61 protein-coding genes (2 of these 61 running past the window's edge) are annotated in these 57671 nt (G+C 38.1%); 20 read left to right on the top strand and 41 right to left on the bottom strand.

The window, feature by feature from the left end:
• On the top strand, positions 1–2120 hold the final stretch of the coding sequence (locus ESZ48_RS12930; protein WP_129017910.1) for a discoidin domain-containing protein. Its footprint begins 2494 nt before the window's first position; 2120 of the gene's 4614 nt are visible here — the last part of the coding sequence; its start codon lies off the left edge, out of view; the stop codon is at positions 2118–2120.
• A gap of 76 nt (positions 2121–2196) precedes the next feature.
• Here ESZ48_RS12930 and ESZ48_RS12925 read toward each other — a convergent pair whose 3' ends face one another.
• The 7 genes from ESZ48_RS12925 to ESZ48_RS12895 all read right to left on the bottom strand — a co-directional run bounded on the left by ESZ48_RS12925 (position 2197) and on the right by ESZ48_RS12895 (position 6473).
• Positions 2197–2424 (bottom strand): (4Fe-4S)-binding protein, encoded by a 228-nt coding sequence (locus ESZ48_RS12925; protein WP_129017909.1) that lies wholly within the window; start codon positions 2422–2424, stop codon positions 2197–2199.
• Positions 2425–2609: 185 nt separating this feature from the next.
• The gene (locus tag ESZ48_RS12920; RefSeq protein ID WP_129017908.1) at positions 2610–3008 is read right to left on the bottom strand and encodes a VOC family protein; all 399 of its coding nucleotides are present in this window, start codon (positions 3006–3008) and stop codon (positions 2610–2612) included.
• Positions 3009–3176: 168 nt separating this feature from the next.
• Positions 3177–4040, bottom strand: coding sequence for a TPM domain-containing protein (locus ESZ48_RS12915; protein ID WP_129017907.1), 864 nt, complete (start codon positions 4038–4040; stop codon positions 3177–3179).
• Positions 4041–4050: 10 nt separating this feature from the next.
• Complete coding sequence (locus tag ESZ48_RS12910) at positions 4051–4488, bottom strand: TPM domain-containing protein (RefSeq protein WP_129017906.1); 438 nt, start codon at positions 4486–4488, stop codon at positions 4051–4053.
• A gap of 70 nt (positions 4489–4558) precedes the next feature.
• On the bottom strand, positions 4559–5158 hold the full coding sequence (locus ESZ48_RS12905) for a LemA family protein (RefSeq protein WP_129017905.1): 600 nt from the start codon (positions 5156–5158) through the stop codon (positions 4559–4561).
• 12 nt (positions 5159–5170) lie between these two features.
• Entirely contained in the window at positions 5171–5500 is a 330-nt protein-coding gene (locus ESZ48_RS12900; protein WP_129017904.1) for a MerR family transcriptional regulator, read from the bottom strand.
• A gap of 1 nt (position 5501) precedes the next feature.
• Positions 5502–6473 (bottom strand): M23 family metallopeptidase, encoded by a 972-nt coding sequence (locus tag ESZ48_RS12895; RefSeq protein ID WP_129017903.1) that lies wholly within the window; start codon positions 6471–6473, stop codon positions 5502–5504.
• Positions 6474–6693: 220 nt separating this feature from the next.
• Between ESZ48_RS12895 and alaS the strand changes: the two genes are divergently transcribed.
• Positions 6694–9306 carry an alanine--tRNA ligase gene (gene alaS, locus ESZ48_RS12890; RefSeq protein ID WP_129017902.1) on the top strand — a complete coding sequence of 871 codons (2613 nt, stop codon included), beginning with the start codon at positions 6694–6696 and terminating at the stop codon, positions 9304–9306.
• 358 nt (positions 9307–9664) lie between these two features.
• Here alaS and coaD read toward each other — a convergent pair whose 3' ends face one another.
• Both coaD and ESZ48_RS12880 read right to left on the bottom strand, forming a co-directional pair.
• Complete coding sequence (gene coaD, locus ESZ48_RS12885; protein WP_129017901.1) at positions 9665–10120, bottom strand: pantetheine-phosphate adenylyltransferase; 456 nt, start codon at positions 10118–10120, stop codon at positions 9665–9667.
• A 109-nt stretch (positions 10121–10229) separates the two neighbouring features.
• Positions 10230–11207 carry a D-alanine--D-alanine ligase gene (locus tag ESZ48_RS12880; RefSeq protein ID WP_129017900.1) on the bottom strand — a complete coding sequence of 326 codons (978 nt, stop codon included), beginning with the start codon at positions 11205–11207 and terminating at the stop codon, positions 10230–10232.
• Between the two features lie 381 nt (positions 11208–11588).
• Here ESZ48_RS12880 and ESZ48_RS12875 point away from each other — a divergent pair, with 381 nt between their 5' ends.
• The 4 genes from ESZ48_RS12875 (at position 11589) to yaaA (ending at position 14982) form a co-directional block, all read left to right on the top strand.
• Positions 11589–12155, top strand: coding sequence for a PASTA domain-containing protein (locus ESZ48_RS12875; protein ID WP_129017899.1), 567 nt, complete (start codon positions 11589–11591; stop codon positions 12153–12155).
• Entirely contained in the window at positions 12152–13204 is a 1053-nt protein-coding gene (locus ESZ48_RS12870; RefSeq protein WP_129017898.1) for an RluA family pseudouridine synthase, read from the top strand. The genes ESZ48_RS12875 and ESZ48_RS12870 overlap by 4 nt, the downstream gene beginning before the upstream one ends.
• Positions 13205–13540: 336 nt before the next feature.
• Positions 13541–14071 carry a hypothetical protein gene (locus ESZ48_RS12865; protein ID WP_129017897.1) on the top strand — a complete coding sequence of 177 codons (531 nt, stop codon included), beginning with the start codon at positions 13541–13543 and terminating at the stop codon, positions 14069–14071.
• A 152-nt stretch (positions 14072–14223) separates the two neighbouring features.
• On the top strand, positions 14224–14982 hold the full coding sequence (yaaA, locus tag ESZ48_RS12860; RefSeq protein ID WP_129017896.1) for a peroxide stress protein YaaA: 759 nt from the start codon (positions 14224–14226) through the stop codon (positions 14980–14982).
• Positions 14983–15016: 34 nt separating this feature from the next.
• On the opposite strand, the gene ESZ48_RS12855 is transcribed toward yaaA, so the two are convergent.
• Entirely contained in the window at positions 15017–15148 is a 132-nt protein-coding gene (locus tag ESZ48_RS12855; RefSeq protein WP_129017895.1) for a 30S ribosomal protein THX, read from the bottom strand.
• Positions 15149–15250: 102 nt separating this feature from the next.
• Here ESZ48_RS12855 and ESZ48_RS12850 point away from each other — a divergent pair, with 102 nt between their 5' ends.
• The 3 genes from ESZ48_RS12850 (at position 15251) to ESZ48_RS12840 (ending at position 17617) form a co-directional block, all read left to right on the top strand.
• Positions 15251–15973, top strand: coding sequence for a PLDc N-terminal domain-containing protein (locus ESZ48_RS12850; RefSeq protein ID WP_129017894.1), 723 nt, complete (start codon positions 15251–15253; stop codon positions 15971–15973).
• Positions 15974–16708, top strand: a complete 735-nt coding sequence (locus ESZ48_RS12845; RefSeq protein ID WP_129017893.1) for a uracil-DNA glycosylase family protein — start codon at positions 15974–15976, stop codon at positions 16706–16708. It begins immediately after the preceding gene.
• Between the two features lie 111 nt (positions 16709–16819).
• Positions 16820–17617: a tryptophan-rich sensory protein gene (locus ESZ48_RS12840; RefSeq protein WP_129017892.1), complete on the top strand. Its 798-nt coding sequence runs from the start codon at positions 16820–16822 to the stop codon at positions 17615–17617.
• Positions 17618–17727: 110 nt separating this feature from the next.
• On the opposite strand, the gene ESZ48_RS12835 is transcribed toward ESZ48_RS12840, so the two are convergent.
• From ESZ48_RS12835 to ESZ48_RS12770, 14 genes are all read right to left on the bottom strand, one after another.
• A complete protein-coding gene (locus ESZ48_RS12835; protein ID WP_129017891.1) occupies positions 17728–18009 on the bottom strand; it encodes a hypothetical protein in 282 nt (93 codons plus the stop codon).
• 18 nt (positions 18010–18027) lie between these two features.
• Entirely contained in the window at positions 18028–19827 is a 1800-nt protein-coding gene (locus tag ESZ48_RS12830) for a serine hydrolase (RefSeq protein WP_129017890.1), read from the bottom strand.
• A 343-nt stretch (positions 19828–20170) separates the two neighbouring features.
• The gene (locus tag ESZ48_RS12825) at positions 20171–21184 is read right to left on the bottom strand and encodes a TQO small subunit DoxD (protein WP_129017889.1); all 1014 of its coding nucleotides are present in this window, start codon (positions 21182–21184) and stop codon (positions 20171–20173) included.
• A gap of 75 nt (positions 21185–21259) precedes the next feature.
• Positions 21260–21616, bottom strand: a complete 357-nt coding sequence (locus ESZ48_RS12820; RefSeq protein WP_129017888.1) for a hypothetical protein — start codon at positions 21614–21616, stop codon at positions 21260–21262.
• A 178-nt stretch (positions 21617–21794) separates the two neighbouring features.
• Positions 21795–22442, bottom strand: coding sequence for an alpha/beta hydrolase (locus tag ESZ48_RS12815; protein ID WP_129017887.1), 648 nt, complete (start codon positions 22440–22442; stop codon positions 21795–21797).
• Between the two features lie 40 nt (positions 22443–22482).
• Entirely contained in the window at positions 22483–23010 is a 528-nt protein-coding gene (locus ESZ48_RS12810; RefSeq protein WP_129017886.1) for a DUF6933 domain-containing protein, read from the bottom strand.
• Between the two features lie 123 nt (positions 23011–23133).
• Positions 23134–24831 carry a gamma-glutamyltransferase gene (ggt, locus tag ESZ48_RS12805; RefSeq protein WP_129017885.1) on the bottom strand — a complete coding sequence of 566 codons (1698 nt, stop codon included), beginning with the start codon at positions 24829–24831 and terminating at the stop codon, positions 23134–23136.
• Between the two features lie 202 nt (positions 24832–25033).
• On the bottom strand, positions 25034–25447 hold the full coding sequence (locus tag ESZ48_RS12800) for a lipocalin-like domain-containing protein (RefSeq protein WP_129017884.1): 414 nt from the start codon (positions 25445–25447) through the stop codon (positions 25034–25036).
• A gap of 235 nt (positions 25448–25682) precedes the next feature.
• Positions 25683–26726 carry an endonuclease/exonuclease/phosphatase family protein gene (locus tag ESZ48_RS12795; RefSeq protein ID WP_129017883.1) on the bottom strand — a complete coding sequence of 348 codons (1044 nt, stop codon included), beginning with the start codon at positions 26724–26726 and terminating at the stop codon, positions 25683–25685.
• 135 nt (positions 26727–26861) lie between these two features.
• Positions 26862–27536, bottom strand: coding sequence for an RluA family pseudouridine synthase (locus tag ESZ48_RS12790; RefSeq protein ID WP_129017882.1), 675 nt, complete (start codon positions 27534–27536; stop codon positions 26862–26864).
• A 272-nt stretch (positions 27537–27808) separates the two neighbouring features.
• Positions 27809–28573 (bottom strand): hypothetical protein, encoded by a 765-nt coding sequence (locus ESZ48_RS12785; RefSeq protein ID WP_129017881.1) that lies wholly within the window; start codon positions 28571–28573, stop codon positions 27809–27811.
• A gap of 245 nt (positions 28574–28818) precedes the next feature.
• Positions 28819–29424: a class I SAM-dependent methyltransferase gene (locus tag ESZ48_RS12780; RefSeq protein WP_129017880.1), complete on the bottom strand. Its 606-nt coding sequence runs from the start codon at positions 29422–29424 to the stop codon at positions 28819–28821.
• Positions 29425–29460: 36 nt separating this feature from the next.
• Positions 29461–30423: an alpha/beta hydrolase gene (locus ESZ48_RS12775; protein ID WP_129017879.1), complete on the bottom strand. Its 963-nt coding sequence runs from the start codon at positions 30421–30423 to the stop codon at positions 29461–29463.
• Positions 30424–30471: 48 nt separating this feature from the next.
• Positions 30472–31089: a class I SAM-dependent methyltransferase gene (locus tag ESZ48_RS12770; RefSeq protein WP_129017878.1), complete on the bottom strand. Its 618-nt coding sequence runs from the start codon at positions 31087–31089 to the stop codon at positions 30472–30474.
• Positions 31090–31592: 503 nt separating this feature from the next.
• Here ESZ48_RS12770 and ESZ48_RS12765 point away from each other — a divergent pair.
• From ESZ48_RS12765 to ESZ48_RS12755, 3 genes are all read left to right on the top strand, one after another.
• Positions 31593–32873, top strand: a complete 1281-nt coding sequence (locus tag ESZ48_RS12765) for a DEAD/DEAH box helicase (RefSeq protein WP_129017877.1) — start codon at positions 31593–31595, stop codon at positions 32871–32873.
• 88 nt (positions 32874–32961) lie between these two features.
• Positions 32962–33177, top strand: coding sequence for a DUF6500 family protein (locus tag ESZ48_RS12760; RefSeq protein WP_129017876.1), 216 nt, complete (start codon positions 32962–32964; stop codon positions 33175–33177).
• 209 nt (positions 33178–33386) lie between these two features.
• Entirely contained in the window at positions 33387–33605 is a 219-nt protein-coding gene (locus ESZ48_RS12755; RefSeq protein ID WP_129017875.1) for a VF530 family protein, read from the top strand.
• Here the strand turns inward: ESZ48_RS12755 and ESZ48_RS12750 are convergent.
• From ESZ48_RS12750 to ESZ48_RS12675, 17 genes are all read right to left on the bottom strand, one after another.
• Positions 33602–34012 (bottom strand): DUF805 domain-containing protein, encoded by a 411-nt coding sequence (locus tag ESZ48_RS12750; RefSeq protein ID WP_129017874.1) that lies wholly within the window; start codon positions 34010–34012, stop codon positions 33602–33604. The two genes, ESZ48_RS12755 and ESZ48_RS12750, sit on opposite strands and share 4 nt — an antisense overlap.
• 85 nt (positions 34013–34097) lie before the next feature.
• The gene (locus tag ESZ48_RS12745; RefSeq protein ID WP_129017873.1) at positions 34098–34937 is read right to left on the bottom strand and encodes an alpha/beta hydrolase; all 840 of its coding nucleotides are present in this window, start codon (positions 34935–34937) and stop codon (positions 34098–34100) included.
• A 717-nt stretch (positions 34938–35654) separates the two neighbouring features.
• Positions 35655–36314 (bottom strand): hypothetical protein, encoded by a 660-nt coding sequence (locus ESZ48_RS12740; protein WP_129017872.1) that lies wholly within the window; start codon positions 36312–36314, stop codon positions 35655–35657.
• Positions 36315–36316: 2 nt separating this feature from the next.
• The gene (locus ESZ48_RS12735; protein ID WP_129017871.1) at positions 36317–37837 is read right to left on the bottom strand and encodes a carbon-nitrogen hydrolase family protein; all 1521 of its coding nucleotides are present in this window, start codon (positions 37835–37837) and stop codon (positions 36317–36319) included.
• A 61-nt stretch (positions 37838–37898) separates the two neighbouring features.
• Positions 37899–38351 (bottom strand): tRNA (cytidine(34)-2'-O)-methyltransferase, encoded by a 453-nt coding sequence (locus ESZ48_RS12730; RefSeq protein ID WP_129017870.1) that lies wholly within the window; start codon positions 38349–38351, stop codon positions 37899–37901.
• A gap of 1 nt (position 38352) precedes the next feature.
• Entirely contained in the window at positions 38353–38829 is a 477-nt protein-coding gene (locus ESZ48_RS12725; protein WP_129017869.1) for a hypothetical protein, read from the bottom strand.
• A 92-nt stretch (positions 38830–38921) separates the two neighbouring features.
• On the bottom strand, positions 38922–39065 hold the full coding sequence (locus ESZ48_RS19325; protein WP_190246259.1) for a hypothetical protein: 144 nt from the start codon (positions 39063–39065) through the stop codon (positions 38922–38924).
• 90 nt (positions 39066–39155) lie between these two features.
• A complete protein-coding gene (gene trpA / locus ESZ48_RS12720; RefSeq protein ID WP_129017868.1) occupies positions 39156–39929 on the bottom strand; it encodes a tryptophan synthase subunit alpha in 774 nt (257 codons plus the stop codon).
• A 371-nt stretch (positions 39930–40300) separates the two neighbouring features.
• Positions 40301–41482, bottom strand: a complete 1182-nt coding sequence (gene trpB, locus ESZ48_RS12715) for a tryptophan synthase subunit beta (protein ID WP_129017867.1) — start codon at positions 41480–41482, stop codon at positions 40301–40303.
• 669 nt (positions 41483–42151) lie between these two features.
• On the bottom strand, positions 42152–42868 hold the full coding sequence (locus ESZ48_RS12710; protein ID WP_129017933.1) for a phosphoribosylanthranilate isomerase: 717 nt from the start codon (positions 42866–42868) through the stop codon (positions 42152–42154).
• Positions 42869–42940: 72 nt separating this feature from the next.
• A complete protein-coding gene (gene trpC / locus ESZ48_RS12705; protein WP_129017866.1) occupies positions 42941–43723 on the bottom strand; it encodes an indole-3-glycerol phosphate synthase TrpC in 783 nt (260 codons plus the stop codon).
• An 80-nt stretch (positions 43724–43803) separates the two neighbouring features.
• Complete coding sequence (gene trpD, locus ESZ48_RS12700; RefSeq protein WP_129017865.1) at positions 43804–44799, bottom strand: anthranilate phosphoribosyltransferase; 996 nt, start codon at positions 44797–44799, stop codon at positions 43804–43806.
• Positions 44800–44973: 174 nt separating this feature from the next.
• On the bottom strand, positions 44974–45579 hold the full coding sequence (locus ESZ48_RS12695) for an anthranilate synthase component II (protein WP_129017864.1): 606 nt from the start codon (positions 45577–45579) through the stop codon (positions 44974–44976).
• 194 nt (positions 45580–45773) lie between these two features.
• Positions 45774–47177, bottom strand: a complete 1404-nt coding sequence (locus ESZ48_RS12690; protein ID WP_129017863.1) for an anthranilate synthase component I family protein — start codon at positions 47175–47177, stop codon at positions 45774–45776.
• A 70-nt stretch (positions 47178–47247) separates the two neighbouring features.
• Positions 47248–47547, bottom strand: coding sequence for a GIY-YIG nuclease family protein (locus tag ESZ48_RS12685; RefSeq protein WP_129017862.1), 300 nt, complete (start codon positions 47545–47547; stop codon positions 47248–47250).
• A 322-nt stretch (positions 47548–47869) separates the two neighbouring features.
• Positions 47870–48427, bottom strand: coding sequence for a YceI family protein (locus ESZ48_RS12680; protein ID WP_129017861.1), 558 nt, complete (start codon positions 48425–48427; stop codon positions 47870–47872).
• Positions 48428–48461: 34 nt separating this feature from the next.
• A complete protein-coding gene (locus tag ESZ48_RS12675; protein WP_129017860.1) occupies positions 48462–48917 on the bottom strand; it encodes a MarR family winged helix-turn-helix transcriptional regulator in 456 nt (151 codons plus the stop codon).
• Positions 48918–49030: 113 nt separating this feature from the next.
• Here ESZ48_RS12675 and ESZ48_RS12670 point away from each other — a divergent pair, with 113 nt between their 5' ends.
• From ESZ48_RS12670 to ESZ48_RS12635, 8 genes are all read left to right on the top strand, one after another.
• A complete protein-coding gene (locus ESZ48_RS12670; RefSeq protein WP_129017859.1) occupies positions 49031–49558 on the top strand; it encodes a TlpA family protein disulfide reductase in 528 nt (175 codons plus the stop codon).
• A gap of 74 nt (positions 49559–49632) precedes the next feature.
• Positions 49633–50238: a thioredoxin family protein gene (locus ESZ48_RS12665; RefSeq protein ID WP_129017858.1), complete on the top strand. Its 606-nt coding sequence runs from the start codon at positions 49633–49635 to the stop codon at positions 50236–50238.
• Positions 50239–50342: 104 nt separating this feature from the next.
• Positions 50343–50654 (top strand): rhodanese-like domain-containing protein, encoded by a 312-nt coding sequence (locus ESZ48_RS12660; RefSeq protein WP_129017857.1) that lies wholly within the window; start codon positions 50343–50345, stop codon positions 50652–50654.
• A gap of 41 nt (positions 50655–50695) precedes the next feature.
• Positions 50696–51091 (top strand): rhodanese-like domain-containing protein, encoded by a 396-nt coding sequence (locus ESZ48_RS12655; RefSeq protein ID WP_129017856.1) that lies wholly within the window; start codon positions 50696–50698, stop codon positions 51089–51091.
• Between the two features lie 276 nt (positions 51092–51367).
• On the top strand, positions 51368–51961 hold the full coding sequence (locus ESZ48_RS12650; RefSeq protein ID WP_129017855.1) for an RNA polymerase sigma factor: 594 nt from the start codon (positions 51368–51370) through the stop codon (positions 51959–51961).
• Positions 51962–52066: 105 nt separating this feature from the next.
• Positions 52067–53128 carry a FecR family protein gene (locus tag ESZ48_RS12645; protein ID WP_129017854.1) on the top strand — a complete coding sequence of 354 codons (1062 nt, stop codon included), beginning with the start codon at positions 52067–52069 and terminating at the stop codon, positions 53126–53128.
• Positions 53129–53251: 123 nt separating this feature from the next.
• The gene (locus ESZ48_RS12640; protein WP_223266447.1) at positions 53252–56545 is read left to right on the top strand and encodes a TonB-dependent receptor; all 3294 of its coding nucleotides are present in this window, start codon (positions 53252–53254) and stop codon (positions 56543–56545) included.
• A gap of 4 nt (positions 56546–56549) precedes the next feature.
• Positions 56550–57671 carry the 5' portion of a RagB/SusD family nutrient uptake outer membrane protein gene (locus ESZ48_RS12635; protein WP_129017853.1) on the top strand. The gene runs 207 nt beyond the window's last position, so the window shows 1122 of its 1329 coding nt (coding positions 1–1122); its start codon is at positions 56550–56552; its stop codon lies off the right edge, out of view.

Below are 57671 nucleotides of genomic sequence, written 5' to 3'. Positions count from 1 at the left end.
CCGCTCAGGCTGGGGTATATTCAATTTGGCCATCAAACCTCGCAGGAGGCGAGGAAGTGGCTCCAAAATTAATTTTTGTGGATAGTCAAGAGACTGTTGATGAAACTGCCCCTGCATCATATGCTCTGGATGGCAATCCTAATACCTATTGGCATACGGAGTGGTCTACAAAAGGAGGAGCAAACCCGGGATACCCACATGAACTGCAATTAGATATGGGTCCCAATTCAATATTGACTGGCTTTACTTACCTGCCGCGTCAAAATAATGAAAATGGAAGGATAGGTGATTTTGATATTTATGTGAGTAATTCCACATCCAACTGGGGCAACCGGATTGCAAATGGTATAGGAGGAAATAATAAGGATTTAATTACGGTTAGTTTTCCCGAAACTTCCGCAAGATATGTGCGCTTTGTAGCGCGGAAACCAGCTGTTTCAGGACAGGCTTGGGCATCTGCTGCGGAAATTACAGTTATCAGAGCAGTTGATGCAAAATGCGTCAAGACAATTCAGATAAATGTTACTCCTGCAATTACTTATATTTATAATGGTACATGGTCTCCGAGAGATCCAAGTGGTATAGCCACTTCAAATAATAATATCAGAATTATTTCAGGTGAAAGCGTAATTTCTAAAAATACCTTTTGTCATGATTTAATTGTTGAACCTGGTGCAGCTTTAACTGTGGATCAAGGAGTGAAAATAACCGCCAACACTATTACTTTAAAATCAACATCTCAGGTGTATTCTAGTTTAATTTTGAATGGTGAAATTGATAGAGCCATCAATTATGAGCGTTATGTCAATAAAATGGGAACTTCCGCAGGGGGTGGAAATGATTTAATTTCTGCCCCTGTAGAAAGTCAGGTTTTTGGATCTTTTGCCTCTGCAAATCAAGATCAATTGGCAACTACGGGAAATACATTAGCATTTGCGCCTTTTATTACTACTACCGGCTTCTATCAAAATTATAATATCCAGACAAATGCCTCAACAATAATAAATTCAGGAGTTGGCTACCGAGTCGCAACCACTCATGGAAGCACTTTAATCTTTACAGGTAGGACTAGTAAAACGAATGTTAATGTTCCTATTTCAAATGCATCCAAAGGAAAAGCTTGGAATTTAATTGGAAATCCATATCCATCTTATATTGATTTTCATACATTCTTTAATACTAATTTGCATGCTTTTGATGCCGAAGAAGCCTTTCAAGCAATTTATGGATATAACGGTGGTGCATCAGATAAATGGGAGATCTTAAATTTTGCTACAACCGAAGAGGGCGTTCTAATTGCGCCTGGTCAAGCATTCTTTGTTAAAGCAAAACCTGTTGGAGATATAATTAATGTCCAGTTTACACCAGCAATGAGGAGAATTGGAGCTTCTGATGATTTTATTCCTAACAGATCTTCAAGTTTATCGAAGGTATTAAGTACGCTTGAATTAAGCTACGCTTCCAGTACCGAATCAACGAAAATTTATTTTATCGAAGGAACCTCCAGAGGATTAGATCCGGGTTATGACGCTTCAGTTTATTCAGCTAAAGATGTCGATTTTTCAATATTTACCAATTTGGTGGAAGGTCAAACAGATCTTGACATTGCCATCCAGTCATTACCTTATGACGATTTTAACGATGTTATTGTGTCTTTAGGAATTAAATCTAAAGCGGGCGTCGATCTGAAAATAAATATTGATGCCCTTTCCACCATTCCAAAAAGTATTAATGTGTATTTGGAAGACAGGCAAGACAATACGTTGACCTTATTGAACAATGGCGCCTATACCTTTACACCAGAATCTGATATGAATGATGCGGATCGGTTTAGAGTACATTATTCATCTCGAACGTTATCTATTATAGATATGGATATTAATGATAATTTACGCATTTACACGACGTTTATTCCTAAGGTCTTGGTGATTAGAGGCCAATTGACATCAGCAACAACCGCACATCTTTATGACCTACAAGGCCGATTGGTTTTGAGTCAAGCTCTTAATCCTCATGTTACGGAGAACACCATGGATATCTCCACAATGAGTAGGGGTGTTTATGTTATAAAGCTTAATAACGACAATCAAGTTAAAACACAAAAGTTGATCATTAAATAATTTCATAACGAAATAACCTCATAAAAAAATCCCTTTGAAATTAAATTCAAAGGGATTTTCTTTTGACTGTTAATGATTAGGCTACTTTCTGATTAAGATAAACTTTCAGGGCACCTGATGGACATTTTCTGACTTGATCAATGATTCTTTCAGATGGAGCGCCATCTATGTCAATCCATGGGATTACTGAATTTCTAAATACATCGGAAAGTTCTTTCGCACAACGTCCAGCGTTGATGCAAACAGATGGTTCGTAAGTAATAGTAATATCGCTATTACTAAAATGATTAGCATTTGTTTCCATAAGTAGATCAATTTGGGGTTTGACTCTCTTTGAATTTAAATAATTTACATATAAATACTCTAAATCATCTATTAAAGGTATTAAATATCCGATAAAATGCAAGTGATTTAGAGTATAATCGATGAACGGCCTCTTGGCGAGGTACAAAATTAAGCATTAAATCCTGGTATAGCTATGAAAGTTTGTCATTGAATTGTTATGTCTTGTTGTGTGCTCACCGACCAATAGTTCCCAGCATAATCCATAAAAGCACCTCTAGCATCTGTGTCATCGGCTTTGGTTGTTGGCCGCTCTAAAAGAAGACAATCATTTTCTATAGCCAAATCAAAGGTTTCAAAAACATCGGGGACATAAATGTGCAACATCGCAGTAATAGCGGGATAATTTTCTGTACTGTCGCTGATCATCATTACAGAATCATCCAGTTGGAGCTCCAAGTGCATTATGGAGCCATCCTCTCGGTGATACCGTCTTAATTCCTTAGCATCAAAAACGATTTTTAAAAGATCGACAAGTTTTTCCGCATCGTCCACAATGAGATATGGCGATAGGGAATTGTAGTTTTTTGGTTTGTATGAAGACATATTAGAAGTTGAAATTGATACTTCGACAAGCTCAGTATCCTAGTTGAAGTTGAATTCGGAACATAAAATATTTTTAACTTAAACCACTGCCTGCCCGTCCGTAGCATTTGCGAATGCGGGACCACTGCTATCTGCAGATTGACCACTACCAGACTGCCAACTGAAATCCTACCATCCTCCAGAAGCGCCGCCACCTCCAAAGCCACCGCCACCAAATCCACCTCCGAAACCACCACCTCCGCCGAAGCCGCCGCCAAAACCACCTCCTGATGATCTACCGCCGCCGCCAAAACCGCCTCGTCCCAGATTGCTTAAGATTATGGCATCCCAGATACTAAAATCGCCGCCTCTCTTGCTGCCTGGCCCGCCACCACCTTTGTTGTTCTTGGAAATGGAAATCATAATGATGATGAAGATGATAAAGAGAAGGAAAATAAATCCAACGGGAATTCCCTCCTCCGAGTTGTTTTGTCGCGTGCCTTGATATTCACCGGTCATCACTTCAAAAATAGCATCAGCACCTCGATTGAGGCCGCCGTAGTAATCGTTTTGTCTAAAATAGGGGAGGATATCACGCTCAATGATCCGTTTGGACATGGCGTCTGTCAATAAATGTTCTGTGCCGTATCCTGTGCTGATCGCAATTTTACGGTCGTCTCTAGCCAACAGGATCAAAATGCCATTGTCTTCTTTTTCTTGCCCAATGCCCCATTTTTGTCCCCATTGTGCACCTAAGTAATTGATGTTTTCTCCTTGTGTAGAACTTATTATCGCAATAACAATCTGTGTGGAGGTAGTATCCGAATATTTTATCAGCTTTTGTTCTAGACTATTTTTCTGACTTTCGGATAATAATGGAATGAATTGGTAAACACTCGTTTGCTCCGTGGTTTTTGATGGTTTATCAGGGATGTTAAATTGGGAATATCCCAGTTGGATACTGCATAAAACCAACAGTACGCTAAAAAGAAAGCGTTTAAAAACGCTTTTTTTGAAATTATATAGTTCCTGACTGTTGACTGCTAACTGCATATTTAATTTATTATCCTATGGAGATATCATCAGAAATTTCATTTTTATCGCCGGTTTCCCATGGAAAATAAGTTTCCAATTGTTTGCCTGCTTTCAAAATGCCATCGACTAATCCTTGTTTGAAATGGCCTCTTTTAAAATGGCCTTGCATCACGTTTTTGGTGCTTTCCCAAAAATCATCATCTACAACATCGTTAATGCCCTCATCACCAAAAATCACAAAGTTCTTATCTTCTACAGCAACGTAGATCAACACACCATTTTGGAGTTTTGTATTGTCCATTTTAAGCATACGGAATACTTCCAATGCACGTTCATAGGAATCCTTTTTAGAGGTTTTTTCGAGATGTACACGTATTTCTCCTGAGGTATTCTTTTCTGCAGTTCTGATGGCATCAATCACTTGTTGCTCCTCTGCTGCGGTAAGGAAATCTTCTATTTTAGACATTCTTCTAGTTTCTTTTTATAGATATTTGGGCTTTGAATGCAAGTAGTAGTACTTGAATCATGAGACCGATTTATTTAAAATCAAAATCTACGTCTGGAGCGTTCTCAGCGCCTGCATCTGCCTTATAGTAACTCATGTCATCAAAATTAAAAAGACCTGCCAACACACTGTTAGGGAAGGTTTTGATGTGTTTATTATAAGGTTCCACGTTGCCGTTAAAACGATCTCTCGCAACGTTGATCCTGTTTTCGGTACCTTCCAATTGCGACTGTAATTCCAGGAAGTTTTGATTCGCTTTTAATTCTGGATAACGCTCCACAGATACCAAAAGTTTTGATAAGGCACCGCTTAATCCGCTTTGTGCTTCTTGAAATTGAGCCATGTTTTCTGGAGTCAAATTGTTGGCGTCAATGGTTGTAGATGTTGCTTTTGCTCTTGCTTCAATAACTTCAGTCAATGTGGTACGCTCAAAATCGGCGGCACCTTGCACTGTTTTCACAAGATTGCCAATAAGGTCATTACGGCGTTGGTAGCTGCTTTCAACATCGCCCCAGCTTCTCGTGGCAGTTTCTTTGAGTTCTACCGCTGTATTGTTAAAGTTTTTTCCCCAAGAGTAAAGTGCTATTGCAATTAATGCAATGATAATTACAGGAACGAGCCATTTTTTCATGTGATATTGGTTTTAGAGTTGTGTTTTAATTTTTATAAGTTGAGCTTTTATGCCTTTTAATTTACTGATAATTTCGAATGTGCTGAGCGCTTCTTGTTTTTGTTCTTTTAGATGCGTCTTTGCACCTTCAAGGGTAAACCCCCTTACTTTGACCAAATGGTAAATAAACTGAAGATTTTTTATGTCTTCTGGTGTGAACTTTCGGTTGCCCTTAGCATTCTTTTTTGGTTTTAAGATGTCAAATTCCTTTTCCCAAAATCGGATCAAGGATGTATTGACCTTAAAAGCTTTGGCCACTTCGCCAATACCATAATACCTTTTTTCTGGAAGATCGATCAGCATATTAATCCAGGGATTGATTTTCTAGGGCAGCGTGCTCCAATAATTTGCTGTATTCTTCGGCAGATAAGTTACCATAATAGAAATTGATAGGATTGATGCGATCATCATCCTTAAATACTTCATAATGTAAATGTGGCGCTTCCGAACGTCCTGTACTACCAACAAAACCAATTAAATCACCGCGTTTCACCTTTTGATTTGCACGTACATTATATTTGTACAAGTGGGCGTATAATGTGACATAGCCATAGCCATGATCAATGCGGATGTGGTTGCCATAACCAGTTGCAGAATTATCTGCCCGTGTCACGACGCCATCTCCTGCAGCATAAATTGGTGTGCCTTGTGGTGCGGTAAAATCCATGCCGTAATGAAACTTTCTAACCTTCGTAAATGGATCGGTCCGGTAGCCATAACCTGAAGCCATCCGAGTTAAATCGTCAATGTTTATAGGCTGAATTGCTGGAATGGATGCTAAGAATTTCTCTTTATCCTCAGCTAAAACGGCTATTTCATCTAAAGATTTGGACTGGACTACAATTTGTTTTTGTAAGATGTCCATACGTCTATTGGCTTCAATAATTATTTTTGAATTATCAAAACCTTCCAATGCTTTATACCGATTGATCCCACCAAAACCCGCTTTACGCTGTTCTTCTGGAATAGGATTGGCTGCAAAATAGAGACGGTAAATGGCGTTGTCACGTTGTTCAACATTGGCCAAAACAGATTGTGCCTCATCCATTTTTCTGTTAAGCAATTGATATTGCAATTCCATATGCTGGAGTTCTCTTGCCAAAGCACGTTCTTTGGGCGATTGAATGAACTGACTCGCCAAAAACACAAATAAGAAACCAAACAAGGCTGAGCCTAAAATGAAAATGGAGGCATACTTAAAAGTATTCCTTTTTCTACGCTCTATTTTCTTATAAGAGAGGGTATCAGAATCGTAATAATATTTTACCTTACTCATTTCCTAATTTATACTATTTTTGCACAGTTAAAAAGACTGTAAATGGTCTTTACACATGAACCAAACGAACAAACCTACAAAATATTTTATTTGTAAATTTAGTAAAACTAAATGATTCTCGATTAAACTAGGCCTGTGATATGCAAACTTTAAAATAAATTTGTGAAAAAATCCGTCATATCCCAATTTTAATATAAAAATAAGACATCAATTTATCAAAATGAAATCTCAAGACATACGTTCCACATTTTTAAACTTCTTTAAGGACAAACAACATAGTATTGTGCCATCTGCGCCAATGGTTTTAAAGGATGATCCTACTTTAATGTTCGTCAATTCTGGAATGGCACCTTTTAAGGAATATTTTTTAGGCAATGCACAGCCCAAAAATAATCGCATTGCCGATAGTCAAAAATGCCTTCGCGTTTCAGGCAAGCACAACGATTTGGAGGAGGTTGGTTATGACACCTACCACCATACCTTGTTTGAAATGTTGGGTAACTGGAGTTTTGGTGACTATTTTAAGAAAGAAGCTATTGCCTGGGCTTGGGAGCTCTTGGTGGACGTTTATGGAGTGGATAAAGACATCCTCTACGTCACCGTCTTTGAAGGTAGTAAAGAAGATAATTTGCCAATGGATCAGGAAGCTTATGATTTGTGGAAATCTTTTATTTCTGAAGATCGCATCTTGATGGGCAATAAGAATGATAACTTTTGGGAAATGGGCGAGCAAGGCCCATGCGGACCATGTAGTGAAATCCATGTGGATATCCGTTCAGCAGAAGAAAAAGCTGCTGTTGACGGCAAGACCTTGGTGAATATGGATCACCCTCAAGTGGTTGAAATATGGAATCTTGTGTTCATGCAATACAATAGAAAGGCCAACGGATCTTTAGAGCCATTACCACAAAAACATATTGATACAGGCATGGGCTTTGAACGTCTTTGCATGGTATTGCAAGGTGTGCAGTCAAATTATGATACGGACGTCTTTACACCAATTATCCGTGAGATAGAAACCATTGCGGAAAAACCTTATGGAGAGAATGAGGACGTTGACATTGCCATACGAGTCATTTCCGATCACGTACGTGCCGTAGCATTTTCTATTGCTGACGGACAGTTGCCAAGCAATACAGGGGCAGGGTATGTTATCCGTCGAATTTTAAGAAGAGCCATTCGCTATAGTTTTACCTTTTTAGATCAGAAAGACCCTTTTATTTACCGCTTGGTGGATGTGTTGAGCAAGAAGATGGGGGATGCTTTTCCTGAATTGAAATCACAGAAACAACTGATTGAAAACGTCATTAAAGAAGAAGAACAATCGTTTTTAAGAACTTTAGATCAAGGTTTGGTGTTATTGAACAGAGTAGTTGAAGAATCGAATTCTAACATTATTTCAGGTGAAAAGGTTTTTGAACTTTACGATACCTTCGGATTTCCGCTTGACCTAACGGCATTGATTCTGAGAGAAAAAGGACTGGAATTGAACGAAGAAGGGTTTCATCTTGAAATGAAAAAACAAAAAGACCGATCTCGTGCAGCCAGTGAAATGTCCACAGAAGACTGGACAGTTTTAATGGAAGATGACGTGCAGGAATTTATCGGGTATGATTTTCTTGAAACCAATGTGAAAATTGCGCGATACAGAAAAGTAGTTTCCAAAAAGGATGGCGAAATGTACCAATTGGTATTCAATCTGACGCCATTTTATGCCGAAGGTGGCGGACAAGTTGGTGATAAGGGCTATTTGACCGATAGCAATGGTGATATTGTTTATATTCTGGATACTAAGAAGGAAAGCAACGTGGCCATTCATTTCACTAAAAATTTACCAAAGGATCTAAGAGGAACTTTTAAAGCTTCAGTAGATGCAAAACAGCGCAGAAGAACGGAGTCCAACCATACCGCAACGCATTTGTTGCATCAAGCCTTACGTGAAGTTTTGGGCGAACACGTAGAGCAAAAGGGAAGTGCGGTACATTCAAAGTATCTGCGTTTTGATTTCTCGCATTTTTCAAAAATGACTCCAGAGGAATTAAACGATGTTGAAAATTTTGTCAATGCTCGTATTGATGGAAAATTGCAGCTTCAAGAACAGCGCAACATTCCGATGGAATTGGCGATTGAGGAAGGTGCCATCGCTCTTTTTGGGGAAAAATATGGTGATACTGTTCGTACCGTTCGTTATGGAAAATCGTTTGAGCTTTGTGGCGGTACCCATGTTAAGAATACCGCAGATATTTGGTATTTTAAGATTATTTCAGAAGGTGCAGTAGCCTCAGGGATCCGTCGTATAGAGGCGATCACAAATGATGCCGTAAAGGATTATTACCAAGAGCATGACCGTGCGTTTTATAAAATCAAAGGTCTTTTAAATAACGCCCAAGAACCCGTAAAGGCCATCCAAAACTTGCAAAGCGAGAATGCCGAATTAAAGAAGCAAATCGAGAGTCTATTAAAAGAGAAAGCCAAAAACTTAAAAGGTGATCTTAAAAACGAATTGAAAGAGGTTAATGGTGTTCAATTTCTTGCCAAAAAAGTGGATTTGGATGCCTCAGGAATCAAAGACCTCTCTTTTGAAATAGGCCAGCAATACGATAATTTATTCTTGCTGTTTGCAGCCGAAAATGATGGAAAGGCCTTATTGTCCTGTTATATATCCAAAGAATTGGTGGAAAGCAAAGGTTTAAATGCTGGCACGATTGTGCGCGAATTGGGTAAACATATCCAAGGTGGTGGTGGCGGACAGCCATTCTTTGCAACTGCAGGTGGTAAGAATCCTGCTGGAATTGAAAAGGCTTTGGAGGATGCGGAAGGGTATTTGAAATGATATGTTTCCACGGAAATAGGAGAGGAACTCTTTAAGTATTCGCTTTTTAGATAAATGGGCTACGATTATCAGGCAATTACGGGTTATCTTTTTTTAGTACTGTTTGTCGATAAAATGATTTTGAGAATTTATTTAGTATTATATTCAAGTTGCTATTAGTCAATTTTCTTGAAAAGCATCAGCTGTAAACATCATAGTCAAATATGGTTTGCTATTGATGCTTTTTTAATATGATATGCTTAATATAAGAACCTGAAGGTTAAGTTTAAAATCTGCTCAAACCACACCCTACAGTTGAAATAAAATTCAATCTCTTATACATATAAATGAATTCGGTAGATGATGTTATAAGGTAAGATTATTTGATAACAACACTCTCAGGTACCAAAACCGTATAATCCCCATTGTTTCTGATCACATCCCTAACAATAGAAGAAGAGATATAAGATGTACTTGCCGCAGTCAGTAAAAAGACAGTTTCTATCTTGGAAAGCTTTCTGTTAGTATGCGCAATGGCTTTTTCAAATTCGAAATCGGCGGGATTGCGTAAGCCTCTTAAAATAAACTGCGCATCGATTTCCTTACAAAAGTCAATGGTCAAACCCTTATAGGTCATCACTTTAACTTTAGGTTGATCTTTAAACGCCTCCTTAATGAAAATTAAGCGCTCTTCTAAAGTGAACATATATTTTTTATCGGCATTGATGCCAATGGCAACCACCACTTCATCAAACACTTTTAATCCGCGATTGATGATGTCAAAATGACCTAAAGTAAGCGGATCAAAGGATCCTGGGAATAGTGCTCGTTTCATCTATAAACCTTTATCATTCCCTCGTAGGAGGGAATCTTCATTTTTAATTTGATCTAAATATACAATTCTTTTTCAGAGAGATTTTACAGGTAATTTATCTCTAGGAATCTTATTTTTTCAAACACTCTTCAATCGCATTTCCAAACAAATCCTTTAGACTAATGCCTGCAGCGGCTGCTTGTTGTGGTAAAATACTTGCTGCGGTCATTCCGGGAACCGTGTTAATTTCCAGAAAATGCGGTTCGCCATCCTTAAAGATAAATTCACTGCGACTAAAGCCTTTCATTTTTAAAATCTCATAGACTTTTTTGGCCACCGTTCTAACTTTTTCCTCTTGTTCTTCAGTCAACCTTGCTGGGGTTATTTCTTGGGACTGGCCTAAGTATTTAGCTTGATAGTCAAAAAAATCATTGTCGCTCACAATTTCGGTAATGGGCAGAACGGTCACTTCACCTTTGTATGTGATGACACCAACAGACACTTCTACGCCGTCTAAAAAGGATTCAATGATCACTTCATCGTCTTCTTTAAAGGCCACTTCCAGTGCTTTGTTAAATTCCTCCCTTTTGTAGACTTTACTGATCCCAAAACTACTTCCAGCTTTGTTGGCTTTCACGAAACAAGGCAAGCCCACTTTGGCAATAATGGCGTCTTCATTAATAGCATCACCTAGATTTACATAATAGGAGACTGCTGTCTTAATCCCATAAGGTTTTAAAGTGCTCAAACAATCTCTTTTATTAAAGGTCAAGGCAGCTTGGTACATGTTGCAACTGGTCTGTGGAATATCGAGCAGTTCCAAATACCCTTGCATAAAACCATCTTCTCCAGGAGTGCCATGTATGGCGTTAAATACACAGTCGAAATTGGTTTTGAGTCCATCAACAGAAATAGAAAAGTCATTTTTATCTATCGGATGTTCGGTGTTTTTGGCATCGACATACACCCATTTGTCTTTAAAAATATGGATGCGAAAAGCATTATATTTGGTTGGGTCAAGGGTTTCATAAACTACTTGTCCGCTTTTGAGGGAAATCTCGAATTCGCTCGAATAACCTCCCATGATGATGGCAATGTTCTTTTTCATATCTATTTCCCGCGAAAACGGGAATCTTATTTATTTCCCACGATCCCGATAACTGTCGGGAGGGAATCTTATTAATTAGAATTCATATTTGGTTTTAGAAACCTATCTTGCAACAAACAGAGGCATTTTTAATCACCACTAAAGTAGGCATCTAATTTAAGTTAATCTTTTCGGCTACAAATACACGAATACTTTTCTGGTAGTTTATAAATGCTTAAATAAAACTATTTTATTTCATGTATTGAAATAACAATATTTAGACGTTATAAAGGTTATACATTCGTAAATTAATGGACGATATTTCAAAACAAAAATATCACATTAAAAGGAAAAGAAAAAACGGTTGGATTTATATATCTTTGCCACTTATAACAAATTTTCATGAGTCTAATAAAATTTTTAACGAGTAAAGCATTTTTGAAACAAATTATACTTGCTGTTGTGGCACTTGTAGTGTTGTCTTTCTTAATGTTGAAGTGGTTAGATTATCGCACCAACCATGGGAGTTTTGTAACGGTTCCGGATTTGGCAGGAAAAACCATTGAAACGGCTGGAATCTTATTGAAAGATAATCAGTTGACTATGGAAATTCAGGATTCTGCAAACTATAATCCTAAATATCCTAAATATTCAGTAATTGAACAATATCCAAAAGCAGGAAACCAGGTAAAGGAAGATCGAAAAATATATTTGATCCTAAATCCATCAGGCTACCGCAAAGTGGAAGTGCCTATTGTGGTTGGGCGTACCTTCCGTCAAGCCAAACCAACTTTAGAAGCCATCGGTTTTGAAGTAGGCAGAATATCGTACATTGACGATATTGGTAAAGATGAAGTACAATCTATTTCATTTGAAGGCGAATCGGTCAAAGCGGGCGATTTACTGCCCATGACCTCCAAAATTGATATCGTTTTGGGGAATGGTAATAGAGGTATAGAGGAAGAATGATAGAAAACACTCCCGATTTAGAAGATCAAAACGATGACGACTTATATGAGCATTACGCATTTACAGCGGTAAAAGGTCAGAATCCATTGCGTATTGATAAATACCTGATGAATTTTATCGAAAATGCAACGCGTAATAAAATTCAGGCAGCTGCCAAAAACGGCAGTATTTACGTTAATGATATTCCAGTAAAATCCAACTATAAGGTCAAACCTTTTGATGAGATCCGAGTGCTTTTTGAGCATCCGCCTTATGAGTATTTGCTGACCCCAGAAGACATTCCACTTAATATTGTCTATGAAGATGATGACTTGCTCGTGGTCAATAAAGAAGCCGGCATGGTGGTGCATCCTGGTCATGGCAATTATTCGGGAACCCTTATCAATGCCTTAATTTATCATTTTGATAATCTGCCCAACAACTCCAGCAACAGACCTGGTTTGGTGCATCGGATTGATAAAGATACCAGCGGATTGTTGGTCATTGCCAAAACCGAAGCTGCCATGGCAAATCTGTCAAAGCAATTCTTCAATAAAACTAGTGAGCGCGAGTATATCGCGATTGTTTGGGGAAATGTCGAAGAAGACGAAGGTACTATTGAAGGTAATATTGGCAGACATCCCAAAAATAGATTGCAAAACACGGTGTATTTAGATGATGATGAAGGCAAGGGCAAGCCTGCCGTCACACATTATAAAGTTATTGAACGTTTGGGCTACGTGACTTTAGTGTCCTGTAAGTTGGAAACAGGTCGTACGCACCAAATCCGTGTCCACATGAAACATATTGGGCATACCCTCTTTAACGATGCGCGTTATGGTGGAGAGAAAATCTTAAAAGGCACTACGTTTTCAAAGTACAAACAGTTTGTTGACAATTGCTTCAAAATATTGCCACGACAGGCACTTCACGCCAAAACCTTAGGCTTTGAGCATCCTACAACAGGGAAGTTTATGAGTTTCGATTCTGAAATTCCACAGGATATGATGGAATGTATTGCAAAATGGCAACATTACGCCAAACATAAAGACATGGAACCGGAAGAATAAAAGGCCTTCGCCATAGCTTTTTATCACTATCGTTAATTCCGATCAAAGTTATAATTTCTGTTATCTTCCAATAAGCATCTAGTAGAACATGTTTTTACTAATCGTTTTCTTAGCGCCAGAATACCAGTTCTGTTGGGAATTTAAAATATCCCACTTCAAAACTACGTATTCAAGACTCCATAAGTATCACAAAAGAATAGATGTTAGCCCTTTATCGCAGTGTCACAGGTGCTTAGTGTTTTGTTTTGTATCTTTGCAGATAGGAAATAGGCACTATTTTGACGCAACCAAATGAATGTATTCACATCTCATCATTAACGTATAATATATAGAATTATGAGAAGTAAAATTTATCTTATTGCATTTTTGATGATCGGTGGCTTTGTTATTTCTTGCTCCTCTGATGATGATTTAAACTATCAAAATGACTTCGAAAAAAGCCGTGAAGCATGGTTGAATTTTAAAGAACAATCTGGAAATTCCTATAAATACACAGTTATCGGCAGTTCTTGGGTTGGTTTTTCATGGGAAACCACGATCACAGTAGCTGATGGAAAAGTAATTCAGAGGCATTTTAAGTATGTCGCTCCTGGTGATTTAGGCGATATTCCTGAGGAGGATGTTGAATGGATTGAGGATGGACAAGAAGTAGGAGGTCATAAAAATCAGGCTGCGGAACCCTTAACTTTGGACGATATCTATGCTAAAGCTGAAAGTGAATGGTTGATCAAAAGAAACAATGCCAATACCTACTTTGAAACTGGAAATAACGGAATGATCTCCAGCTGTGGCTATGTCATAAACGGCTGTATGGATGATTGTTTCATTGGAATTCACATTAATAATATAGATAAACTATCTCTTTGATTTGCCTATTAAGTTAGAAAATTCGGCATTTGTGCACGGAAAAAATGTTGTTGACAAATACGTCGCCTAGTTATTGCAATTTGATTCGTAACTTTGCATATTAAGAGTTGATTAATTCTAATAAAAAGATAGCCACTTTAGTGGGAAAAACTATGAAACTTGTATTGTCACCAGCGAAAACCTTAGATTTTGAAACGGAATTACCCACGGATGAAACCACGCAACCTGAGTTTTTAAAGCAATCAGAGCGTCTCAATAAAGTACTCAAAAAGAAATCGGTTAAAGCGCTATCAGAACTCATGGGGATTTCTAAAGATTTGAGCCAACTCAATTATGAACGCAATCAGGACTGGGAAATGCCATTTACAAAAGATAATGCAAGACCTGCAATTTATGCGTTTAGCGGCGATGTGTACCGAGGTCTGGATGCCTATACCATTCCGAAAAGTAAAATAGAGAAGGTTCAGGATACTGTGCGCATTCTTTCTGGATTGTATGGTGTTTTGAAACCGTTGGATTTGATGCAGCCTTACCGATTGGAAATGGGCACCAAATTAAGCATCGGAAAAGATAAGAATTTATACGAATTTTGGAAGGCCGATATTACAAAAGCTTTGAATGCCGAACTAAAAGATGACGAACTATTTCTTAATTTAGCAAGTGTCGAATATTTTAAAGCAATAGATAGGAAAACTTTAAAAGTTCCGGTGGTAGATGTGGATTTCAAGGAATTGAAAAATGGGGAGTATAAGACCATAGGAATTTATGCCAAATTAGCACGCGGCCTCATGACCCGCTACATTATAGATAATAATGCAAAGACCATTGATGACGTTAAGGGCTTTGACGTGGAAAACTACAGATTTCAAGAAAGGCTATCTGTAGAAAATAAATTGGTTTTTACGAGATAGCCTTATGATAATTGAATTAAAATCAACCCCACTTTTAAGCTTTAGATTTCTTTTCTAAATTTATTTTTTCAAGTGTTGTTGGTCTTTTCTTTATTCTAAGACGTTTTACGCCGTAAGATCCACGGTTGATTTTTCCTCGTCTCGTTTTTTTATCGCCTTTTCCCATGTTGTTTTTAGTTTAATTGTAGTTAAAATGAAGTAATCCTGAAGGTACTAAATTTTTAGAACTACAAACCGATACCTTCAGACTTTAATCATAATTTAACAGATGTATTTTTATTTTATTATTGCTTTTCAAGCCTTTTGTATCTATCATCTATTCAAGAATAGAAAATCATTCTATTGGATTCTTGCCATCGTTTTTTTGCCCTTAGTGGGCTGTCTTGCGTATTTGGTTACCCAAGTTTCCACAAAGAACAATCCTGAGAAAATACAGGACAACATAAAGAAGAGAATCAATCCTTCCAATAAACTAAAAGCATTGGAAGAAAAGCTTGACTTTGCTGACACTTATCTCCATAGGGTCAATCTCGCCGATGCCTATCTTGAGGCAAATGAATATTCCAAGGCCATTGAGCACTATAATATTGCCCTGGAAGACACGACCCAAAATGACTTCTTTGTAAAAGAGCATTTGATCAAAGCTTATTATAATATCAAAGATTTTGATCAGGTGATTGTACATAGTAAAGGATTGGAAAGCCATAAAGAGTTTGAAAAATCAGAAATTCCATTTCTTTATGGGATGGCTTTAGCAGAAAAGGGTAGAACTGAGGAGGCAGAAGCGCTATTAAAACTCATTGATAGGCCGTACTCTAACTATATTGAACGTGTGGCGTTTTCAAAAATGCTATTGAGCAGTGATAAAATCAACGAGGCGAAAGCTATTTTGAAGGAACTCCAAGTGGAAATGCAAAACATGACAAAAATGAACCGAAGTATTTACAAAGAGACCATCCTTGAAGTTGAGAAATTGAATCGTGGTTTGTAAATGTTTTTTCATCAGCATCCATATCCGCCATTTATTAAAAAGGATACCACAAAACTGATTGTTGGAACCTTGCCGCCGCCACGTTTTTCGGTAGGCGAGCTGTTGGAAAAGGATGTCGATTTTTGTTATGGTAGTTATTTCAATTCCCTTTGGCTTTTTATTGACAAAATCTATCACCTTGATTTGAGGTTTGACAATTCTGAAGAGGCCGTTATCCAGCGAAAGAACTTTCTAATAGAACATAAAATTGGGATCTGCGACATTGTTGAAAGTGCCGAACGTGAAAAGATAAACGCGTCCGATTTGGGCTTGACCAACATCCACTTACGCAACCTTATAGGCTATCTTCAAAAGTATCCCAATATTGACACCTTATTATTTACGGGCGGCAATAGTAAAAATGGCCCGGAATATTTCTTCAGAAAACAATTGAAAACTTATGGTTTGAAATTGGAAGTGGTGTCTGATGAGGTGCCTCGGATCCATAAATTTGAACTTCCGGTCGCACTGAACCCGGTAGATGTGCCAAACCTTCCAACGCCACCAAACGTATCATCTCAAGTAAATTCAACAAAGCTTAAGAGCAGAACCATCAAAACGGTTTCGCTTACTTCAGGATCTGGTGCTGCCAATATTTCCATCAGCAGAATGCCTTTATACCAACATCTAAAAGCCAAGAATCCCAATTTTAATACGTTCGATTTTAGAGTGCTTCAATACCGGGAGTTTATTTGAGTTAAAACCTCGATTGAATGTGTTAATTTATTGCAGCTTATTTCGTAGCTTCAATCTTTCATTAAAGAGTTGATTTTAATTTAACATGTCGCGATCCTGCAGAACATTCTTATGAAAAAAGTTTTACAAATTAGCAATGGTCTTGCGCTCGTTTCCACCGTTATCATCAATTATCTTTCCAATACCGGTGCCATTAATAACATGACTATTGGTGAAGTTTCACGTGATTTAAACTCACTTTTCACTCCGGCAGGCTACGCTTTTGCCATTTGGGGATTTATTTACCTATTGCTTTTGGGTTTTATCTTTTATCAAGGTCGAAGTCTTTTTGTTCCGGTAAGGAATGATGAGTTTGTACTAAAAATTGGCTGGTGGTTTGTGATTTCCTGCGTGGCCAATTCCGCGTGGGTGTTTTTATGGATTTACGGTTATACGGGGCTTTCCTGTGTGTTCATCTTTTTGCTGTTGTTCTCTTTATTAAAAATTGTCATGAACAATGATATGGAATTGTGGGATGCGCCCATTTCTGTGATCGCATTTTTATGGTGGCCTTTTGTCTTTTATAGTGGCTGGGTTACCGTCGCAAGTATTGCCAATGTGTCTTCTTATTTAACCAAAATAGAGTGGAGTGGCTTTGGAATGTCTGAAGAAGCATGGACAATTTTCATGATCATTGTGGCCTTAATAATTAATTTGATGGTCACTTGGACCCGAAACATGCGCGAATTTGCTTTGGTTGGTGCCTGGGCACTCATTGCCATTGCTTATGCGAATTATGAGCAGGAAGTCACAATTGCCTATGTGGCTGGCGGTGCTGCCCTTGTTCTAATTGCGAGCAGCTTGTTTCATGCCTATATCAATAAAGCTACAAATCCGATGGAGAAGTTGAAGGAGCATTTCAGTAAATAGACTTCGTGTTGTTTACCTTAACCCATATACTATGGATAACAAGATAAATTCAGTTAGTTTAGATTTTAACCAAAAGCATTTTGTTTTTAAGAATAGTCCTGAGTACGTATTTATAAAAGATAGGTATGGATCAGAATGCAAACGCTACAACAGATCACTATCAAGATCGTTAAGCTTAAAATGGTCTGTTTCCTTTGCTGTCGTTTGATTTTTTCACTAATGGTTTTTTTAAATACTTCCATTTCCATTACCGACAATTTAGGAAAGTCGTACTCGGAGCCGGAATTATAATGAGAATGAAAAGGTGTTTTTCCGAACTTTCCGGTGTTTTTATCTTTCCGTTCTTTCCGTCTTTGTAATGTGGCTTTGAAATGACTTAAACTGCCGTCCATAACATCTTTATTTCTGTTTTATTCTTTCTTTGCCTTAAATGTCCCATTTGGCTGAATAAGATTCATGTCCGTAATAGTATTGTCAGTTTCAAAAAACTCGATTTTAAAGCCATCGGCAACTTTTAATGAAAACTTATGTTTTTCTGTTGGCATCAGTTCATATTCTGGTTGCCCGGGAACAAAGAGGTAAAGTACTGTCTCGTTTTTGATGTAGATTTTTAAAGTGGTGCCCATCAAATTGTAATCGCCTACATACATTTCCAAATCGGCAGAGCTTACGTCTATAGTGTTTGGCGTACGCTTAAATGCGATTGGGTCAAGTGCTGCTTCCGTTTTCATGGCGACTTGAATGATATTTCCACCATCACCAGTTGCAAAGTTCAGACGCATGGTGCCTGAGGCAGTGGTGTCAATGCCAGTTTTGTTCACTTCATAAGGTTCAAAAACATCATAATGGTAATGTTTTAAATACAATTTTTTGCGTTTGAAATTCAAAAATAGGGAGTCGTTTATCACAACTATATTAAAACTGCCATAGCCTGCATTCTCATAACTTCCTGTATACTCTTGCATCACATGAGAGGGTCTGGTGTTTTTGACTTGAGTGGTTTCGCTGTCTTCCAGTTTCAATTCGGTTTCCATCTTTTTTGCTTTTTCCTGAGCATCAACAAAACGTTTGACCCAATCTGTGGTTTTTCCACCCAAGAGTCTATCTGCAATGGTATTTCTTACTAAGCTGGGCACTGAAGAACCATTTTGATTTGCCAAGACCACAATCCCTAATTTATCACTCGGAAAAAAAGCGGCACTTGCTGAAAACCCATCAATATTACCACCATGTTCTACGCGATAATGTCCTCTGTAGGACATGGTCATCCAACCATACCCATAATTGGCGAAAAACAGATCGGGGTTTTCTTCTTCGGGTAAAGCGGCATTCATCACCACTTGAGAACTTATGGCTTCATTAATATAGGCTTCAGATAAAATCTCTTGGTCGTTGTGTTTTCCTTTATTGATCCACATTCTTAGCCATTTTGCCATATCGTTGGCACTGCTGTAAATGCTCCCGGCTGGGCTCATGCCTGAAATGTCGTAATAATCCATTTTGCTGATTTTACCATCTTTCTTGAGTTCATAGCCAAAGGCAGCATTGTCGGTTTTTTGCAATTCGCTCAATAAGGTTTGTGAGCGCGACATCCCCAAAGGTTCGAAAAATCGCGTTTTGATATTTTCTTCCCAAGATTGGCCCGTAATTTTTTCTGCAATGACCCCTTGTGCCAAAAACATAAAATTATTGTAGTGCCATTCCTGTCGGATACCCGTAAAAGGTTCTTGATAGGCAATCCGAGCAATGAGACTGTCCTTATCTGCCGATGGAAACAAATACCAGCTTAAATCATGGCGTGGCAAGCCTGTGCTATGACGCATCAAGTCTTTGATGATGACGTGATTGTTTAAATTGTCATTATAGAATTTTAATTCGGGAATGTGTTTTAAGGGACTGTCGTCAAAAGATAATTTGTCTTCAGATCTCAATTGCCCTAAGATAGCCGAGGTAAATGCTTTTGTGGATGATCCAATGGCGAAAAGCGTATTGGCATCTACAGGTGTTTTATTTTCATAATCGCTGTAACCAAAGCCCTTTGAGTAAATAATTTTGTCACCATCCACTACGGCCACTGCAAAACCAGGTGCTTTTGTGACTTCAAGAATAGTGTTGAGATCTTTATCAAGACCTTTAAGACGTTTGTCGGTTTGTGCGTAGGTAGAGGTGAAAAGGGCGAGACAAAAGAAAATACAAATGAATTTTTTCATGACCTATTGGTTTGGTTGATTACTTAATCAGTAGTTTTATATCTGTAAAAGTTACGTATTTCGTGGAAATAGTTAGCTATTCACCGCCAAGTATCATGAATTTATATCGTTGTGTGTTAGAAACAAAGGTGTATAATGAACAGGTGGAAGGATAATAAAGTAGCTATTTCAACGCATTTCAAGGTCAAGATGTTTTGCCTTTGTGATCTCGAATCGAGCAATAACGCCCTCAAGAATAGACGTATGAAGACTTCTGTACGACATCTCAATTGGTTTATTCATTAAAAAAAAGCCTCCCAAAAAATAAGATAGACTTACGTTTTAGAAGGCTGTTTATAATGTACTATTTAATAATCAAATGCTCCCAATTGGCACCACTGATATCTGTTATTTTTAAAGTGTATTCACCTTTTGGAAGGTTTAGGAGCACTTCATCTTTAAACTTGATATTGGCCTTTGCGCCTAAGGGAATGATAAGGCTGTGAGCGCCCGGTTTTACTTTGGCAATATAATAATTGTCAATTAAGTTCTTATCCATGCTTGCCAAATCATCTTTTTGGTAACTAATGACTGTATTGCCCTGAGTATCTGTTAGGGTAATATCAATCATCCATGCGCCGTAAACATCTACGCCTTCCGTTCGGTAAACGTCAAATGAAAGTCCGTTACCATCAATTTTACCCTCGGTGATTTCAAGTTTTGGCTTGACTGATTTATTGTGCAATGTTCCCCAAACGCCACCATGGAAAACTTGATTGGTATAAAGGGTCAATCCAAAAATAAAAAGTGCTCCCACCAAGACTATTTTCGGGAATAGGCGGTCTTTAATTGGCAAAACGCCAGATCCTAACCAGGCAAACCATTTCTTTTTGGTAAAGGCATAATTCTTTTTCATGAAGTAATTATCCATTGAATATTTGCCGCTTCCGGTTAAGAAGAGCATAAAGCCCGTGGCAATCCCCAGAACGCCAATTTGCCATTCATCCAAGCAGGTCGTGCCAATCCATCCGGAACCTAATAGAATGCCCATTGCTAATCCGAAGACACCTATACTCATAAGTCGGGTGAAAAATCCAAAAATCATTAACAAGCCTACAATACCTTCAATAATGGTAAAACTCACCATGGCCCAATAAAGGCTGTCAGGATTTTCGACCAAATACTGAATGATGGGTTTAATTCCTAAAGCATTAGGAAGGAAATTATTGAACTTCTCGCCGATATACCCGGCAACTTCTGGATCTAATTTATTGGCTAAAATGACTCTTCGGTAAAAAGCTGAAAAGTAGGTCCAGCCTATGACCATTCGTACTGCAAGCGCTAAAAGCCCTGCATCGTTTTTAATATGTGTTTTCATTGTGTTTATCTCAAATGTGGTTACTAATTTCTGTTGGCTATGGTTGGATAATAGCCGTGCTATATAAGAAATTAGTTAGAGATGCACTTTGAGATTCTGATAGAGAATGTAGTAGGGAATACGTGCCACAGATTTACTCTTATCCGTAAACTGTGTGATTGGATGTATTGATAAATCAACATCACTAAGGAGTTGCGGATTTGTATCAAGGATTGCTGGAGCAGTTTGCTGCACAGTCTTTGTGATTGAAACTGCCCATTCAACATCTTCATAAACCTGGCAGACACTTTTGTTTGAAACCTCAGTAGGTGGCATTTCAAGTGCTGTTTGAACCGACTTCCTGACCTTGCAAGGTGCAAGCAGCAGCAACGTCATCAGCCCGATTAAAGAGACCAAGGTCAATGCTTTTTTTATGTGCAGGTTTTCTTTCACGCGGCAAAGATAGCCCTATTTTTAACACCTAACAATTTAGGAATGTCGTGTGTTAAAATCAGTGCTAATCAATAGAATTAACGATACAGTTTTGCTATTACACAGAGGTATACAAAGAGGCTTCTACTCCAATAAGGGCAAATCTTAAACCTGTTGTAGAAGTTGTATCTAAATAAAATCAGTCCTCGAAATTATAATTCCCTTTGGCCCATTTCATTGTAGGTTGCATCCATTCGTCCATTGGTTGAAACAAGAACCCATGACCCAAACCCGTATGCAGTTCAATTTCTTTGAAATGTTCTATATAACAAGTGGAGTTTTCTTTGCGTTTTACTGCCGAAACACCAAAAGGATCAGAAGCTTCGTAAATAGTTAAAATATGACCGCAATAGTTGATGTTAGGTAGATCTTGAAGATCATTTTTCCTGAAACTCGCGATAAATACAAAATTTAAATATTTATTATTGGCAAGGGTCGAAACATATTGGGCAATATAGCCGCCTTTTGAAGTACCTACAATCGTTATGTTTTTAGGGGAGATACCTTTTTGAATTAAACTGTTAATTTGCGCAGTGACTAAATTAGCATATTCACGAGCATTGACGTTTCCATTTCTTTGTTCGCTGATTACGGTGAATCCATTATCTTTAAATTCTTTGATGATTTCAAAATATGCCGTCTTACCGTATTCTGGATGAGATTCATTCAGATCATGGGTTTCCAAAAACCGGTTGTGAAGTAAGAAAATGTAGCGTTCATCGTTCTCTTTAAGGCACGATAATGATATAGCACACAATAGAATTCCGATGCCTACACTTATTTTCATAAGAGTTTTTTTAACCGATCGAGGTTGATTCAATTATATTTTAAAAATTTAAAAGTAATTTCATAGCATCTGTAGCTGTGGTGTAGTCAGACTTCTTTTTACCAGCACCAAGGTGAATGATCATTCTGTTCATACGACTGCTCAATTCTTTCATTGGCATATCTTCTAAACTTCCAAATTGATAGTGCCATAATCTCAAGTCTTGAAGTCGGTGGTTTTGAAAACCTGTGGTCTTCTTGTCGTTATCCGTTGGTAAAAAATCCAATCCCCCAATAAGTGATTCAATTCTTTCAAAATCGGTGATCATTCCGTCATAAACTAATTGCCCGTAAAATGCATTTTTGAAGATGTCTTCAATGTTTCGTAAGTCGGATGCTTTTATGTCTGTCAAAATAATGACATACTGAGTTCTGGCATTTGAAATTAGCCAACATTTTTTGCGGTCAACATAGAAAATAGTGGCATTCCATTTCCCCAAAATGCCACAGACCTCGCCGGAGCTTTGTGGCTTAACTATTTTTTTGATTAGTTTTTCTAGTTTTTTTGTAGTGTGGATTGGTGTGCGCATGTTTTTTTAAGAGTTGATAATGGCTTTTTTAAGTTCGAAAGTTGGAGTTCTTAACTTGAATGCATCTTAATTTCAAAAATCAATTACGCTAGAACAATTGTAACTAATGTTAAGTTGCAATAGTTAATATCCCACCGCACCACCATCCGGACTCGATGAATCCGCTGCGCCAATATAAACGTCGCCATCCGTAGGAATCAAAATACCCATCAAACGGCCTAAGTTGTTTGTGCCTTTAAGTGTATGGCCCATTTGTATCAGGTTCAATTGCGTGTCTGGCGACATCAAGTCCTTTTCAAAGGTGATTTGATCAGGAAACCACTGATGGTGGATTTTCATAGCTTCAATAGCTTTTTCAATAGGCATGTCATAAGCAATGACGTTTAAAATGGTTTGAAACACCGTATTGATAATGGTTCTCCCACCCGGACTGCCGATCACCAAATAAGGCTTTCCGTTTTTGGTAATAATCGTTGGGCTCATGCTGCTCAACATCCGTTTTTCGGGTTGGATTATATTCGGATTCGTGCCAATCAACCAGCCCGTATCGGTATATCCAGGTTGCGGATTAAAGTCGCCCATTTCATTGTTAAAAATGAAGCCAAGCTTTGGTGAGCCCAATCCTGATCCATAAGATTGTTCAATGGTATAAGTAAGGGATACGGCATTTCCTGCTTTATCTACGACCGATAAGTGCGTCGTATTTGGGCCATCATAAAGCTGACCAAATTTTAACGAATCGCTCACAGATGCTCTGTTCATATCGATATTCTCATAACGCATTTTTGCAAATTCTTTTGAAGTCAAGCGCTCCAACGGCATTTCCAAATTGAAATCGGGATCACCAAGATGTTCCGCTCGGTCGGCAAAAGCACGTCGCATGGTTTCGGCAACCAAGTGCACATATTGGGTGGAGTTAAAAGGAATGGAATCCAAATTGGCTTGCTCCATAATGTTCAGCATCTCAATAATCGCAACACCTCCAGAACTTGGTGGTGGCATAGAAACAATACCATAGTCTTTATAGGTTCCTGTAATCGCTTCGCGTTCTATGGCATCATATTTAGCCAAATCTTCAAGAGTAATGATCCCACCATTCGCTTTCATAAATGAAGCAATTTCTTGGGCAACAGCACCTTTGTAAAAACCATCTTTACCTTTGTCACGAATCAGTTTTAAGGTTTCGGCTAAGTTCTTCTGAACCCATAATTCGCCAAACTTGACCACTTCTCCGTTTGGTTTTTTATAATAATCTTTCAAAAACTGAGGTTTTGAACTTGAACTCGCATTGAAGTTCTTAGCATGCTCAGCAAGGGCATAAGAAAGTACCACGCCTTTTTCGGCTAAATCCACAGACGGTTGGACTAGATCTTTCCAAGGCAAGGCTCCATATTTTTGATGGGCTAAATATAAACCGGCAACAGTTCCGGGTACGCCAACAGATTTTAAACCTTCATGATTGCTGCCTTTGACGAGGTTTCCTGAGCTATCTAAAAACATCTCTGCAGTAGCCAGCAATGGCGCTTTTTCTCTAAAATCGATGGTTGTTGATTTGCCAGTGGCGTCCGTATAAACGATAAATCCGCCACCACCAATATTTCCAGCTTGCGGATGGGTTACGGCAAGTGCAAAAGCTGTGGCAATAGAGGCGTCAATAGCATTGCCTCCTTTTTTTAGAATGTCTGTACCAACTTGTGATGCCACGGCATTATCAGAAACGACCATGCCGTTTTGGCCGTAGGTTTGACTGAAACTATCCGTGGAAATTATAAATGTTGCCAACAAAAGGCCGATGATAAATGAGGTGTTGATGTGTTTCATGATAATGTTTCTATGATGTTATGACGAATGTAAGGATTTTTTCAACCTCTAATTTAGGAAATAAATAGGCGAATGAAAGTTTTTATACCAATAAAGGAAACAATCGTTGGTTCTGTTTGATTTTTTTGGTGACAACTTATCCAGAAACAAAAAAACCGAAGTTATGAACTTCGGTTTTGTCATGTGGACTTATAACAAGAGTTTAGTTTTTCTTTTCTAAAGTTGTCGTAAGATCTTGGCTTTTCAATATTAATTTCGATTCTGAAATTGATTCAATGGACATGATCACATCATCTCCATCGCCCAAATCTATCCGCAGTTTCTTATCATTATCTATGAGCGTGTATTTAACAACTGATGTTCCATCAGATTGACATTTACCGTCATCACCTGTATTAAAGGATTCAGAAATCAAGGTGTCTTGAGTTGTAAAATGAAAATAGGACATTTTCATACAATTGTCCAAGGTGACACCTGTAGTGGAAGTAATTAACCATTTTCCAGACATTAAAAGTTCGTGGGCAGTTGGCTGTGGCGCTGGGCTGTCGTCGTCACTGCTACAGTTGAAAGTGAGCATGGCCACCAATACAAGTGTTAAAATCTTAAATTGTTTCATAATTAATAATGATTTAGGGTTAAATTGTTTTATTGGTAGTTCTTACATCTTTTTCTTGTAAGAATTCCACTATAAAAATACACATTAAAGCCTTCTTAGCGCCTTTTAATGTGTGGATGGTCATTTTTCGTGTATGGTTGGTGCTTTTTTGCGGATAATTGGTTGTACCAACCCAGCCCTATGGTCCGTTCTTTATTAGTTGCAATAATAAAAATCAAAAGCGGATTAAAAAGGGTCAATTTGTAATCTTAAAAACAGCCAACACGTTTTTATGATCCGTCGGCCAAATCCCATCGGGTGTTTCAATAGGATCCTTTGAGGTTTCCAATTGGCGTTTATTCCGAACAATAGAACCTTTTGGTCCAATGACCCTGGCATCCATAAGTTGTAGTTTATCAGATGGCAGATAAAACATATAATCAATCCGATCTCTATCATCTGCGTCCGGTGCCCAAGCCAGTTTTTCAATCGGTACCAAAGGAGTATCGGCTGGAAATGTAAATCCTGGGTGCGTTACAGGGTTCGGAAATATTTTGCGATAGGTATCAATAAAGCCTGCTTTGTCCAGTTCCAAGGTATTGTGCCATGGCATGACGACGCCATTATGATCATAGAGGTCTTTAGTGGCTTCCGTCCAGTCCAAAAAAGATGGTTCGTTAAGATCGCCACCAAAAATCACCAATCGCCCGAGCGCTTTTTCTTTCATGGCGTCTGTAATTAAGGCGCTAATGGCCTCATCGCGCCTAGAAGCTAAATTATCAGCTGCAATAGTTAGGGAATCCGTGATGATATGGTCTAACTTTTCCCAAGTAGAACTGTGATAACCCCTTGGTAAATAAAGGCTGCAATGGCGATAATCTAAATGCGCGCTATAAAATGCGATGTCGATGTTTTTAATCTTTATGATTGCTTTTGTAACGGAACCTTGGTCGTTTTTTAACGGGTACACCGCGGTTTGGGAAAGGATTGGATAGCGCGAAAGAATACCAGAATCTTCACTTCGCTCTGAATAATAAGTGTGTCCTTTTTCTGCCAAGGCTTTAACCAAATGTTCCGCAAGGCTCTCTGCGTCATAATTTCTGACCTCACTCAAGGCGATCAAATCGGCATCTGTTCGAATGACCTCGTTAATAATGGCATCAAAACCACCGGGAACAATAGTGCCTTCTTGCCAAATATTAAACTGTAAAACTTTTAAGGACTGTTCGTTTTTTGACGTACAGGAAAAGGTGAGGGCAAGAAAAAGATAAAAACTTAGATAGTAAACAGTTCTAAACATTAGTGGTAGAATTTTAATGAAAGCTAGAAAGGTAACAAGATTTTTTTATTCTTTTAAACTTCTGATTATTTGTGGGGAGGATGTTCGTGTTGAAAACTTCAGCAAGGTATAGAGTCTGTGGTATGCGTTTTCCTACTAAGTTGAAAGCGATTGGAATTTCCAAAATGCGTTTTTTGGCGCCTTTGCTTCCAAGGTGATGGGTTCTTTGGATCCTGAGGTTTGATAGCTTAATTTATAAGCATGAAGACAAACAGATAGCGGGAAGTAGCTTTGATCTGAGCCATATTTGTCATCTCCAATAATAGGCAGACCTATATGCGCCAATTGCGCTCTTATTTGATGGAACCGCCCAGTTTTTGGCTTGACTTCTAACAGATATCCAAACTCATTTTTGCCGATAACTTCATAAGAAAGCATACAGCTTTGCGAATCCTTTGATTTTGATTGGACGATATCTGCTCTTTTTTCGAGGGTGTTTTTAACGAGAAAATTTGTTAAGTTATCTTTGTCCTTTTGTGGTTTGTTTTTAACAATGGCCAAATACGTTTTTTGAACTTTTCGACTGCTAAAGAGTTCATTAAATTCCACAAGAATACTTTTTTTCTTGGCGAAAATCAAGATGCCACTGGTCACACGATCCAAGCGATGTATGACGCCAACATAGGGCTTTGGTTTTTTCTTTAATAAATGCTGGTATACTTGGTCTTCAACGGTATTGCTCTCGTAAGGGCTTTTTTCACTGATAAGTCCAGCTGATTTATTGACAACTATATAATCGTTGTTTTCATGTACTATTTCAAGTTTGGACATTTGCAGTGCTCTTTTTATTGTTCAATATAGGATGAATGCGATTAAGAAGGCGTCCATACAAAAATAGGCTTATAGTTACAATATGTTTAAGAGGTTGCCCGATTTTTTGTTTTATGAAGTTTAAGTAGCGTAACTATCGGTAACGTTATTGTGCAGAAATTTGAGCTTATAAATCGAACTGTCTAAAATGAAGCAACATAAATAATCGTTCTTGATCTCCTTTTAGCTTAGATATTAGTGTTTTGAAAACTGAAACTTTATTAAGTAGTGTCTTAACCTTTTTTTAAATCCACTAACCAAAAGTTCACTTTAAGACCGTTCAGCAATTCGTATTCCATTCTCACAAAACCGTAGAGATCGGAAAAATAACTTGTCAGTTTGGTCGTACCAATATCCGAGGTGGCAGAACTTTCTATGACAAAACATTCTAGGGTTCCAAAAACCGTTTTAATCTTTTCCATTTTGCTTACTTTGTAATGGTGAGAGAGTAACAAAGGCTCTTCCCAGGTTCCCCAAAGCGCATTGCTCCAGTTTTTCCCAATGGCCATTTTATCTGACCATTCTGCGCCCACTTTTAAAGGTTTTTTTACGAATGGAAACGGTGCGGTTTGCAGGGCGTTAAAAAACCCTGTTCGGATAGGGCGGAGCCAAATGTTGTTGGAATTATCTACCAATCCAGTTAAACTCATGCCCGTTGCCAACGGATCTTGAATATAGGAGACCTCCGTTTGACCTTCGTTGGTTCTTTCTTCATCTGAAACTTGTTGTACCACCAATCGGATTTTGTCCACTTCAATATCTGCAGTAGCTAAAGGCACCAATTCAAATTCGGCATGTTCATACATGCCTTTATTGGTTTTGAGTTTCAATACTTTGCCGTCCTTGATGATTTCGTAATCAAATATATAAGCGTTTCCCACCAAATACACCTCATTGGAAGCGTCAATGTTGTTCGTGTCCATAACGACTGTATCGTAGTGTTGGGCGACACTAATTTGGAAAACAACTAGGAATAATAGGGTCAGTTTTTTGGTCATGACGATTTTTTAATGTCTTTCGTAGGATTTTTAAAGATAATTAAAATAAATAGTCGGTGAGGTTACCTAATGAAAATAATCTTTAGAACGGCACTTATGCGTAGTGTCTTGCGTTTGAATAGGGTCGGGATGGCTACAGTAAAGATTACCGTGGGTAAAGACGATTTTAGCTGATGAAGTTGTTGGCGGAAAACACCAACATCCGAGAGAACTCGTGTTCTAAACAGCATTTCAGAAGGTGGTTTTTATGCTCTTTTCTGACATTTTATAACATAAAAAGGATAAATGTCCATCACCTTTAAAACTTCAAAAAGACCTGCTTTGCCAAATTCTTCTTGTATGCTGTCTTTATCGTAAAAGAACATTTTTACGCCGCCAAATATTTCAAATCGGTCTTTATCAATGGAGGTCCCGTGCCCATAAATCTGAGCCTCTTTAGTGACCGTCGTAAACACCATAAGTCCATTTTCGGAAAGCTGGTTAAAGCAATCCTGAATTAGTTTTTCTCGCTCTTTTTTATTCAAGAGGTGAATTAAAGCATAACAATAGATGCCATCATAAAGCTGTTTGTCAAATGGCATTTCGGTTACAGAACCGTGATGAATATGCAAGTCGTTTCCAAAATGTTTATGGGCCAACTCAATGGCGGTTTTGGAAATCTCAATACCGGTTACAGTCATGCCATTATCCCTGAATATTTGAGCATTTCTTCCATACCCTATGCCAGGAATAAGCACGTTTTTCACATGTTGTTCAATAAAGAGGTCATTTACCAAAACAGTAGAGGTTGCGGGTTCAAATCCCCACATTTCCTGTTTGTTTTTAAATGCCTCTTCCCAGAATTCTGTCATTTTTTTTATGCTTTTGAATTTGTTGTCATCAGATTCTTATCTAAAATTCACCTTTATCCATTCAAATATTGTTTTATAAACCTGTTCTCTTACGGGTTCTTTTGAGAGCACTAAATCGTGCATGCCGTTTTCAATTTCACAACTGGTAATATCACCCTGGAGTTGACTGGCAAATTGATGGATGTGGTCAACATTCAATACGGCATCTCCTTCCATGAAGTTCTCAGACCATTTTTTATCATTTATAGATTGACTGCTGTAAAGCACCAAGGTAGGCACGTCCAATCTCAGCTTGTTGTGTGTTATTTTATGAGCCTTGTGAATGGCGCTGATAAAACTCAGTGTCACTTTTGGGAGGTCATGTGGTTTCCATGCAATATTATAGTCCCATTCCCCATATTCCTCACGATGAAGACTATAGCCATAGAATCTTGAAAGGCCACCTGAGATTAATTTGTCGGGGACATATTTACTTAAAAATGAAAGTATCGGAATCCCTATTCTTCTTTCAAAAGCACTGAGATTAAATTCATAAAACGGACTGTTGCAGATGATGCCATGGAATAAATTACTGTTTAAATGCCGTCCTGCAAAATAGGTTATGATGAGCCCACCCGTAGAATGGCCCATTAAGATCACTTCCGTGTGCTTTTCTGTTTTAATGATTTCTAGAGCTGCATTGATCTCTTCATCATACTCTAAAAGCGAACGGACATTATTCATTTTTTGATGGTCCAGATACGATCGGCCGTACTTTCTAAGGTCCAAAGCATAGAACGTATAGCCCGCTTTATTGAACCTTTTGGCCATTTGATCCTGAAAGAAATAATCGCTAAAACCGTGAATGTATAAAACAGCTTTAGTGGATGGCGTTAGAGGTTGCCTGCGAATTAATGTTGCAATGACTTTACCCTCATAATCATCGTTGAAGGTTAAGGTCAATTGTTCGAACCCTTCACCAAGTATGTCAGGAGTATAATCATCAAAGCTATAGTTCATAGGTTTCTATTTTGAATCTGACTTTGTAATCAATTAAACGTGTAAGTCCTATGCCTTTTTCTTTCCGGTAAACCGAATCACGCTTGCTAATCCGTTGTGAAAACTGCCTTCGTTTAACTCTATCAGAGCTTCTTCGAGTTCAATGATTTCAAAATCTGTGAAGGTGTCTGTAATTTCCTGTTTGGAATATAGCATCTCTCTATTCGCGGGACCGCCCACCTTAGGATTTTTTTCTCGAAGTTCAAGATTGTTGAAGCTAAAACCTTCCAAAATCAGATAGCCATTTGGTTTTATCAATTCAGCTAAATCCTTGTGTAATTTCTCTTTTTCGTTGGCCGGAAAATGAGCGTAAATTAGGGCAAGAGCATCAAAGCTATTCTTTTTTAGATACAGTTGTTTTAACTCTCCCACCTCATAATCGATGTCGACGTGTTCTGAATTCGCTAATTCCATGGCCTTGTTTTTGCCTTCTTCGCTTATATCAAAAGCGACTACATTCAGTCCTTTTTTTGCTGCATAGACAGCGTTTCTTCCTTCTCCTTCCGCTGGTAAAAGTAGTGTTCCCTCTAAGCTTAGTTTGTCAATCGTATTCTTAAAATATACATTGGGATTTTTTCCGTATGCGAAGTCTTTTTCCTTATATCTGTTATTCCAAAAATCTTCCATAGTTTTTATAATTGCACAGTATTTCTGAATATAGACATCAACGTACTATCTGAATCGCTTTAACAGAATGCTCTATTGCAGTCCACCAAAATACCCTATTTCAGTCTTATTTCCTATAGTAGAACCACGTTTTATTAGTCTCTAAAGAGGGTTTTCTTTGGATTTCCTTGCACAATCCTTCGACAATCCTCCTGCAAAACACCATTTTACCGAAGCTCACTCGAACAAGTGTCGAACAAGACTGGGAGAAAACCCCTAAAAAACACCACTAACCCGACAAAAGCAGACAAAAGCAGACAAAACCCGACATCTATGGTATGGTTTTAATGTAGGATCAATGCTGGGATAACGCTTGTAGAGTGGAGGTTTGTGACCGATTATGTGGCCTCTGTTTTGCAATATAATACAACACATAGCGTAGTTACGATCAATTTAGCCGTACATTTGCACAAAATTTAAAGGAGTGACCTAAATTAATAGTGTTTGCTTCGTAAACACAATTTATGTCATTCAATTCATTAGGATTATCTGATGCTTTACTTAAAGCGGTCAGCAAACAAGGCTATACAACGCCTTCACCAATTCAACAAAAAGCCATCCCGTTAATATTAGAAGGTAAAGATGTTTTAGCATCGGCGCAAACGGGTACTGGAAAAACAGCAGGTTTTACACTGCCATTACTACAATTATTATCGCAAGGACAACCTTTGCGCCAACGCCCAGTACGGGCTTTGGTGTTGACACCAACCCGCGAATTGGCGGCTCAAGTGTACCAAAACGTTAAACAATACAGTACGTATTTAGATATTAGAAGCACCGTTATTTTTGGTGGTGTGAATCAAAATCCGCAAGTGGCAACACTTCGGAATGGTGTGGATGTACTTGTCGCCACTCCAGGACGCTTATTAGATTTGCATAACCAACGCTTATTGTCGCTTGCCAATGTTGAGATCCTCGTATTGGATGAAGCCGACCGAATGTTGGATATGGGCTTTTTACGCGATATCAAAAAAATCATGGCAGTGATGCCAGCAAAACGCCAAAACCTTTTGTTTTCGGCAACGTTTTCAAAAGATATTAAAGCACTTGCCAATGATATCCTAAACCACCCAGTATTGGTGGAAGCCACTCCGGAAAACACAACGGTTGACGCGATTGACCAACAGGTCTACCGCGTTGCCAAAGGTTTAAAACCGGATTTGTTGGTAAAGTTGATTTCTGACGGTAATTGGGAGCAAGTTTTGGTTTTTACACGAACTAAGCATGGCGCTAATAAACTGACCAAGAAATTGACCAGTAGTAACATTACGGCAATGGCCATCCATGGCAATAAAAGCCAAGGCGCAAGAACCAAAGCTTTGGACGGATTCAAAAGAGGTTCTGTACGTGTTTTGGTGGCAACGGATATTGCGGCCCGCGGATTGGATATACCGTTATTGCCACATGTTGTCAACTTTGAACTGCCTAACATTGCCGAAGATTATGTGCATCGTATTGGTAGAACTGGAAGAGCAGGAGCTAGCGGATTGGCGATTTCCTTAGTCAGTGCCGATGAAACAAGTTACCTTCAGGAGATCCAAAAACTGATAGGGGAACGTATTCCTGTGGAGATTGTTGAAGGTTTTGAACCGGATCCAAACGCATCTACCGAGCCTATCAAACAAGGACAAGGCAGAGGCGGCAGACCACAACAGAGAAAAGCAGCTACTCCTAGAACAACTACGAAGAGCTCAAGTTCTGGAACTGGCTCTGGCAGAAATAGAAATAGGAATAGACGGAATTAAGTTTGAAACTGAAACTGAAATTGAAATTGAAATTGAAGTCGAAAACTTCAACTATATAAGTTTGACAGCTTACGAGAAACTCTTAAAAATGCTAAGTCAGTCCTTAAAAGATAAAATGATTGCGGTTTGTGAAGCGAAGATTGCTCTGAAAGGTCCGAATGTAGGGTTATCCTTTTATGCTTTTTTCGCCAACAAAAACGAGACGCCTGAATTGTTAATGGAAGCTGCCACTTGGTGGATCATGACGCACAAGCTGGATCATTTTGAGAAAGCGGTGAAGATATTGGCGATGGTGAAGGACTAAGATTGTTTTCTTGCAGAGTCGAGGGGCGCAAAGTTGCATTGCAAAAACCAAGGACGAAATTTGCTCACTGTCGATAGGAAGACAAAAAACTAAATTCCAAATTCCAGAAGAAATGTCTGAAGAATTAATAATTTAGCATTCTAAGCAAATCAGCGTTTTCAGCGTTCCATTGTCAAACAAGAAACTACAAACAAGAAACTTTTCCAAAAATGCAACCCAACAATCCCCTTCACGGCATAAAACTCGAACAAATCATAAATGATTTGGTGGCGCATTACGGATGGGAATATATGGGCACGGTAATTAAAATCAAGTGTTTTAATGAAGATCCATCGGTCAAATCCAGTTTGAAGTTTTTAAGACGTACCCCATGGGCGCGCACCAAAGTGGAACGGATGTACCTAAATATGTTGGCTAAAAAACGCTAAAACTCAACAGGATTTCCAATGTCGTTGATCTCGTCTATATTTGGACCTTTAGGATTCGGTCCCCATTTGTTCTGCATCGGTTCACTGTCTTTAATAGTGAAAATCAAAACGATAACCCATCCGATATACGGAATTACCGATAATAAATAATACCAACCACTTTTTCCTGTGTCATGTAATCTTCTGATAGATATTGCCATTGCTGGGATAAAAGAAAGCAGGGCATAAATAATCAAGAGACTTGAAGGAACAAACCCGAACCCAAGTTCTTCCAAAAATCCCGATAAAAAAGATAGAAAAAAGATGATTGGAAAGTGAAAAGCCATAAACATCCAATATTCCGTTCGTCTTGCACGTCCGCTAAAGTCGGCGTATTTGTTTTTGAAAGTGTCTAAATACCAATTCATAAGCTGTAGTTTGGGTTGAGGTTAGTGCTAAAATAGAAAGATTTCTAAATAATCACCTCAAAAAGCTCTGTTATTGGACAAACGGTCAATTTTCTTTATAAGGATATATTAATTGAAAAGCGTCATTCACACTTTGATGTAAAATAGTGGCGTGATTTTCCTTGGGTAAAAACAGAAACTCCGATTTAAGATTTGGTTTCCCAGAATTTTTGAGTAGCTCGGCTAACATTTTTGCCTCACGTTCCATAATTTCGCCTTCAGAACCTACGGCTACATAAACATTTGCTGGCATCTTAGAATGCGCACCCAAGAACATTTTGGCATCTTTAAGGAGCGATTCGTTATCCCACCATAAACTTGGACTTACAATAATATAATCCGTGAAAAGCTTAGGTTTTTTGAATAGTATTTCTGTGGCAAGCAAACCTCCCAACGACTGCCCGATGAGCATTTTTTGGTTGGTTGTTGGATAATTGGCGTTGATATAAGGTTGGACTTCGCTTTCTAAAAAGTCGATGAATTTTCTCGAACCTCCTGTAGTTGGATAATCCATTTTTAACTTTCTGTCGATAGTAGGAAAGGTGAAATCCCGTTTCCGATCGATATTGGCGATGCCCACCACAATGGTTTTTGGCATGTTCATCTGTAAATTAAAAAACTGAACCAAACCCACAATATGCATGAAATCTTCATTCATGCTGCCGTCCAATACATAGATTACCGGATATTTTAAGGTATCCGAAGTTTTAAAACCATCCGGCAAGTAAATGTTAAGCGTTCTGGATTCTGACAGAATTTTGGAATCGATTATAACCACTTCCCCAATGGTTAGGGGTGATTTTATATTTTCTTTTAAGGCGTTCTGTGCTTCGGAAGAATTGAGGGCAATCGCAATCAAAAAAATACTTAAAAAAAGGTGTTTCATTATAGGGAATAATTTGGATGCTTTTGGTTTTATGAGAATGGCTAAATATAGTGTATCGATAGGGTTTTATTAAGACTTTTAACTTTTTGAATCACTAATTGTATTGTTTTTTTTAGACACGAATTTCACGGATTACACGGATTCAAAAATGGCACTAATTTGAAATTGTCTACATAATAATACATAGATCCTAAATATTATATTAAATCGTTCTTCGTGTAACTTAGTGACTCCTTTGTGTAACTCTGTGTCATAGCTTCCTTTCAAAATGGATTTTGGACACGAATTTCACGGATTACACGGATTCAAAAATTGCACTAATTTTAAATTGTCTACATAATAATACATAGATTCTAAATATTATATTAAATTGTTCTTCGTGTAACTTAGTGACTCCTTTGTGTAACTCTGTGTCATAGCTTCCTTTCAAAATTGATTTTAGACACGAATTTCACGGATTACACGGATTCAAAAATTTCACTAATTTGAAATTGACCTACATAATTAAGCATTAGTCATCGGTATTTCACCATGATTTCACGTATTCCTGTCTTGAACGCCGTCCAAGAAAACAGTCATAACGCTCTTTTGGAAACTAAACAAAAGCTCCGAATTTAAAATAAAAATCCGGAGCTTCAATATTTAACAAATCCTGTCTTGATTCTAACATCTAACAGCAACCTGTGCTGAGCACTGTCGAAGCAAGCGGTCTTATTCTCAATCTTCCTCTTCCTCAAAAATCGAAATTTCAGCATCAAATTCCGCATCCTTAAACTCATCCCTACTGATCCAATATTCCGATGTAGTCATGATATAACCATTGTCGCCTGTAGCTTTTAACTCCCAGACAATGTCTTCTGATTCATCAAAAGCCTCATTTCCCGCCAATTGTTCAGAATATAAACGTTTGATGATGTTGCTGTTTGCCAAAGTCTTGTCCAGAACTTTTAATATGACTTCTTTGGATACATCTTTGTTAGGTGTGATTTCAAATTCAACAATGGTCGCTTTTGCTGATGGGAAAGTCCCGTTATAAGCTTTAAATAGCAGTTGATTGATATTGAAAAGCTCATGGTGCAAACTAATGTCACTGTACTCTTCAGATATTTTATCGAGCACCATGTCGTGCGACATTTGTTCAATTTGACCTTCGGTTAAATGCTCAGATAATTTATAATCTAAGAGGATGGCTGCGGCTTCAGGACCTTCAAAATCGGAAATCGCCATAAACAGCAATTCCTCAAGATCTTCAGGTTTGGATTTGTCGCCATCCGGAAATCCGAAACGATCTAAAAGTTCAATATAATCGGCATTGGTCCATGCGTCTTTAAATTCTTCAACAGTATTAACACTGTTGATTACCATATGATATTTCATAATTACTTCTTTTTTAGTTCAAATAAATCTGTTCTTCTGTCTTTTAAGTTTCTGACGCTTCCAAATTGGTTCAGCTCTCTTAAAAGATCAATGTCCACATCGGCGATGAGGATCATTTCAGCGTTTTGTGTGGCTTCTGCCTTAACCCCGTTGGTTGGGAACGCAAAATCGCAGGGTGTAAATACCGCTGATTGTGCATATTGAATGTCCATATTTTCAACATTCGGTAAATTGCCCACACTGCCCGCAATGGCAACATAGCATTCGTTTTCAATGGCTCTTGCCTGTGCGCAATGGCGCACACGGGAAAAACCATTCTGAGTATCGGTCAAAAATGGCACAAATAGGATGTCCATGCCTTCGTCGGCCAAAATACGGCTCAACTCAGGAAACTCGACATCATAACAAATTAGGATGCCTATTTTACCACAATCGGTATCAAAGGCTTGGAGTTTGTTGCCGCCAACCATTCCCCAAATCTTGGCTTCGTCTGGAGTGATGTGTAGTTTTTCAAAACGTTCTGTGCTGCCATCACGTCTGCATAAATAACCCACATTATAGAGGATGTTATCCACAACTTCTGGCATGCTCCCAGTGATAATATTGATGTTGTAAGAAATAGCAAGTTTGGAAAAACGCTGTACCATTTCTGCCGTGTGCTTTGCCAATTCCCTGATGGCTTCAGGTGTGGATAAATGGTTGTTTCCTGCCATTAATGGGGCATTGAAAAACTCTGGAAATAAAGCGAAATCACTACGATATCCTGAAACCGAATCGATAAAGAATTCTGCTTGCTGCATCATTTCGTCCATATCCTTATACAATCGCATTTGCCATTGCACCAATCCGAGGCGGACTACCTTTTTGATGGTCGTTGCTTTTTTCGATTTTTTCTCGTAGTAGATGTTGCTCCATTCCAACAATACCGCATAATCCTGAGAGGAGGCATCACCTTCAAGATAATTCTTTAAAATACGTGTCGGGTGGAAATCATTGGAGATTTGAAAATTAAGCACCGGATCATGGATTTCTTTACGTCTTACTTTATCGATATATTCTTTGGGCGATAAGGTGTCTGCAAATTTATGATAGTTCGGGATTCGCCCTCCAAAGGCCAAACCTCTTAAGTTTAAACGCTCGCATAGTTCCTTACGGTAGTCATAAAGTCGACGTCCCAAACGCAATCCCCTAAATTCCGGTTTGATAAACACATCAATGCCATAAATGACATCGCCAGTGTTAGTATGGGTGCTAAAGGTGTAATTTCCGGTAATATCCTTATAGGTGTGATTGTCATCAAATTGTTCATAATCTACAATAATGCTCAAGGCACAACCTGCAATTTGATCATTGATCTTAATGACCACTTGACCTTCTGGAAATTCTTCGGTGAGCTTTTTAATTTGATGTTCTTGCCAGAATGCATCGGGCATAGTGGTGTAAGAGGCAATCATTGCTTCTTTCAATTCCTGATAATCTTCCAGGTTTAAATATTTTAATTCGATGTTTTCAATGTCTTCCATGGTGTTTCAATGTGGTTGGTGTTTGAAGTTTTCTAGATTTATAACTTCATTTTATAGTGTTTTATTTCAAAGCTTTAATGCCTTCATAAGCCACGATGGCTACAGCATTGGCAAGGTTTAAACTGCGTACATGCTCGCTAAATAATGGGATTTTGTATAAGTGTTCTTTATGTGTTTCTAAAATATCCTTTGACAAACCAACGGATTCCTTACCGAAAATCAAGAACAAATTATCCTCAAAAGGGATGTCCCAATAGTCTTTAACGCCATGGCTTGATAAAAACGCCATTTTCGCACCTTGATGTAATTCAAAAAACGAACTGACATTTTCATAGGTAGTGATGTTGACATGTGGCCAATAATCCAGTCCGGCGCGTTTGAGTCGAGCATCGGTAATCTCGAATCCGAAAGGTTTTACTAAGTGTAAATGTGCACCAGAGGCTAAGGCTAATCTGCCAATATTTCCTGTGTTATTTGGGATTTCAGGCTCCATCAATACAATGTTTAAAGGCATATCAAAAATTTAGTTCATCACAGTTTACAGCAGTTAAAGGAAACTTTTCATCAAAGGTAATGCTTGTATTGCTTTTAAAGACGGTTGTATTATTCCGGTCTACTTCCACCTCGCCATAACCCTCAAGTAGCGTATTTCCTTTTTTAAGAAAGATAAGTTCCCGTTTTGATGTTGTGCCTTCAGATTCGAAATCGTAGTCTCCAAATATGGTATCCCCTTTTACGATGCCTTCAAAGGAGCCATAACTGCCGTCTTTTTCGAAAAAATTGTAGAACATTTCACCTATGACAAGGTTTTTGCTTTGCGTTAACATGAGTGCTATTGTGTCTTTGTTTTGGGCGTACAAATAGCAATACTCTTCGTATTGTTGAGTTGTAGCTTTGTTCTCATCCTGTGTGGTTTTGGTTTCTGGTTGTTCTTTACATGAAATTCCCATGACAAACAGAACGAATATAATCAGTTTAAAGTGTTTTTTCATGACTCCTATGGGTTATTGTGAGGGTTATCAACCAAAAAGAAACCTATTCGTTAAAGATAAGAATAGGTTTCTTTTTAATATATATCACCGAATCATTTTTTCGATTTTTGATCCTTTATTGTCTTTTTGTCGATATCAAACTGATTCGTATCCAATCTGGTATTTCCTGTTGGATTCGTAGGATTGGTTTGTTCCTTTGTGGTTTTAAACTTTTTATTATCCTTTATTGTTCCCATGATTTCTACTTTTTAAGTGACTCATAAGATAAGGAAAACAGAACGAAAACTGTATTAAGGTTATCTTAAAGTTTAATTGCGCTCTAAGGATTAGGCTTCTAAAATATCACCAATAAATCTATGGATTTTACCTGTGCCTTCAGAATTTAAATGTTTGATAAATGCACTTCCGATAATAGCACCTCTGGCATCAGTTGTAGCTTGCATAAAGGAAGTATGGTCTGAAATGCCAAAACCAATTACTTGTGGGTTTTTTAGTTTCATATTGGCAATGCGTTTGAAATACTCCGTTTGGACATCTCCAAAATCAGAACTGCTTCCTGTAACGCTGGCACTGCTGACCATATATATAAAGCCTTTTGAAATGGAATCAATAAACCGGATGCGCTCCTCAGAGGTCTGCGGTGTAATCAAGAACACATTGATGATGTCGTACTTCTCAAAGATGGTTTTATACTGATCATTATAGACGTCCACAGGTAAGTCAGGTATGATGAGTCCGTCAATACCAATTTCCTGACATTTCTTGCAAAACGCTTCCACACCATATTGCAAGATCGGGTTGAAATATCCCATGATGACCAACGGAATGTTGACTGTTTTCCGGATATCTTTAAGCTGATTAAAAAGCACTTCTGTAGTCATCCCGTTTTTTAAAGCTTGGGTCGAACTCGCCTGAATGGTGGGACCATCGGCTAGAGGATCACTAAATGGCAATCCGATTTCTATCATGCCGACACCGCTTTTCTCCAGATCTTGGATGATGCTGGTTGTATCGTTAAGGTTGGGGTAGCCGGCAGTAAAATAGATTGAAAGTAACTTTTCGTTAGTTTTTTCTTGTAATTTTTGATTGATTCTGTTCATGTTCACTTCCCGCGAAGGCGGGAATCTTATTAGTTAAACCATATTCCTGCGGATGCAGGAATCTCATTTCGTAATTTAAACTTTTAATTCTGTTCCTTAAAAAGGAGAAGTTCATCTCGAGAAAACGTGATGAAGTTGAGGGGTTTATTTATTTTAAAGAAACCCTTCCTTCTTCAGTTTCTAAACTGAAACTGAGTCCACCTTCCCTTAAAAAAAGGTAAGGAATTTAATTTTAATCAATAAAATATAAATGTCGATTTTTAATTGATATGCCGAATTTGCGTTAAGGATGGAGGCATTGTTGGAACTCCTCGAAGAGAGCGACTGCCGACAGCCTGACCCTTTAGGGTAACGCCATAATAATTATAATACTATAGTTTAAAATGATTGATATAAGTCTCCAAATCCTTATCCCCACGTCCAGAAAGACTAACCACAACGATGTCTTCAGGTTGAAACTTTTTATGTTCAAAAACTGCCAAAGCATGAGAACTTTCAATGGCAGGAATGATACCTTCCATTTTACATAACTGCAGACCTGCGGTCATGGCATCATCATCTGTAATGGCGATGAATTCCGCACGTCCACTTTTGTATAAATGGGCGTGCATTGGCCCTACACCAGGATAATCCAGTCCTGCCGAAATACTGTAAGGTTCCGTAATCTGTCCGTCGGGTGTTTGCATCAACAGTGTTTTACTGCCGTGGATGATGCCTTCCTTACCTAAAATTGAGGTAGCAGCACTTTCTCCAGAATGCACCCCTTTTCCGGCAGCTTCGACAGCAATAAGCTTGACCTCCGTATCGTCCAAGAAATGATAAAAAGCGCCTGCAGCATTACTACCGCCACCAACACAGGCCACCACATAATTGGGTTTTGTTGTGCCTTCTTTTTCTTTGAGTTGCCATTGGATTTCTTCGGAAACAATAGCTTGGAAACGCGCTACCATATCAGGATAAGGATGTGGGCCAACCACACTACCGATAATATAATGGGTATCCACAGGATTGTTGATCCAATCGCGAATGGCCTCATTGGTAGCATCTTTTAAGGTGCGACTTCCAGAAAGTGCGGGAACTACAGTAGCGCCCAACATTTTCATGCGTGCCACGTTGGGCGCCTGACGCGCAATGTCAATCTCGCCCATATAGACGATGCATTCCAATCCCATAAGCGCACATACTGTTGCTGTGGCTACACCGTGTTGACCCGCACCAGTTTCTGCAATGATGCGGTTTTTTCCGAGGCGTTTCGCCATCAAGATCTGACCAATGGTGTTGTTGATTTTGTGAGCGCCGGTATGGTTGAGGTCTTCTCGTTTTAAATAAATTTTGGTGTTGTACTTTTCACTCATTCGCTTTGCGAAATAGAGAGGGGAAGGGCGTCCCACATAATCCTTAAGTAGTGCATTGAATTCTTCTTGGAATTCAGGTTCTGCCATAACTTTCAAATAGTTTTGACGTAATTCTTCCACATTGGGGTAGAGCATTTCTGGAATGTATGCGCCGCCAAATTCGCCGTAATACCCTTTTTCGTTGATGTTGTATGTCATATTCCTCATTCCTGCGTAGGCAGGAATCTCGTGTTTAAAAGACCTTTCAGTCCCGATAGCTATCGGGAGAAACCAGTCAGGTCAGGTTATTCCAATTTATTCCTGCGTAGGCAGGAATCTCATATTTATTTTCCTTTTAAATCTGTGATTTTTCTAAACTATAATTTTCCATTCTTGATCTGTTCGAAATTATAAAATTCAACCTAGAGTTAATCACCGCATTTATGATTCAAGAGACCTGACAGGTTTCTAAAACCTGTCAGGTCAGGTTATTCCAATTTATTCCTGCGCAGGCAGGAATCTCATATTTATTTTCCTTTTAAATCTTTGATTTACTAAACCATAATTTTCCATTTTTGATCTGTTCGAAATTTTAAAGTTCAACCTAGAGTTAATCACCGCATTTATGGTTCAAGAGACCTCACAGGTTTTCAAAACCTGTGAGGTCTGGGTTATTCCAATTTATTCCTGCGCAGGCAGGAATCTAATGTTTATTTTCCTTTTAAATCTTTGATTTTCTAAACTATAATTTTCCATTCTTGATCTGTTCGAAATTTTAAAATTCAACCTAGAGTTAATCACCGCATTTATGGTTTGAGAGACCTGACAGGTTTTAGAAACCTGTCAGGTCTGGTGACCTGAACTGGCTGGAAACTCCGTCTTTTTAGTTCATTTGATAGTATCAAACTTGTTAATCATTTGTTTAAATTTTGTCAACTTTTCCAAATCCTTCAATCCAGGTTTAATTTCGAATTTACTGTTGACATCGATGGCATGGCAAAATTGGGATTCCTGCCTGCCTGCCTGCCGGTCAGGCGAGCGCAGGAATTCTGCTACATTATTAACTTCCTCCAAACCAATCCCGCCACTTAAAAAATAAGGCTTGTTGGAAGGATAATCTTTTAAAACTTCCCAATTGAACGTATAGCCGTTGCCGCCTGGTAACTTACCTTTGGTATCAAACAAAAAGTAATCACACACCGATTCGTAAGGTTCTAATTCGTCAAAATTGAAATGGTCTTTGATTGAGAACACTTTCAAAATTCCTGCGTAGGCAGGAATCTCTAAATTTTTATCCTTATCAGCATTTTTATCCCGATCTATTTTCGTAAGAAGACCATTTAGTTCTTTACAAAACTCCGGCGATTCGTCCCCATGCAGTTGAACCAAATCCAAACTATGTTTTTCAACCTTGTCTATAATTTCCTCAACCGTTGCGTTTACAAAAACACCGACCTTTTTCACGCCTGATGGTAATTCCGGAATCGTGCCATTGAAATATCTGCTGGACTTTTCATAGAATATAAATCCGAGATAATCAGGTTGAAGCGTCGCAATATCAGTGATGTTCTGGATGTATTTCATACCGCAGACTTTTATCCTCACCCCAGCCCTCTCCGAAGGAGAGGGAGTTTGATTCGGCTTATGAATGAAGTTTTTAGCGTTCATTTTAGATTTTTAAATTAGATTTTTGATAAATGATTTTGCACTTTCCCCGGCATTATCGGTTTTCATAAAGTTTTCTCCTATTAAAAAACCTTGGTAACCATAAGGTTGTAACTCTTTAATAGATGAAACGTTGCTGATACCACTTTCTGATATTTTTATAAAGTCATCTGGAATTAGCGTGCTCAAACGTTTGCTTGTCTCCAAACTGACCTCAAAGGTTTTTAAATTTCTATTGTTGACGCCGATCATATCCAAACTTGGCATCACCGATTTATGCAATTCTTCCTCATTATGGATTTCCAAAAGCACTTCGAGGTTGAGGCTTTTTGCAAATTCTGAAAATCTCTTAATTTCTATGTTTGATAAAATGGACGCGATGAGCAAAATGACGTCTGCGCCATAAGCTTTGGCTTCCAAGATTTGGTACGTATGGATGATAAATTCCTTTCTTAACAAAGGCAAATTACAACTGGCTCTTGCCAATAGTAAATCGTCCATAGAACCTCCAAAATATTTGCCATCGGTTAAAACTGACATCCCACAAACTCCAGCCGATTCATAACCTTGTGCTACGTCAAACACATTAAGGTTTTGATTTATGATGGATTTTGAAGGCGAACGACGTTTATGTTCAGCAATGATGCCTGAATCGCTGTTTTTTAATCGTTCCGTTAGTGAGATCGAATCTCTTTCAAACAAAACCGATTGTTCCAATTGTGACGTAGGAATGAGTGATCGTCTTAGATCGACTTCTTTGCGCTTATCATTAACTATTTGATCTAAAATATTCATTTAAAAAATCTTTAATTATTGGTCTGTTGTCTGTTATGTGTTGTGTGTTTTCTGTTGACTGCCAACTGCAGACTGCCGGACTAAACTCCACTTATTTCAACTAATCTCTCAAATTTCTCTTTTGCTTTTCCGCTCAATAGGGCATCTTTTGCCAGTCCAAAACTATCTTCTACAGATGTATTGTTTACCGTAGCAATCGCCATGGCGGCATTGGCACATACGACGTTATTTTGTGCTTCGCTACCTTGACCATCCAATATCTGTATAAAAATTTTGGCGGCTTCAGCTACAGAATCACCACCATATATATCACTTTGTTTTAAAGTGTTTAATCCGAAAAACTCGGGTGAGATCATTGTTTCTGTAGTGTTCCGAATGACTTTAGTTGGACCGGTCAATGAGATTTCATCATAGCCATCCAAGGCATGAAGAATGGTATAATTAATATCTGTGTTTTGATAAAGGTAGCTATACATTCTTAGTAATTCTAGGTTGAAAACACCTACCAATTGGTTTTTTGGAAACGCGGGATTAACCATAGGTCCCAACATATTAAAAAAGGTTTTTACTGCCAAATCCTTTCGGATGGGCGCTACATTTTTCATGGCAGGGTGGAAGAGCGGCGCGTGCAAAACGCAAATGCTGGCTTCGTCCAAGGATCGTTTTAAGAAATCAAGGTCAGAGGTAAATTTAATGCCCAAATATTCCATAACGTTTGAAGAACCGCAGGCAGAAGAAACGCCGTAGTTACCGTGTTTGGTAACATTGACACCAGCACCGGCAGTGACAAAGGATGCCAGAGTTGAAATATTAAAGGTGTCTTTTCCGTCGCCTCCCGTGCCACATAAATCGATGCCGTTATAATCGGCTAAATCCACGTGCAGGCACAATTCTAAGAGCGCATCCCTAAAACCTTGCAATTCTTCGATGGTAATACTTCGCATCATATAAACCGTGAGGAAAGAGGCAATCTGACTTTGATTGTAGTTTCCTTTTGATATGTTGACCAAGACGTGTTTGGCTTCGTCGCTAGAGATGCTTTCTTGGTTGATGAGTCTGTTGAGTATGTGTTTCATGTTCATTCCTCACGAAAGTGGGGATCTTTTGTTGTTAAACTTAATTTTTTCTAGATCAACTAATTTTTGATACGATGTAACCCCTTTTGTTTTCATCCTCTTTTCTCGAAGCGTTTGCTTACCTTAAACTTAAGGATTAATGTCGCTGAGCCGAAAGGATTAACGTTGTTGATCCTATAAGATCCCTGCCTTCCCGCCTGCCGGACGGGCAGGCGCAGGAATTTTAATCCAATTTTCCAATATCTTTTTCCCATCCGGTGTCAACACCGATTCAGGATGGTATTGTACCCCTTTTAAATCGTATGTTCTGTGGCGCAAGGACATCACCTGACCATTTTCGTCAAAGGAAGTGGCTTCCAATACTTCAGGTAAATTAGGATTGACCACCCAAGAGTGGTAACGGCCGACTTCAATGGTTTTATCCAAGCCGTTGAAGAGAGATTCATCGGTAACGCAACTGGTGACTTTGGTAGCTACGCCGTGATATACATTATCGAGATTGATTAATGTGCCGCCATACACTTCAGCAATGGCTTGTTGACCGAGGCAAACTCCTAAAATACTTTTTGTGGGTGCGTAGGTTTTAATGATGGCTTTTAATAATCCTGCTTCGTCAGGCAATCCTGGTCCTGGAGAAAGTACGATCTTTTCAAAGGCATCTACTTCTTCAAGCGTGAGCTGATCGTTGCGTCGGACAGTGACCTCACAGCCCAAATCTTCAAGATAATGGACGAGATTATAAGTAAAACTGTCGTAATTGTCTATAACTAATATTTTCATATCTATTCCCCGCGAAGGCGGGGATCTGAGTGTTAAAATGTTAATTTATTTGGTTGAGACCTGTTAGGTTTTTAAACCTGACAGGTCTAATTTTATATAATTTTTATTTGCCATTTTAAACCTACAAGGTTTTTGAAACCTTGCAGGTTAGTTTCTGAAACCTTGCAGGTTGGTATTAGACATTGTTTATTCTATTAAATATCTTTAGCCATCTCAATCGCCTTAGTCAATGCCCCCAACTTATTGTAAACTTCTTGCAATTCGTCTTCGGGTTTTGACTTAGAAACCAATCCTGCGCCAGCTTGCCAATGCAATTGATGATTCTTGCTCAAAAATGTCCGAATCATGATGGCATGATTGAAGTTGCCTTTAAAATCCATGAATCCGATGGCGCCACCGTAAAAATCGCGACTCGTTTTTTCGTATTTCTCAATGAGTTGCATGGCTTTGTGTTTAGGGGCCCCGCTTAAGGTTCCTGCGGGAAACGTATCGGCGACCATCTGCATGGTGGTGGTGTCCTTATGTTTTTTACCTGTCACCTTGCTGACCAAGTGGATGACGTGGGAAAAGAATTGTACTTCTCTATATTTTTCCACAGTGACCTGACTTCCATGGCGACTCAAATCGTTTCTTGCCAAATCGACAAGCATCACGTGTTCTGCATTTTCCTTATCATCAACAGCCAAGAGTTTGGCGAGTTCAGCATCCTTTTCGTCGTTACCCGTACGTTTGAATGTGCCTGCAATCGGATGGATTTCTGCTTTGTCTTTATTTATGACCAATTGTGCTTCTGGAGAGCTTCCAAAAATCTTGAAATCGCCATAATCAAAATAGAACAGGTAAGGAGAGGGGTTAATGCTGCGTAAAGCGCGATACACATTGAATTCATCTCCTTTAAATTGCTGAGAAAACTTTTTTGACAGCACAAGTTGAAAGACATCACCTCTAGCACAATGTTTTTTTGCGAGGACAACATTGTCTTTATATTCATCATCGGTTAAGTTGGAGACTGTTTCGCCCTCCGTTGAAAAATTAAAAGCAGCAAAGTTTTTTGACTGGATGAGTTGTAGAATTTCCGGGATATTATTTTCTGTATCAAAACAATTGGCAAATACATACGCTTCATTTTTGAAATGGTTGATGGCGATGATGTTTTGGTACACTGCATAGTAAATATCAGGAATATCTTGATGGCCTTCTTTTTTTGAAATGGCTACGTCTTCAAAATAACGGACCGCATCATAAGCGATATATCCGAAAACACCATTGTTGATAAACTTGAATTTATCTTCGGAATGCGTTTTAAAACGTTTGGTGAATTTATGGATCACATTGGCTACATTCGTTTCTGGTGTAATGGGATGGATGGACTGACTTTTATCTGGAAAGCTTTCTGTTATGACCTCATTTTTAACTTTAATGGAGGCGATAGGATTGCAACAGATATAGGAAAAACTATTGTCATTGGCGCGGTAATCACTACTCTCCAAAAGAATACTGTTGGGGAACTTATCCCTTATTTTCAAATAAATACTCACCGGTGTGATGGTATCTGCGAGAATTTTTTTATGATGGGTGTGTAGGCTGTAGGTCTTCATTTGAATGTCTGAATTTATTTACGCGTTTCGGCTATTGCTCAGGCTGAACTTCGGCGGAAATCTTTATGTTTTATGGTTGTAAAAAATGTGATAAATCGTCCCAACTAGGATTAAAATCATTTATTAGGTTAATTTTCCATTCACGATTCCACTTTTTGATTTGTTTTTCTCTTTTAATGGCCTCGTTTGGATATTCGAATTTTTCATAATAAACAAGTTTGTTTAGATTGTATTTGTTGGCAAATCCTTTGCTATATTTCTTCTTATGTTGTTGAACCCGTTCATAGACTTGACCTGAAAAACCCACATAAATTACAGAGTTGTTTTTATTAATCATGATATATACAAAAAAGTTCTTTTCTTGAAACATAGCGTAACAGTCTTACTTTATTCTTTGGATTTCCGCCTTCGCGGAAATGACCAATGGCAAATAAAAAAGGCTTGTCGTGAATGACAAGCCTTTTTTATATTAGATTTAAATATACTATAGCATTACCTCACGAAGTTTGTTTCGAAAAGTTCCACCACCAAGTATGATTTAAAGTTGTGTACATATTTTTGTTTTGCCAAATATAGAAATCAAAATTAAGTTTACAAATAATTTGGGAAGAAAATAAAAAAAGAATCCTGCAAACGAAACTTCCGAAGCAGGATTCTTTTTGACTAAAATGAAACTCTTAATAAATTTAAGCTTAAAACTTTAAATTTACATTGAGATCAAAATTATCATAGATGGCTTTATCCTTTAGACCGTCAAAGAAACTCGCCGATCTAAATTTTATATCATATTTGGTACGATCAACTTTAAGGTCGGCAGTAGCAGTGTTTCCAGAAACAACCATGTCAAAAGTGTTTGGATTGGTGATGCCTTTAATGGTCAAATCGCCAGTTACTTTATGTTTTCCGTCTTTCCCTGACACGTTTGTAATGACAAAAGTAGCAGCAGTATGTTTGTCTGTACTGAAAAAGTCGTCTGATTTTAAATGTGCTTCAAGCTTGCCTTTCGATTCACCTTCTAAATCAGTTACGGTCAAGGTTGGCATATCCATCACGAAAGAGCCACCTGTCAACTGATTCTTGTCGTCAAATTTCAAAGCACCTTTCTGAAGTATAATGTATCCATCATGTTCTCCGGTTACTTTATGTCCTTTCCAGGTGATTTTACTGTTGACAACATCAACTTTCTTGTCGATTGTAGTGATAAATGAACTGGCTGCAAAAGCCATTGCTAAAATTAGTGTACTATTCATAAAATTTGATTTAAAAAGTGTAATTAATTAATGGTTAATCTCTGAGTTTTGTTAATAAACTATTTAAAGTTTTAAGTTCTTCTTGCGATAAAGGAGAGGTAATATCTGTTTCCGTTGCTTCTACTTTAGGATCTATTTCCGTTAAAAATTCCAAACCTTTCGGTGTTATGAAGATTTCTACTTTCCGTCGATTTTCTTCACATATAAAACGCTCTACATAACCTTTCAAGATGAGCTTATCTACCAATCTCGTGGTGTTGCTCATTTTGCTGACCATTCTACCTTGAATGTCTTGAAGGTTTGTAGGCTTGCCTTTTTGTCCTCGTAAAATTCTAAGGACGTTAAACTGTTCAATGGAAATATCAAAAGGCTTAAGGATGTTGGAAATACTGTCCCTGATGATATTACTCGTATAAGAAATATTCAGAACGGTCTTCTTCGCCAATGGTATTTGGGAGGTGGTCAATAAGATGTCTTCTAATTCTTTCATATACAACAATTGTATATACAAATTTAGGGGTGTTTTTTACTTCTAAGATTAATCTTGCTATAATTTTTTGTTAAAGTTTTATTGGTCTTCAAATGGAGCTTTATTTTTATACCATGAGAATAGTATGTTTATTATTGCTGATCTTAACAGCATCCTGTAAAAACGAAAGTCGTCAAAATGAGAAGGCGGTAGACCTTGATTATAATGAAGACTTTTCTACAGTTCCCTTGGAAATCTATGATTTTGAAGGATTGAAACCATTTCTAAAAACGAACACTGATAAAACCTATGTCGTCAATTTTTGGGCTACTTGGTGCGCGCCTTGTATTAAGGAATTGCCTTATTTTGAGCAGTTGAACGCCGCTTACAGTGACAAAAACGTAGAAGTCATATTGGTGAGTTTAGATTTTCCTAAAAAGTATGATTCCCATTTGAAGCCATTTATTAAGAAGAATAATTTAAAATCGAAAGTTGTAGCTTTGGATGATAACGACTCTAATACTTGGATCCCCGCAATTAATCCTGATTGGTCTGGAGCCATTCCTGCAACGCTAATTTTCAATAAAGAGAAACGCCAGTTTTATGAAAAGACGTTTACTTATGAGGAATTAGAAACAGAAATTAAGCAATTTCTAAATTAAAAATCGCAATTTGTCTTTAAAAGAGTGGAACAGTTTTTGACAATAATAGAACGGAATAATAATCTCAAAATAATATGAAACATATAAAAGGAATTTTCGCAGTCATTGCTATTGTTATGCTCTCTGCTTTTACAACCGTGAGCAGTGGCTATAAGATTGGTGATATTGCCACAGATTTCAAACTAAAAAGTAGTGACGGTACTTCGGTCTCCTTGTCTGATTATAAAGATGCCAAAGGATTTATTGTCATTTTCACTTGTAATACCTGCCCGTATTCTGTGGCCTACGAAGACAGAATTGTAGCTCTTGATAAAAAATACAAAGGCAAAGGTTATCCTGTGATTGCCATTATGCCAAATAACCCTGACGTCCAACCTCAAGATAATATGGAAGCCATGATTCAAAGAGCTAAGTCAAAAGGCTTCACGTTTCCTTATTTGATGGATGAAGGTCAAAAGATTTCTCCACAGTATGGAGCTACCAAAACGCCTGAAGTGTATGTGTTGCAGAAAACCAGTAAAGGAAATCAAGTAAAATATATTGGTGCTATTGATGATAATTATCAAGATGCAAGCGCCGTTAAATCCAAATATGTTGAAAATGCAGTAGACGCACTCTTGTCTGGGCAGCAAATTAAGGAACCTCAAACGAGAGCCATTGGGTGTTCTATCAAACTCTAAATAAGAGTCAAATGTTAAAAAACGAATCCGAGGTATTACACTTCGGATTTTTTTCGTCTATATCACAAAGAAATGTTAATTTTGTTCTTTTAAATATAGTTTCTATGGCAGATTTAACGCAACAAGAATGGGCATCTCAATTGGAGAATGATAAGGACGCAATTGTATTGGACGTAAGAACTCAAGATGAAGTTGACGAAGGATACATTCCTGAAGCCATTCATTTGGACATTCATAAGGGTCAAGAGTTTATCGATGAAATCAAAAAACTCGATCCAGAAAAAAGCTATTATGTGTACTGCAGATCTGGGGGAAGAAGTGGTCAAGCGTGTTCAGTAATGAATTCTTTGGGATTTAAAAAAGCCTATAACTTAATTGGAGGTTTTAGTGAATGGAAAGGACCGTCCACACAATAAAACTTGATTTTTTCCTTTATAAGAAAGCTAATACACATATTATGAACCGTTTTTTGTTGATTTTTATTATTGCTTTTACCGTCCTAGTCGGTTGTAAGGATAAAACTGAAGGTGAGATTACTTTAGTTACGGCTGAAGAAATGCTTTCTTTAATGGAGTTGGAAGATGTCCAATTGGTTGATGTGAGAACGGCCAAGGAAAGAGAGGACGGTTATATTAAAAACTCACAAAACATTGATTTCTATTCGCCAACATTTGATGAAGACATCTTGAAGTTGGATAAAACCAAACCCGTTATCATATATTGCCGTTCAGGAAAGCGGAGCTCGGATTGTGCTGAGAAACTGATAGACGCCGGATTTGTTAAAGTCTACGACCTTAAAGGCGGCATGACCCAATGGCTTTTTGAAGACCGTGCCATTGAAATGGCAAATTAATTTGGGTGTCTTTCTAATTAAATAATTGGCTATCCCCATTACTTCCTTCCGCTGAATGCACTTAACTTGAGTATGATGCATTTGATTTTTACTCCCATTCTTCGTGTTTTTTATATAAAAATGGATACTTTAGCCTGATAAGAGGCTATGGTTTATTTCTCTTTAAACGGCCTGATCTGATTTCTTGTTAATTGGCATGTAAAATAGGTTTAAAAGGTTGATTCATAGAGTCATTAGTTTTGGTTAGAGACTATTCATTTTCAGTAGATTGTAAAGTTGGAGCGACATAAAAATAGAACACTGGTCTTATGGACAAAGCTAAAGGATGGTGATGTTCGCGCTATGGGTGATCTTTATGATATTTATGTGGATGAATTGTTTGCATATGGCATGCAGTTTTCTTCCGATAAAAGCCAAGTAATGGATGCCATTCATGATCTGTTCTTGAATCTTTACAAATACAGAAAAACTCTTGCCGCCACAGATAATGTAACTTTTTATCTCTTCAGATCTTTAAAAAACAACATTCTTAAAGTTGAAAACAAAAGCCGTTCGTTTGTTCCTTATAGCCAAGAGGAGGATCATAAACAAAGTGAAAATTCTATTGAAGACCGTATTTGCGCCGAGGAATTTGAAAACGATCGCGCTTACAAATTGGCAAAGGCCATCACCTTATTGAGTAAGAAACAAAGAAAAGCTTTGTCTTTGAGGTTTACCCATGAGCATTCTTATGAAGATGTTGCTGCCATTATGAATGTTTCCGTTGCAACTTCTAGAACCATTATTTATAGGGCGATCAAAATCTTGAGAAAGCAGCTTTATAGCTTGGGAATTTTCTTTTTATCATTCTTTTATAACTTTTTTCATTAAAAGTGTCTATAAACTAAGACTATCTGACTTATACTAATAGGACGCGGTATGTTTTAATGTTATGCATTAAAAAAACTGTGTTTTATAATCTGTTTAGATAGTGTCATGGATAATAATTTTCAGAAAAATATAAATTTTAAACATCTTTCAAAAGAGGAGAAGGCGCAATTAAAACAGCGCATCTCAAATTCTGTGTACGGTTACATAAAACGTAAGAGATTATTGAAATATGGAATTGGAGTTAGCGTAGCTGTCGTTGTAATTTTTCTTTCCATAGGAATTTTCAATGCGCCAACATCTCATCCTTCACCCATTGAAGTCTTTGCCAAAACAGTAAAAGACTTGGAATCATCAGGTAAAGTACAACTTGTACTCAGTGATGATCAAAATATTGAGATAACTGAAGACCATTCGGCCATCAGTTATTCTAGTACTGGAGAGGAAGTGCAGATTGGGAACGAGAATTCTATAAACCAAAAAACATCACATAAAAACCAACCGGTTTTTAACACCCTAATTGTGCCGTTCGGAAAACGTTCAGAAATCGTACTTTCAGATGGAAGTAAAGTTTGGTTGAACTCAGGTTCGAAATTGATATTTCCAGCGCAGTTTTCAGAAGATAAAAGAGAAGTATATCTTCAAGGAGAAGCTATTTTTGAAGTGGCTCACCGTCAGAAGCAGCCTTTTATGGTCAAATCTGAACATCATGAAATTGAAGTATTGGGAACTATCTTTAATGTGAGCAATTACAATGACGACCAGGCCATCTATACCGTGTTACAAAGTGGAAGTATTCAAATTAATGTGACAGAAAATAAGCTTTTCAATTCCCAAAAGCACATCAAAATCACTCCAGGAACTTTGGCTACTTTTGATAAGGATGACAGAGCGGTCAAAACCCAATCAGTCGCTACTGAACCTTATTTTTCATGGCGAGATGGTATTTTTATCTTCAAAAACGACTCGCTAAAATCCATCATGAAAAAAATCTCACGATATTATAATGTAGAAATCATCATCAATAATGACAACTTGGCGAACGAAACCTTCTCAGGATATTTGGATGTCAAGGAAACTATTGAACATGTCATGCAAACTATTAAATCTACTGAATCTTCAGAATTTGAATATCATTTAACTCAAGACAATCAACTAATCATTAACTAAAAACTAGAACACCATTAAACAGAAAATTTCATTAAAAAAAAGCTAGAAGATGCGCCAACACCCTCTAGCCGTAAAAAATCAACACCACTGTAAATCAGCAATATTAACCACTAAAACAAAATTATGAATAAAAATGAGAACCTTTATTCTTTTAAAAGGATAAAATCTTTTAGATACTATTTGGTACATATGATGCGAGTTTTCCTATTACTAATGACCCTTGGCTTGAGTTCTGCTTTTGCGAATTTCTCAGAAGCGCAGACCAAGATGGATATCAACGTAAAAAATGTTTCCTTGGAAGAATTATTTAAAGAAATTCAAAATAAAAGTGAATTTCTATTCTTCTATAAAGATGATGTTTTAAAGCATAAAGTATCCCTAAAGCTGAAAAATGCTACTGTTGCCACTATTTTGGATGCTGCTTTAAAAAACACCGATCTGAGCTACAACATAGACGTTAGGCAGGTGGTCATTAAAAAGGATGTGAGTGCAGAAGTTATCCAATCAACTGGCCAAAACCAACAAGACCGTCCAATAAAAGGAACTGTTTTTGACGACACCGGAGTGCCATTATTGGGTGCTACTGTCCAGATTAAAGGGACCAACAGGGGAGTGACTACAGATTTTGACGGGAATTTTGAAATGTCCGTTCCAGAAAATGCCACGACTCTTGTCATTTCTTATTTGGGTTTTGTTACTCAGGAAGTCTCTATTGTAGGTCTTTCTACGGTGAATGTGACCATGGTTTCGGATAGTATGGCTTTAGAGGAAATTGTCGTCATTGGATATGGTACCGAGCGCAAGTCATTAATCAGTGATGCCGTTACCTCAATCAGCTCAAAACAAATTGAGGATTTGCCAGTGTCAACGGTTGATGGTATTCTTCAAGGGCAGTCTTCTGGCGTTCAGGTGATGCAAAACTCAGGAACGCCAGGTGGTGAAATGTCTGTGCGGATTCGTGGATTAACTTCCATTAGTGGTTCTAGCCAACCGCTTTATATTATTGATGGTATTCCTGTAACTATGGGAGATTACGGTCAGTTAAGTTATTCTGGTCAAGGGTCTAGTGCCTTATCAGATTTAAACCCTAGTGAGATTGCTTCCATCAGTATTTTGAAAGATGCCTCGGCAACTGCAATTTATGGCGCTAGGGCTTCTAACGGGATTGTATTGATTACGACCAAACGCGGTAAAGCGCAACAATCGGTTGTTAATGTTAACGTGTATTCTGGGATGCAACGCGCTTGGAATAAATTGGATATGTTGAACTCCAGACAGTGGATGGAATATAGAAATGATCTGACTGGAACGACGGTTTTCACACAAGAACAAATGGACAATATCACGGTGGATACCAATTGGCAAGATGTTATTTTTAGAACGGCTCCAATCAGTAGTTACGAAGTTTCTACAACTGGAGGTTCAGAAAAGACCAAGTTTTTTCTCAGTGGAACATTATTCGACCAAGAAGGAATCTTGATTGGCACGGATTATCGCCGATTAAATGCACGTGCCAATATTGACCATCAACTTTCTGATAAAATAACTATTGGTACCAGCATCGGATTGACTTATGCTGTGACTAACAGGGTTGAAAGTGATCAAACGCTTCACGGACCTTTACCGAATGGGATTTCAACACCGGCAATTTTTCCAGTGTTTAATGAAGATGGATCATATAATCAGTCGGGACCTTATGCGAATGCACTGTCTATCGCAAATGAAGCTATTGCAGTCAATTATTCTTATAGAACCAACTCTAACTTTTATTTGGATTGGAAAATTATTGATAACCTTAAGTTTTCCACCAAATGGGGTGTGGATTTCATGAACTTTAGAGAGCATTCTTACGAATCGACCAAAACTGTTCAAGGTGCAAAATACAACGGGCTTGGGTTTGAAACCTATAGCAACGTGACTAACATCGTTTCCAATAACCTTTTATCCTATAATAAGAGTTTAGGAAAACATAAATTGGATGCTTTATTGGGCTACAGTTTTGAAAGTTATGAAAGAACCTCCTCTTATATTAGAGGACAGGATTTTGCCGATGACAGTTTAGAATATCTCAATTCTGCGGCGACGATTGTTTCTGCGAGTTCTGGTGCTACCGAATCTGGGTTACGTTCCTATTTTGGACGTTTAAATTATAATTTTGACGATAAGTATATCGCAACATTCACTGGACGATTTGATACATCCACCAAATTTGGAGAAAACAACAGAACAGGATTTTTCCCTGCAGCTTCCGTAGCGTGGCGTGTTATTGAGGAAGATTTTATAAAAGACTCAAATACGTTTTCCGACTTGAAATTTCGTGTGAGTTATGGTCTAACAGGGAATGACGATATCAGTCCGTTCTTGTTTTCTGAACTCTACAGTACGACAGTTTATGGCGGTATGTCAGGAATTTATCCAAGCAATATCCCCAACCCAGACTTAAAGTGGGAAAGTACGGCGCAATTTAACGTCGGTTTCAACTTGGGCTTGTTCAATGATCGTTTAATGCTTACCGGAGATTATTATAATAAGCAGACCAAAGATTTATTGTTGAGCAGACCCTTGCCACCAACCTCCGGCTTTTCGTCAATTACTGAAAACGTAGGAAGCGTTGAGAATAAAGGCGTCGAATTGACTTTAGAGACTCGAAACTTTGTTGGCGATTTCACTTGGAACACACAATTCAATATTTCTGGAAACCGAAATAAAGTATTGGAACTTTATAACGGACAACCCATTGATGATATTGGAAGAGGTGGGAACCGAATTATGGAAGGTCAACCTATTGGAATTTTCTACAGTTATAAATCGCTGGGCGTTGACCCGTCCACAGGAGATATAGTTTATGCCGATACCAATTTTGATGGCGTTATCACTTCCGAAGACAGAACCATCGTTGGTAATCCGCATCCAGATTTTATTTACGGATTGACCAATAATTTTTCTTACAAAGGCTTTGACTTAAGCATCTTTTTACAAGGTTCACAAGGCAATGATGTTTTTAATGGATCCCGATTGTTTTTGGAATCCCTTCAAGGTGGCGATAACCAAACCACCGCAATTTTAAGAAGATGGAAACAGCCAGGAGATATTACAGATATTCCGAGAGCTACGACAGATCCTGTAAAAGCAGCACAAAACAAAAGGGTGTCTTCAAGGTTTATTGAAGATGGTTCTTATTTGAGGTTTAAAAATGTCACTTTAGGGTATTCGTTGGACGCTGACATGTTGAGAAAAACATTCTTTAGCTCTATCCGCGTGTATTTAAGCGCCCAAAACCTATTCACATTTACAAATTATACAGGTTTGGATCCTGAGGTTAATTATCGAGGTGATGACAATTCGGTTATTGGAACTGATTTCTTTACCTATCCACAAGCACAAACATTCACCTTAGGAATTAACTTAAAACTTTAAAAAGATGAAAAAGAGTATTTTATTGATTTTTGTTATGATAGCGGTATGGTCCTGTGATGTTTTGGAGGTGGAACCAAAAAGCTCTATTGAAGCAAGTACAGCATTTAAAAATAAAGAGGATGTTAACAAAGGCATTTTAGGAGCCTATTCTTATTTTCAGGCTTTTAGTTATTATGGAAGATCAAATGTGATTTTTCCTGATTTAGCCGCCGATAATTTATCCCATCCCATTGGTGCAACCGCCAGTGAATACAGAGAGATTGCCAACAATAATATTCTTCCTGAAAACGGATCCGTTGGAGGGATGTGGAATATTATGTACGGTGGCATCAACGTTGCCAACAACGTCATAGCTAAAGTTCCAGGTATTGAGAATATGACCGATGCCGAAAAGAATGCCGCTTTAGGTGAACTTTATTTTATTAGAGCGCTTAACCATTTCAATTTACTGAATTATTTTGGCGCCGTTCCTATTAAAGTAATGCCAACAGTAGGAGTGGGCAATTTAGATGCGCCAAGAGATCCGGTAGACCAAGTGTATAGCCAAATCATTAATGATTTAGTGTTTGCATCAGATAATCTATCAGCATCTGGTAATAAAATAAGAACTTCTAAATACGCAGCAAAGGCCTTATTGGCACGGGTGTTCTTGTATAAAGGCGATTACGCTCAAGCCGTAACCTTAGCTACGGATGTCATTGATAATGGCGGTTATACCTTATTGGGTAATTATGCGGATGTTTTTGCGGCAGACCAATCTTCAGAATCCATTTTTGAGATCTATTTTTCGCAAACCGAACGCAACAGGATTGCAGAATATAATTTCCCGACCTCTCTAAACGGAAGAAGGGAAGTAGAACCATCGGCAAATTTACTTGCAGCTTACGAAACTGGAGATTCACGCTATGCGGCAAGCATCGCTTTTGCAGGAACAAGTGCTTATGCCATTAAATATGACGATTTAAGCCTTGGCGCCGATAATGTCATCGTCTTAAGATTGGCAGATGTGTATTTGATCAGGGCAGAAGCTGAAGCGAACAAGACGGCACCGAATATAGCCGCGATCCAAAGTGATATCAACAAGATTAGATTGAGAGCACAATTATTGCCCACTTCAGAATCTTCT

It is taken from the genome of Gelidibacter gilvus, assembly GCF_004115975.1.
Taxonomy (GTDB): domain Bacteria; phylum Bacteroidota; class Bacteroidia; order Flavobacteriales; family Flavobacteriaceae; genus Gelidibacter; species Gelidibacter gilvus.
This window is presented reverse-complemented; position numbering and strand designations above follow the sequence as displayed.

Bases quoted from the DNA above. Each gene is read 5' to 3' on its own strand.
- ESZ48_RS12845 (WP_129017893.1), top strand. From the start codon at position 15,974: ATGTTTTTTCATCAGCATCCATATCCGCCATTTATTAAAAAGGATACC.
- trpC (WP_129017866.1), bottom strand. From the start codon at position 43,723: ATGAATATTTTAGATCAAATAGTTAATGATAAGCGCAAAGAAGTCGAT.
- coaD (WP_129017901.1), bottom strand. From the start codon at position 10,120: ATGAAACGAGCACTATTCCCAGGATCCTTTGATCCGCTTACTTTAGGT.
- ESZ48_RS12825 (WP_129017889.1), bottom strand. From the start codon at position 21,184: ATGAAAACACATATTAAAAACGATGCAGGGCTTTTAGCGCTTGCAGTA.
- ESZ48_RS12645 (WP_129017854.1), top strand. From the start codon at position 52,067: ATGGATAATAATTTTCAGAAAAATATAAATTTTAAACATCTTTCAAAA.
- ESZ48_RS12795 (WP_129017883.1), bottom strand. From the start codon at position 26,726: ATGTTTAGAACTGTTTACTATCTAAGTTTTTATCTTTTTCTTGCCCTC.
- ESZ48_RS12775 (WP_129017879.1), bottom strand. From the start codon at position 30,423: ATGAACTATAGCTTTGATGATTATACTCCTGACATACTTGGTGAAGGG.
- ESZ48_RS12840 (WP_129017892.1), top strand. From the start codon at position 16,820: ATGAAAAAAGTTTTACAAATTAGCAATGGTCTTGCGCTCGTTTCCACC.
- ESZ48_RS12880 (WP_129017900.1), bottom strand. From the start codon at position 11,207: ATGAAAAAGAACATTGCCATCATCATGGGAGGTTATTCGAGCGAATTC.
- ESZ48_RS12815 (WP_129017887.1), bottom strand. From the start codon at position 22,442: ATGAAAATAAGTGTAGGCATCGGAATTCTATTGTGTGCTATATCATTA.
- ESZ48_RS12680 (WP_129017861.1), bottom strand. From the start codon at position 48,427: ATGAATAGTACACTAATTTTAGCAATGGCTTTTGCAGCCAGTTCATTT.
- ESZ48_RS12800 (WP_129017884.1), bottom strand. From the start codon at position 25,447: ATGAAACAATTTAAGATTTTAACACTTGTATTGGTGGCCATGCTCACT.
- ESZ48_RS12755 (WP_129017875.1), top strand. From the start codon at position 33,387: ATGCAACCCAACAATCCCCTTCACGGCATAAAACTCGAACAAATCATA.
- ESZ48_RS12790 (WP_129017882.1), bottom strand. From the start codon at position 27,536: ATGTCCAAACTTGAAATAGTACATGAAAACAACGATTATATAGTTGTC.
- ESZ48_RS12785 (WP_129017881.1), bottom strand. From the start codon at position 28,573: ATGACCAAAAAACTGACCCTATTATTCCTAGTTGTTTTCCAAATTAGT.
- ESZ48_RS12690 (WP_129017863.1), bottom strand. From the start codon at position 47,177: ATGAAGACCTACAGCCTACACACCCATCATAAAAAAATTCTCGCAGAT.
- trpA (WP_129017868.1), bottom strand. From the start codon at position 39,929: ATGAACAGAATCAATCAAAAATTACAAGAAAAAACTAACGAAAAGTTA.
- ESZ48_RS12910 (WP_129017906.1), bottom strand. From the start codon at position 4,488: ATGTCTAAAATAGAAGATTTCCTTACCGCAGCAGAGGAGCAACAAGTG.
- trpB (WP_129017867.1), bottom strand. From the start codon at position 41,482: ATGACATACAACATCAACGAAAAAGGGTATTACGGCGAATTTGGCGGC.
- ESZ48_RS12835 (WP_129017891.1), bottom strand. From the start codon at position 18,009: ATGGACGGCAGTTTAAGTCATTTCAAAGCCACATTACAAAGACGGAAA.
- ESZ48_RS12725 (WP_129017869.1), bottom strand. From the start codon at position 38,829: ATGAAAAAACACTTTAAACTGATTATATTCGTTCTGTTTGTCATGGGA.
- ESZ48_RS12745 (WP_129017873.1), bottom strand. From the start codon at position 34,937: ATGAAACACCTTTTTTTAAGTATTTTTTTGATTGCGATTGCCCTCAAT.
- ESZ48_RS12905 (WP_129017905.1), bottom strand. From the start codon at position 5,158: ATGAAAAAATGGCTCGTTCCTGTAATTATCATTGCATTAATTGCAATA.
- ESZ48_RS12810 (WP_129017886.1), bottom strand. From the start codon at position 23,010: ATGCGCACACCAATCCACACTACAAAAAAACTAGAAAAACTAATCAAA.
- ESZ48_RS12730 (WP_129017870.1), bottom strand. From the start codon at position 38,351: ATGCCTTTAAACATTGTATTGATGGAGCCTGAAATCCCAAATAACACA.
- ESZ48_RS12765 (WP_129017877.1), top strand. From the start codon at position 31,593: ATGTCATTCAATTCATTAGGATTATCTGATGCTTTACTTAAAGCGGTC.
- ESZ48_RS12740 (WP_129017872.1), bottom strand. From the start codon at position 36,314: ATGAAATATCATATGGTAATCAACAGTGTTAATACTGTTGAAGAATTT.
- ESZ48_RS12660 (WP_129017857.1), top strand. From the start codon at position 50,343: ATGGCAGATTTAACGCAACAAGAATGGGCATCTCAATTGGAGAATGAT.
- ESZ48_RS12685 (WP_129017862.1), bottom strand. From the start codon at position 47,547: ATGTTTCAAGAAAAGAACTTTTTTGTATATATCATGATTAATAAAAAC.
- ESZ48_RS12640 (WP_223266447.1), top strand. From the start codon at position 53,252: ATGAATAAAAATGAGAACCTTTATTCTTTTAAAAGGATAAAATCTTTT.
- ESZ48_RS12830 (WP_129017890.1), bottom strand. From the start codon at position 19,827: ATGAAAAAATTCATTTGTATTTTCTTTTGTCTCGCCCTTTTCACCTCT.
- ESZ48_RS12735 (WP_129017871.1), bottom strand. From the start codon at position 37,837: ATGGAAGACATTGAAAACATCGAATTAAAATATTTAAACCTGGAAGAT.
- ESZ48_RS12855 (WP_129017895.1), bottom strand. From the start codon at position 15,148: ATGGGAAAAGGCGATAAAAAAACGAGACGAGGAAAAATCAACCGTGGA.
- ESZ48_RS12695 (WP_129017864.1), bottom strand. From the start codon at position 45,579: ATGAAAATATTAGTTATAGACAATTACGACAGTTTTACTTATAATCTC.
- ESZ48_RS19325 (WP_190246259.1), bottom strand. From the start codon at position 39,065: ATGGGAACAATAAAGGATAATAAAAAGTTTAAAACCACAAAGGAACAA.
- ESZ48_RS12760 (WP_129017876.1), top strand. From the start codon at position 32,962: ATGCTAAGTCAGTCCTTAAAAGATAAAATGATTGCGGTTTGTGAAGCG.
- ESZ48_RS12850 (WP_129017894.1), top strand. From the start codon at position 15,251: ATGTATTTTTATTTTATTATTGCTTTTCAAGCCTTTTGTATCTATCAT.
- ESZ48_RS12925 (WP_129017909.1), bottom strand. From the start codon at position 2,424: ATGGAAACAAATGCTAATCATTTTAGTAATAGCGATATTACTATTACT.
- ESZ48_RS12870 (WP_129017898.1), top strand. From the start codon at position 12,152: ATGATAGAAAACACTCCCGATTTAGAAGATCAAAACGATGACGACTTA.
- ESZ48_RS12655 (WP_129017856.1), top strand. From the start codon at position 50,696: ATGAACCGTTTTTTGTTGATTTTTATTATTGCTTTTACCGTCCTAGTC.
- alaS (WP_129017902.1), top strand. From the start codon at position 6,694: ATGAAATCTCAAGACATACGTTCCACATTTTTAAACTTCTTTAAGGAC.
- ESZ48_RS12865 (WP_129017897.1), top strand. From the start codon at position 13,541: ATGAGAAGTAAAATTTATCTTATTGCATTTTTGATGATCGGTGGCTTT.
- ESZ48_RS12920 (WP_129017908.1), bottom strand. From the start codon at position 3,008: ATGTCTTCATACAAACCAAAAAACTACAATTCCCTATCGCCATATCTC.
- ESZ48_RS12900 (WP_129017904.1), bottom strand. From the start codon at position 5,500: ATGCTGATCGATCTTCCAGAAAAAAGGTATTATGGTATTGGCGAAGTG.
- ESZ48_RS12780 (WP_129017880.1), bottom strand. From the start codon at position 29,424: ATGACAGAATTCTGGGAAGAGGCATTTAAAAACAAACAGGAAATGTGG.
- ESZ48_RS12670 (WP_129017859.1), top strand. From the start codon at position 49,031: ATGAGAATAGTATGTTTATTATTGCTGATCTTAACAGCATCCTGTAAA.
- trpD (WP_129017865.1), bottom strand. From the start codon at position 44,799: ATGAAACACATACTCAACAGACTCATCAACCAAGAAAGCATCTCTAGC.
- ESZ48_RS12915 (WP_129017907.1), bottom strand. From the start codon at position 4,040: ATGCAGTTAGCAGTCAACAGTCAGGAACTATATAATTTCAAAAAAAGC.
- ESZ48_RS12770 (WP_129017878.1), bottom strand. From the start codon at position 31,089: ATGGAAGATTTTTGGAATAACAGATATAAGGAAAAAGACTTCGCATAC.
- ESZ48_RS12895 (WP_129017903.1), bottom strand. From the start codon at position 6,473: ATGAGTAAGGTAAAATATTATTACGATTCTGATACCCTCTCTTATAAG.
- ESZ48_RS12665 (WP_129017858.1), top strand. From the start codon at position 49,633: ATGAAACATATAAAAGGAATTTTCGCAGTCATTGCTATTGTTATGCTC.
- ggt (WP_129017885.1), bottom strand. From the start codon at position 24,831: ATGAAACACATCAACACCTCATTTATCATCGGCCTTTTGTTGGCAACA.
- yaaA (WP_129017896.1), top strand. From the start codon at position 14,224: ATGAAACTTGTATTGTCACCAGCGAAAACCTTAGATTTTGAAACGGAA.
- ESZ48_RS12675 (WP_129017860.1), bottom strand. From the start codon at position 48,917: ATGAAAGAATTAGAAGACATCTTATTGACCACCTCCCAAATACCATTG.
- ESZ48_RS12875 (WP_129017899.1), top strand. From the start codon at position 11,589: ATGAGTCTAATAAAATTTTTAACGAGTAAAGCATTTTTGAAACAAATT.
- ESZ48_RS12750 (WP_129017874.1), bottom strand. From the start codon at position 34,012: ATGAATTGGTATTTAGACACTTTCAAAAACAAATACGCCGACTTTAGC.